General features: G+C 71.1%; 48 protein-coding genes (2 of these 48 only partly in view). 27 read left to right on the top strand and 21 right to left on the bottom strand.

The genetic code is table 11. The features are described 5' to 3' along the window. On the bottom strand, positions 1–932 hold the 5' portion of the coding sequence (locus ACX9MN_RS26900) for a bifunctional helix-turn-helix transcriptional regulator/GNAT family N-acetyltransferase (protein WP_331298256.1). 40 nt of this gene lie to the left of the window's left edge; only the first 932 of its 972 coding nucleotides appear in the window; its start codon is at positions 930–932; the stop codon falls past the left edge of the window. 226 nt (positions 933–1158) lie between these two features. Between ACX9MN_RS26900 and ACX9MN_RS26895 the strand changes: the two genes are divergently transcribed. Next, positions 1159–2094: a helix-turn-helix domain-containing protein gene (locus ACX9MN_RS26895; protein ID WP_489725931.1), complete on the top strand. Its 936-nt coding sequence runs from the start codon at positions 1159–1161 to the stop codon at positions 2092–2094. An 87-nt stretch (positions 2095–2181) separates the two neighbouring features. On the opposite strand, the gene ACX9MN_RS26890 is transcribed toward ACX9MN_RS26895, so the two are convergent. The 4 genes from ACX9MN_RS26890 to ACX9MN_RS26875 all read right to left on the bottom strand — a co-directional run bounded on the left by ACX9MN_RS26890 (position 2182) and on the right by ACX9MN_RS26875 (position 9330). Next, positions 2182–4320: a TonB-dependent receptor gene (locus ACX9MN_RS26890; RefSeq protein WP_489725930.1), complete on the bottom strand. Its 2139-nt coding sequence runs from the start codon at positions 4318–4320 to the stop codon at positions 2182–2184. 225 nt (positions 4321–4545) lie between these two features. Further along, a complete protein-coding gene (gene nikR / locus ACX9MN_RS26885) occupies positions 4546–4992 on the bottom strand; it encodes a nickel-responsive transcriptional regulator NikR (RefSeq protein ID WP_447693145.1) in 447 nt (148 codons plus the stop codon). A gap of 350 nt (positions 4993–5342) precedes the next feature. Further along, positions 5343–6962: a PepSY-associated TM helix domain-containing protein gene (locus ACX9MN_RS26880; RefSeq protein ID WP_489725929.1), complete on the bottom strand. Its 1620-nt coding sequence runs from the start codon at positions 6960–6962 to the stop codon at positions 5343–5345. 10 nt (positions 6963–6972) lie between these two features. Further along, the gene (locus ACX9MN_RS26875; RefSeq protein ID WP_489725928.1) at positions 6973–9330 is read right to left on the bottom strand and encodes a TonB-dependent siderophore receptor; all 2358 of its coding nucleotides are present in this window, start codon (positions 9328–9330) and stop codon (positions 6973–6975) included. A 324-nt stretch (positions 9331–9654) separates the two neighbouring features. Here ACX9MN_RS26875 and ACX9MN_RS26870 point away from each other — a divergent pair, with 324 nt between their 5' ends. Then, positions 9655–10479, top strand: coding sequence for a 2-keto-4-pentenoate hydratase (locus ACX9MN_RS26870; RefSeq protein WP_489725927.1), 825 nt, complete (start codon positions 9655–9657; stop codon positions 10477–10479). A gap of 101 nt (positions 10480–10580) precedes the next feature. Further along, positions 10581–10817 carry a hypothetical protein gene (locus tag ACX9MN_RS26865; protein ID WP_056533491.1) on the top strand — a complete coding sequence of 79 codons (237 nt, stop codon included), beginning with the start codon at positions 10581–10583 and terminating at the stop codon, positions 10815–10817. 27 nt (positions 10818–10844) lie between these two features. Here ACX9MN_RS26865 and ACX9MN_RS26860 read toward each other — a convergent pair whose 3' ends face one another. Next, positions 10845–11552, bottom strand: coding sequence for a response regulator (locus tag ACX9MN_RS26860; protein ID WP_020094318.1), 708 nt, complete (start codon positions 11550–11552; stop codon positions 10845–10847). Next, a complete protein-coding gene (locus ACX9MN_RS26855) occupies positions 11549–12076 on the bottom strand; it encodes a MarR family winged helix-turn-helix transcriptional regulator (RefSeq protein WP_489726360.1) in 528 nt (175 codons plus the stop codon). Before ACX9MN_RS26855 ends, ACX9MN_RS26860 begins: the two co-directional genes overlap by 4 nt. Before the next feature lie 215 nt (positions 12077–12291). Between ACX9MN_RS26855 and ACX9MN_RS26850 the strand changes: the two genes are divergently transcribed. Beyond that, positions 12292–13659, top strand: coding sequence for an 8-oxoguanine deaminase (locus ACX9MN_RS26850; protein ID WP_489725926.1), 1368 nt, complete (start codon positions 12292–12294; stop codon positions 13657–13659). A gap of 154 nt (positions 13660–13813) precedes the next feature. Here ACX9MN_RS26850 and ACX9MN_RS26845 read toward each other — a convergent pair whose 3' ends face one another. The 4 genes from ACX9MN_RS26845 to ACX9MN_RS26830 form a co-directional block, all read right to left on the bottom strand. Next, positions 13814–15487, bottom strand: coding sequence for a formate--tetrahydrofolate ligase (locus tag ACX9MN_RS26845; RefSeq protein ID WP_489725925.1), 1674 nt, complete (start codon positions 15485–15487; stop codon positions 13814–13816). A 260-nt stretch (positions 15488–15747) separates the two neighbouring features. Beyond that, positions 15748–16701 (bottom strand): OmpA family protein, encoded by a 954-nt coding sequence (locus ACX9MN_RS26840; protein ID WP_489725924.1) that lies wholly within the window; start codon positions 16699–16701, stop codon positions 15748–15750. A gap of 223 nt (positions 16702–16924) precedes the next feature. After that, the gene (locus ACX9MN_RS26835) at positions 16925–18793 is read right to left on the bottom strand and encodes a tetratricopeptide repeat protein (RefSeq protein WP_020094312.1); all 1869 of its coding nucleotides are present in this window, start codon (positions 18791–18793) and stop codon (positions 16925–16927) included. Positions 18794–19071: 278 nt separating this feature from the next. Further along, entirely contained in the window at positions 19072–20745 is a 1674-nt protein-coding gene (locus ACX9MN_RS26830; RefSeq protein WP_091980744.1) for an electron transfer flavoprotein-ubiquinone oxidoreductase, read from the bottom strand. A gap of 237 nt (positions 20746–20982) precedes the next feature. Here ACX9MN_RS26830 and ACX9MN_RS26825 point away from each other — a divergent pair, with 237 nt between their 5' ends. Together ACX9MN_RS26825 and ypfJ are read left to right on the top strand one after the other, a co-directional pair. Next, complete coding sequence (locus ACX9MN_RS26825; protein WP_489725923.1) at positions 20983–21888, top strand: uracil-DNA glycosylase; 906 nt, start codon at positions 20983–20985, stop codon at positions 21886–21888. A gap of 155 nt (positions 21889–22043) precedes the next feature. Next, positions 22044–22955 carry a KPN_02809 family neutral zinc metallopeptidase gene (gene ypfJ / locus ACX9MN_RS26820; RefSeq protein ID WP_056533500.1) on the top strand — a complete coding sequence of 304 codons (912 nt, stop codon included), beginning with the start codon at positions 22044–22046 and terminating at the stop codon, positions 22953–22955. Positions 22956–23102: 147 nt separating this feature from the next. On the opposite strand, the gene ACX9MN_RS26815 is transcribed toward ypfJ, so the two are convergent. After that, positions 23103–23363 carry a hypothetical protein gene (locus ACX9MN_RS26815; RefSeq protein WP_020094308.1) on the bottom strand — a complete coding sequence of 87 codons (261 nt, stop codon included), beginning with the start codon at positions 23361–23363 and terminating at the stop codon, positions 23103–23105. A gap of 195 nt (positions 23364–23558) precedes the next feature. Between ACX9MN_RS26815 and ACX9MN_RS26810 the strand changes: the two genes are divergently transcribed. Further along, positions 23559–25181, top strand: a complete 1623-nt coding sequence (locus tag ACX9MN_RS26810; RefSeq protein WP_091682716.1) for an ABC-F family ATP-binding cassette domain-containing protein — start codon at positions 23559–23561, stop codon at positions 25179–25181. Positions 25182–25299: 118 nt separating this feature from the next. Next, positions 25300–25779 (top strand): hypothetical protein, encoded by a 480-nt coding sequence (locus tag ACX9MN_RS26805; protein WP_489725922.1) that lies wholly within the window; start codon positions 25300–25302, stop codon positions 25777–25779. Between the two features lie 50 nt (positions 25780–25829). On the opposite strand, the gene mnmE is transcribed toward ACX9MN_RS26805, so the two are convergent. Beyond that, on the bottom strand, positions 25830–27155 hold the full coding sequence (gene mnmE / locus ACX9MN_RS26800) for a tRNA uridine-5-carboxymethylaminomethyl(34) synthesis GTPase MnmE (RefSeq protein ID WP_489725921.1): 1326 nt from the start codon (positions 27153–27155) through the stop codon (positions 25830–25832). A 122-nt stretch (positions 27156–27277) separates the two neighbouring features. Here mnmE and bla point away from each other — a divergent pair, with 122 nt between their 5' ends. From bla to ACX9MN_RS26775, 5 genes are all read left to right on the top strand, one after another. Further along, complete coding sequence (gene bla / locus ACX9MN_RS26795) at positions 27278–28180, top strand: class A beta-lactamase (RefSeq protein ID WP_489725920.1); 903 nt, start codon at positions 27278–27280, stop codon at positions 28178–28180. Positions 28181–28191: 11 nt separating this feature from the next. Beyond that, complete coding sequence (locus ACX9MN_RS26790; RefSeq protein ID WP_020094303.1) at positions 28192–28701, top strand: aminoacyl-tRNA deacylase; 510 nt, start codon at positions 28192–28194, stop codon at positions 28699–28701. Between the two features lie 78 nt (positions 28702–28779). Continuing rightward, positions 28780–29136 (top strand): hypothetical protein, encoded by a 357-nt coding sequence (locus ACX9MN_RS26785; RefSeq protein ID WP_020094302.1) that lies wholly within the window; start codon positions 28780–28782, stop codon positions 29134–29136. Positions 29137–29232: 96 nt separating this feature from the next. Then, the gene (gene panC / locus ACX9MN_RS26780; protein WP_020094301.1) at positions 29233–30081 is read left to right on the top strand and encodes a pantoate--beta-alanine ligase; all 849 of its coding nucleotides are present in this window, start codon (positions 29233–29235) and stop codon (positions 30079–30081) included. 117 nt (positions 30082–30198) lie between these two features. Then, positions 30199–31485, top strand: coding sequence for an OprO/OprP family phosphate-selective porin (locus ACX9MN_RS26775; protein WP_489725919.1), 1287 nt, complete (start codon positions 30199–30201; stop codon positions 31483–31485). Positions 31486–31537: 52 nt separating this feature from the next. Here the strand turns inward: ACX9MN_RS26775 and ACX9MN_RS26770 are convergent, their stop codons facing one another. Next, positions 31538–33142 (bottom strand): EAL domain-containing protein, encoded by a 1605-nt coding sequence (locus ACX9MN_RS26770; protein WP_489725918.1) that lies wholly within the window; start codon positions 33140–33142, stop codon positions 31538–31540. Between the two features lie 234 nt (positions 33143–33376). On the opposite strand from ACX9MN_RS26770, the gene ACX9MN_RS26765 reads away from it, so the two are divergent. Together ACX9MN_RS26765 and ACX9MN_RS26760 are read left to right on the top strand one after the other, a co-directional pair. Then, positions 33377–34255 (top strand): MipA/OmpV family protein, encoded by an 879-nt coding sequence (locus ACX9MN_RS26765; protein ID WP_489725917.1) that lies wholly within the window; start codon positions 33377–33379, stop codon positions 34253–34255. A 68-nt stretch (positions 34256–34323) separates the two neighbouring features. Next, positions 34324–34545: a heavy-metal-associated domain-containing protein gene (locus tag ACX9MN_RS26760; protein ID WP_489725916.1), complete on the top strand. Its 222-nt coding sequence runs from the start codon at positions 34324–34326 to the stop codon at positions 34543–34545. Between the two features lie 146 nt (positions 34546–34691). Here ACX9MN_RS26760 and ACX9MN_RS26755 read toward each other — a convergent pair whose 3' ends face one another. Further along, the gene (locus ACX9MN_RS26755; RefSeq protein WP_020094296.1) at positions 34692–34841 is read right to left on the bottom strand and encodes a hypothetical protein; all 150 of its coding nucleotides are present in this window, start codon (positions 34839–34841) and stop codon (positions 34692–34694) included. A 406-nt stretch (positions 34842–35247) separates the two neighbouring features. Between ACX9MN_RS26755 and mnmG the strand changes: the two genes are divergently transcribed. The 4 genes from mnmG (at position 35248) to ACX9MN_RS26735 (ending at position 39590) form a co-directional block, all read left to right on the top strand. Further along, positions 35248–37149, top strand: coding sequence for a tRNA uridine-5-carboxymethylaminomethyl(34) synthesis enzyme MnmG (gene mnmG / locus ACX9MN_RS26750; protein ID WP_489725915.1), 1902 nt, complete (start codon positions 35248–35250; stop codon positions 37147–37149). Continuing rightward, the gene (gene rsmG / locus ACX9MN_RS26745; RefSeq protein ID WP_091682698.1) at positions 37146–37781 is read left to right on the top strand and encodes a 16S rRNA (guanine(527)-N(7))-methyltransferase RsmG; all 636 of its coding nucleotides are present in this window, start codon (positions 37146–37148) and stop codon (positions 37779–37781) included. The genes mnmG and rsmG overlap by 4 nt, the downstream gene beginning before the upstream one ends. Next, positions 37778–38635, top strand: a complete 858-nt coding sequence (locus ACX9MN_RS26740; protein ID WP_020094293.1) for a ParA family protein — start codon at positions 37778–37780, stop codon at positions 38633–38635. Before rsmG ends, ACX9MN_RS26740 begins: the two co-directional genes overlap by 4 nt. 61 nt (positions 38636–38696) lie before the next feature. After that, entirely contained in the window at positions 38697–39590 is an 894-nt protein-coding gene (locus ACX9MN_RS26735) for a ParB/RepB/Spo0J family partition protein (RefSeq protein ID WP_026605106.1), read from the top strand. Between the two features lie 556 nt (positions 39591–40146). Here ACX9MN_RS26735 and holA read toward each other — a convergent pair. From holA to ACX9MN_RS26720, 3 genes are all read right to left on the bottom strand, one after another. Then, a complete protein-coding gene (holA, locus tag ACX9MN_RS26730) occupies positions 40147–41184 on the bottom strand; it encodes a DNA polymerase III subunit delta (RefSeq protein ID WP_489725914.1) in 1038 nt (345 codons plus the stop codon). A gap of 6 nt (positions 41185–41190) precedes the next feature. Next, positions 41191–41736, bottom strand: coding sequence for an LPS assembly lipoprotein LptE (lptE, locus tag ACX9MN_RS26725; protein WP_489725913.1), 546 nt, complete (start codon positions 41734–41736; stop codon positions 41191–41193). A 169-nt stretch (positions 41737–41905) separates the two neighbouring features. Continuing rightward, positions 41906–42865: an AEC family transporter gene (locus ACX9MN_RS26720; protein ID WP_056533525.1), complete on the bottom strand. Its 960-nt coding sequence runs from the start codon at positions 42863–42865 to the stop codon at positions 41906–41908. 1168 nt (positions 42866–44033) lie between these two features. Between ACX9MN_RS26720 and ACX9MN_RS26715 the strand changes: the two genes are divergently transcribed. The 6 genes from ACX9MN_RS26715 (at position 44034) to ACX9MN_RS26690 (ending at position 51721) form a co-directional block, all read left to right on the top strand. Continuing rightward, positions 44034–44633, top strand: coding sequence for a TetR/AcrR family transcriptional regulator (locus ACX9MN_RS26715; RefSeq protein ID WP_489725912.1), 600 nt, complete (start codon positions 44034–44036; stop codon positions 44631–44633). A 92-nt stretch (positions 44634–44725) separates the two neighbouring features. Next, a complete protein-coding gene (locus ACX9MN_RS26710; RefSeq protein ID WP_489725911.1) occupies positions 44726–45514 on the top strand; it encodes a DUF4344 domain-containing metallopeptidase in 789 nt (262 codons plus the stop codon). A gap of 43 nt (positions 45515–45557) precedes the next feature. Further along, entirely contained in the window at positions 45558–45794 is a 237-nt protein-coding gene (locus ACX9MN_RS26705) for a hypothetical protein (RefSeq protein ID WP_489725910.1), read from the top strand. 173 nt (positions 45795–45967) lie between these two features. Next, the gene (locus ACX9MN_RS26700; protein ID WP_489725909.1) at positions 45968–49144 is read left to right on the top strand and encodes a bifunctional cytochrome P450/NADPH--P450 reductase; all 3177 of its coding nucleotides are present in this window, start codon (positions 45968–45970) and stop codon (positions 49142–49144) included. Between the two features lie 8 nt (positions 49145–49152). After that, a complete protein-coding gene (locus ACX9MN_RS26695; RefSeq protein ID WP_489725908.1) occupies positions 49153–50082 on the top strand; it encodes an alpha/beta hydrolase fold domain-containing protein in 930 nt (309 codons plus the stop codon). Continuing rightward, positions 50069–51721: an FAD-binding dehydrogenase gene (locus tag ACX9MN_RS26690; protein ID WP_489725907.1), complete on the top strand. Its 1653-nt coding sequence runs from the start codon at positions 50069–50071 to the stop codon at positions 51719–51721. The genes ACX9MN_RS26695 and ACX9MN_RS26690 overlap by 14 nt, the downstream gene beginning before the upstream one ends. A 484-nt stretch (positions 51722–52205) precedes the next feature. On the opposite strand, the gene ACX9MN_RS26685 is transcribed toward ACX9MN_RS26690, so the two are convergent. Together ACX9MN_RS26685 and ACX9MN_RS26680 are read right to left on the bottom strand one after the other, a co-directional pair. Further along, positions 52206–52805 (bottom strand): hypothetical protein, encoded by a 600-nt coding sequence (locus ACX9MN_RS26685; protein ID WP_489725906.1) that lies wholly within the window; start codon positions 52803–52805, stop codon positions 52206–52208. A 174-nt stretch (positions 52806–52979) separates the two neighbouring features. Then, positions 52980–54071 carry a GSU2403 family nucleotidyltransferase fold protein gene (locus tag ACX9MN_RS26680; RefSeq protein WP_489725905.1) on the bottom strand — a complete coding sequence of 364 codons (1092 nt, stop codon included), beginning with the start codon at positions 54069–54071 and terminating at the stop codon, positions 52980–52982. A gap of 220 nt (positions 54072–54291) precedes the next feature. On the opposite strand from ACX9MN_RS26680, the gene ACX9MN_RS26675 reads away from it, so the two are divergent. Continuing rightward, positions 54292–54870, top strand: a complete 579-nt coding sequence (locus ACX9MN_RS26675; RefSeq protein WP_489725904.1) for a DUF6036 family nucleotidyltransferase — start codon at positions 54292–54294, stop codon at positions 54868–54870. After that, complete coding sequence (locus ACX9MN_RS26670) at positions 54843–55241, top strand: hypothetical protein (RefSeq protein WP_489725903.1); 399 nt, start codon at positions 54843–54845, stop codon at positions 55239–55241. Before ACX9MN_RS26675 ends, ACX9MN_RS26670 begins: the two co-directional genes overlap by 28 nt. Positions 55242–55298: 57 nt before the next feature. Here ACX9MN_RS26670 and ACX9MN_RS26665 read toward each other — a convergent pair whose 3' ends face one another. After that, on the bottom strand, positions 55299–56468 hold the 3' portion of the coding sequence (locus ACX9MN_RS26665) for a hypothetical protein (RefSeq protein WP_489725902.1). 849 nt of this gene lie beyond the right edge of the window; 1170 of the gene's 2019 nt are visible here — the last part of the coding sequence; its start codon lies beyond the right edge, outside the window — the gene reads right to left on this strand; its stop codon occupies positions 55299–55301.

Below are 56468 nucleotides of genomic sequence, written 5' to 3'. Positions count from 1 at the left end.
CGCCGGCCGAACCGGTCCATGATCTCCGGGTCGTGCCGGAACCCGACCTTCTCGTACAGGTGCACGGCGGCCGCGCACTTGGTGTTGGTCAGCAGGTAGAGCGTCTCGATCTCCATGGCCGCGGCGCGGGCCAGCACCGCCCGCAGCAGGTGCTCGCCGGCCTTGCGGCCCCGGGCCCGCGCGGACACGGCCATCTTGGTCAGCTCGTAGCAGCCCGCCTCCGTCCGCATCAGCGCGCAGGTGCCGACGATCCCGAGATCCGCCGACTCAACGAACAGGATGAGCCCGCCGCGGCCCAGGATCTCGCCGCGGGGATCGGACAGGATCCGGCGGTCGTTCTCCTCCAGCGCGAACATCGCCTCGATCCACTCGGCGTTGATGTCGCGGAAGCGGTCCGCCAGCGCGTCCGTGTAGTCCCGGATCGTCAGGCCCGTCGCGGCGTTGCCGGCCGCGCCGTCCTGGCGGATGCGGGCCGCGAACGGGACGGCGTCGAGCCGGCGCTCCAGGGCGGCGACCTGGTCCAGCAGGGGGCCCGACAGGCCGGCACACAGGCTCGCGACGGCCCTGTCGACGCGCGGCCAGAGCGCGTCCTTGGCGCGCGCCATCAGGGCCTCGCCCGCACCGCTGAGCGACAGCGCCTTCTGGCGAAGGTCCGCGTCCGACCGCGCCTCTTCGAGCAAGCCGAGCGCGACGAGGCTCGCCGCCGTGCGCGTGGCCGCCGGCTGGCTGACGCCGAGGGCGGCGGCGGCGTCGCCGATGCTCAGCGGCCCGTAGCGGTCGATGGCGGCGAGGAGCGGGAACTGGGCCGGCTGGATGCCGAGCCCCTCGTCCCGCAGGATCCGGGCGGCGTCGGCCTGGAAGCGGTCGGCGAGGCGCTTGAGGCGGCTGCCTAGGAACAGCGGCCCGAGTTCGTCGAGGATGTCTGCCGGCATGTCGGTCCTCCCGACACGATTTATATAACGCGTTATGTTTTACGCAAGTCCTCATAACCTGAAGGTCGGTGCATCGCGGCACTGCCGCGATGGGACGATGGCTCAGCGGCATAGACAGTCGCCCCTCCGGGAGCGATCGCGTCAGATCGTAGATTGTGTCCCGAGCGCACTGGTCGATCGCGCAACGTAAGGTAAAATCACTCAACCCTCGCTCATCGGTCCCGCCGTGAACGTCGTACCCCGTTCCCTCTTCACGACGGATGCCCTGCCGGAGCGCGACCGCTTCGCCGCGTGGCGCGCGCTGTTCGCAGCCCACGACCTCGATGCCGATCCGCACGGCTTCTCGGGCCGGATCGAGACGACGCTGATCGGCCCGATGGCCCTGCGCGTCATGAGCGCCGCACCGCAGGGGCCGGCCCGGTCCCGCTCCCGGATCCGGCGCGACGGTCAGGACGGGTTCGTCCTGCACCTCAGCCGGCACGCCTACAGCGTCGAGACCGAACGGGGCGTGGCGGAGGTTCCGGCGGGCGCGGTCAGCCTCAACGACCTGTCGCAGCCGTACCGCCGCAGCCGGGTGCCGGAGACGGACTCGCTGATCCTGGCCGTCCCGCGCGCCTCCATCGCCACCGTGCTGCCGGACGAGGACGCGATGCACGGGCTGATCCTGACCGGCGGCGCGGGCCGCCTGCTCGCCGACCATATCCGGAGCCTGGCCGCGCATAGCGGCGCGATCACCGCGACCGACGCCGCCCCGATCGCGCAGGCCACGCTCCACATGGTCGCGGCCTGCGCGCGCCCGAGCCTGGAGGGAGCGGCCCGCGCGGCCGCGCCGCTCGAGGCCGCCCGGCTCAGGGCCGCGAAGCGGCTCATCCGCGGCCAGCTCGACACGCCGCCCCGGATCGACGCGATCGCGCGGGCGCTCGGCATATCGCGCTCCCAGCTCTACCGCCTGTTCGAGCCGGAAGGTGGGGTGGCGCGTTACCGCGCGCGGCAGCGCCTCGCGGCCGTGCGGGCCGCCCTCGACAATCCGCTGGAGCCGCGGTCGATCGGCGCGATCGGGGAGGCCTACGGCTTCAGGAGCGGCGCCCAGCTCAGTCGCGCGTTCCGGGAGACCTACGGCCTGACCCCGCGCGACTACCGGGTCTCGCGCAGCGGCGGCTGACGCGACCGGGACGCCGGGACGAAGTCCGTCGCGGCGTGGGTCTGCCGCGAGGGGGTCGGGACCCGCGTGTCGTCGTGGCGCTGGCGGTCAGAACCGCCCGGCGATCGTCAGGCGCACGGCCGTGGGCTCCACCGGGTGGAAGACGCGGTCGATCAGCCCCTCGGCGGGCTCGCCCGGAAGGCGCGAGACGTAGGCGTAGGTGATCTGGTCGGCCTTGCTGTTCGTCAGGTTGAGCACGTCCAGCGAGACGCTCACCCCGGTGTCGAACAGGTAGCCGATGCGGCCGTTGAGCAGGGCGGTCGCCCGGGAGCGGATCGCGTTGTCCTCGATGAGCGGGCGCGGCCCGAAATAGCGGACCCGCAGGCTCCCGAACCAGCCGAGGGGCTCGCCGAAGGTCACGCCCGCCGACGCGATGGTCGTGGGGGCCTCCGGCACCCGGTTGCCCGCCGGGTCGTAGCTAGAGAACCGGGCGTTGGTGATCGTCAGATCCCCGTCCAGGGACAGCCACGGCGTCACCGCGTAGCGGTTCGTCCACTCGACGCCGAACCGGCGGGTCGGGCGGCTCGGCTCCGTGGTGCCGGTGTCGCCCTGGAAGATGTTCTCCGAGGCGAAGTCGAGCCGGAACAGCGCGAGGCTCGTCTCCAGCCCGGCGATCGACCGGTTGCGCAGGCCCAGCTCGTAGCCCGTGGAGGGCACCAGGAAGGGCGACCGGGTGATGTTGAACAGGGGGCTCGCGGGATCGACCGTGGCGGTGACGCCGCGCGCGTCGTTCGAGTGGAAGCCGCCGCCGTAATTCACGTAGATCTCGGTGTCGGACCACGGTCCGATCACGAGGCCGAGCTTCGGGTTGACGATGCCGTCGGTGGCCCGTCCGGAGTTCGCCGGCGTGTCCGAGCGGACGTCGGCGTAGTAGCCGTCCGCCCGCACGCCGACGCTCGTGCGCAGCCACTCGGTCCAGCGCACCCGGGTGTCCAGGTAGAGGGCGCCGCTCGATTCCAGCACGCGGTCGTCGAGCACGGTCGAGCGGTACTGGCGGAAGGCGGTGTTGAACAGGCCGACGCGGATCGAGTCCGTCCGCGTCTGGGCGCCGACCTCGACCTCCAGCGGCCGGCCGAACAGGTCGCCCTGGAAGATGTGCAGCACCTCGCCGCCGCCGAGGACGCGCTGGTCGAGCTGGTGGAACTGGTCGCCGCCGACGGGATCGTTGAGGAAGTAGGTGAAGTCGTTGAACAGGTTCATTTGGTAGCGGATCACGTAGGCCGAGGCCCGGGTGATGCCGGTGTCGTCCGTCGCGCTGAACCGCCCCGACAGGGAGAAGCGGGCGGTGTCGCCGCCATCCGTGGGGTTGAGGGTGCCGTAGCGGCCGATCAGCCCCGCGCCGACGGCCCGCTCCGGGATCTGGTTGGTGGCCGTCCAGCGGGACGCGTAGGCCATGCCGGTGACCGCGAACCCGTCCAGCGCCGTGCCCTGGCTGTAGCGGGCGACGCCGTTGAGCTTGCGCAGCGCGTCCGGGACGGTCCACGGCCCGTCGTAGACCTGCGCCTCGCCGGCCACCAGCAGGGTGCCCTCGCCCAGCGGGGCCGAGGCGATCGACAGAGCCCGCTTGTAGCCGAAGCTGCCGATCGAGGTCAGCGCGAGATTCTCCCGCACGGTGTCGAGATAGTCGATGCGCACCGAGCCCGCGGAGGCGAAGTCGCCGTCGCGCACGAAGTACGGCCCCTTGTGGTACTCCACCGCGCCGACGAGTTCGGGGATGAGGAAGTTGAGGTCGGCGTAGCCCTGGCCGTGGGCGTGGGTGCGCATGTTGACCGGCATGCCGTCGACGCTGATGGCGATGTCGGTCCCGTGGTCGAGGTTGAAGCCGCGCAGGAAGTACTGGTTGGCCTTCCCCTCCCCGCTGTGCTGGGTGACGATCAGGCCCGGCACTGCCTCCAGCACCTCGCCGGGCCGCGTGACCGGGCGGGCGTTGAGGACCGCACCGCCGATGACGCCGGCGCTGGCCGCGTCGACGCTCAGCAGGGCGCCGCCGATCCCGGTGACGCCGCCGACATAGCCCGCGCTGGCGCCGGGCCCGTCCGTCGCGGGGATGACCGGAGGCGCCGCGGGGACCACCGAGATCTCGGACAGGGTGACGGCCGACGGTGTCGGGGCGCCCTCACCCGGCGCCGCCCAGCCGCGCCCGGCGGTCGCGACGACGAGGCCGCCCGCGGCGAGCAGCCGGGTCACGGCGCGGAAGCCGGGGGCGGCAGGCCGGTGGCAGCAGACAGGACGGGAAGTCGAGCGGGAAGTCGGGCGGGACACCGGCAGACCGGGCGAGGCGTGGCGATCCCCGGACTCTCGCACGCCGCCCGTATGATAAACATACGAAAAAATCATACGGGCGGATTAGGCCGGCCGTGTTGCGCGTGGGGCGCAGTCGACGGGGCGCCGGATCGCGGGCAGGAGGCGCCCTCACCCCGGGCCGTCGTCGCCGTGGCCCGGATGGGCGTGGGCGTCGTCGCCTTCCGGGATGAGGTGCAGGTGACCGTAGCGGACGCCGCGCTGCGTGACCACGGCGTCGGCGTAGCTCTGCATCCGGGCCACCGGCCCGCGCAGGACCGCCACCTCGAGGCACGCGTCGTGGGTCAGGTGCACGTGCAGGCTGGCGATCGAGACGCCGTGCTCATGCCCCTCGCCGGTCAGCCGGCGGGCCAGGTCGCGGGTGCCGTGGCTGTAGACGTAGCTCAGGGCTCCGTAGCAGGCCGCCGATCCGCCGGTCTCCGCGGCGCGGGCCGGCGCCAGGGCGTCGCGGACGATGTCGCGCACCGCCTCCGAGCGGCTGCCGTAGCCGCGCCGCGCGCAGAGGTCGTCGACCGCCGTCAGCAGGGCGTCGTCGATGGTGATGGTGATGCGCTGCATGCCCGTCCTGCCGCTCCCTGGGCCTTCTGGTACGGGGACGCGGGGCCCGTGAACAGCCGCCGGGCCCGCATCGCCCGGCGCGGCAGAAAAAGAGCCTCGAGGGCCGCGCCTCGAGGCTCAAGTTCTGGGTCTCGGGGACATGTCCAGCGTGCGCTTGGGATGGACCGCGCTGGAACGCCTGGGCCGAAGGATCAAGGGCGTGAAAATCGACGACACAGGCGCGACCGGCTGGCATGCCGGCCGAACCATTCTGCACAGATACAGTCGACGCGCATCCGATATATGTCAGGCTTCGGGAGTTATTTTGAATTAATTCGCCGCACTGGGTTCAATATACCAGTTCAATTTTATCATATCGGCTCCCGATCTCCCGGTACCGGCATGCCGGGCCGGGCCTGGTCCCGCCGCGCGTGCCCCGCGATCGAGAGCCCCGCGGCCTTCGCGGGGCCGCGGGACGCTCCGCCGCGCCGCGCGATCGTGCGGACCGCGAGCAGGAAGAGGGCGGCGAGGGCCAGCATCGCGCCGTCGAAGGCGAGGAGGACCGGCTCGACCGGCGCGTCGCCGCCGAGCCGGAGCGCGACGAGGCGCCCGACATCCGCGGCCGCGACGGCGCCGTACAACGCGGCCGCCGCCGTCAGCGTCTCCGGCCAGACCCGCCCGGCCGGGCGCAGGAGCGCCGCCACGGCGACGAGCAGCCAGACGGCGAAGAAGGCCCCGACCTCCCACTCCGCCCGCGCGGGCAGCGCGGCGGGGAGCAGCCGGTTGGCCAGGAAATAGGCGGCGACGGCCGCGGGCAGGCCGGCGATCGTCGCGACGTTCAGGCCCTGGACGAGGCGCAGGCCGAAGCCCCGGGGCGCGTCCCCCTTGGGCAGGCGCGCCACCGCCCAGAGCAGCAGCCCGGTCGCCACCATGGCGCTGCCGGCGAGGCCGCACAGGAAGAAAAGCACCCGCAGGGCCGGGCCGGCGAAGTGCGCCTCGTGCAGGCCGACCATCGCGGTGAACGTCTTGGTCGCCGGCCGCAGGCCGCCCGCGCGCACCTCCAGGACCGCGCCCGTCACGCCGTCGAAGGCGATCTGCGGGTGCTCGTGGGAGAGGCCGTGCGGCTCCTCGAACACCGCCACCACGGTGGCGCGCGCGTCCGCCGGGTTGACCACCGTGATCCGCTCCAGGGGTTCCGGCCGCATCGCCAGGGCGCGGACCACCAGCGGCCCGACCGCTACGAGCGTGCCGGGCTGGCCGGCGGGCGGGCGCGGCGCGGTGATCTGGCCGGACTCGGCGAAGTAGCGCTGGCTGTCGCCGCGATAGGCCGTGTTCAGGCCCCAGGGCACGTACATCACCATGAGGGTGGCGAGCCCGGTATAGGTGATCATCAGGTGGAACGGCAGGGCGAGCACGCCCGTGACGTTGTGCGCGTCGAGCCAGCCCCGCTGGGCGGACTTGTCCCGGCGGAAGGTGAAGAAGTCGGCGAAGATGCGCCGGTGGGTGACGATTCCCGAGATCAGCGCCACCAGCATGATCATCGCGCAGGCGCCGACGATCCAGCGGCCCCAGAGCGGCGGCAGGTTCAGCTCGAAGTGGAAGCGGTAGAGGAAGTCGCCGCCGCGCGTCGCCCGCACCGCCGCCGGCGCGCCGCTGTCGGGATCCAGGAGGACGTGGCCGGGCGGCCGGCCCGGGCCGGTCCGCCAGAACAGCTCCAGCACCGGCCGGTCCGGCCGCGGCAGCGCGAGGAACCACGTCCGCGCGCCGCCCGCATGGGCCTGCAGGTGGGCGACGCCGCGCTCGGCCGCCGCCGCGAGCTCCGCCGGCCCGAAGGTCCGGTCGGTGCGGAGCTCGGGCCGCATCCACTGCGAGATCTCGGGCCGGTAGTAGCTCGCCGTGCCCGTCACGAAGACGGCGAACAGCACCCAGCCGACGACGAGGCCCGACCAGGCGTGGAGCCACGCCATCGACTGCCGGAAGGTCTTGCCCACGGCGGCCGCCTCACCAGCGGTAGCGCAGGGTCGCGTAGACCGTGCGCGGCAGGCCGTAATAGCAGCCCGAGTAGGTGAAGCAGCCGGTCACGTAGCGCTCGTCGAGCAGGTTCTGCACGTTGATCTGCGCGCTGAGGCCGGCGAGCCGCGGGTCGAGGTGCTTCATGTCGTAGGAGGCGACGGCGTCGACCAGCACGCTCTCGGGCACCTGGAACGTGTTGGCGGGATCGCCCCAGGACGGGCCGAGGTAGCGCACGCCGCCGCCGAGGCCGAGGCCGATGAGCGGGCCGTCGGTGAAGCGGTAGTCGACGAACAGCGAGGCCGTCGTGTCCGGCACCTGCACCGGCCGCAGCCCCTGGAGCGGCACCTGCCGGCGGGTCAGGTCGTTCGTGGTGAAGCCGGTGTCGCGGACGTTGCGGATGTCGAGGAGCGAGAAGCCGCCGATCAGGCTGAGGCCCTCGGCGAGGGTGGTCCGCGCCTCGAACTCGACGCCCTGCACGCCGACCTCGCCGGTCTGCACGACGAAGCCGGGATTGACCGGGTCGGTGGTGGTGGCGTTCGAGCGGCGGATGTCGAAGAACGCGGTGGTCAGCAGGATGTCGGTGCCGGGCGGCTGGTACTTGATGCCGGCCTCGTACTGGTTGCTGGCGATCGGGACGGGGATGCGCCCGGCCGAGCCGAAGGCGGCGTCGAAGATCCGCCCGTTGACGATCGGCTCGAACGCCTCGCTGTAGGAGACGTACGGGGCGACGCCGCTGTCGAACAGGTAGAGCAGGCTGGCGCGGCCGGTGAAGGCCTCGGCCGGGACGTCCTGGATGGTCAGCCCGTTCGGCGCGAAGGTGCGGGTCGGGCCGGTCTGCCGGGCGGTGTCGTAGCGGCCGCCGAGCGTCAGGATGAAGCGGTCGAACTTCGCCTGATCCTGGAAGTACACGCCGGTCTGCTGCGCGTCGATCCGCGAGGTCGACGTGAAGGCGGGGAACCGGATCGGCAGGTCGTGGTCGGGGGCGAGGGCGTTCAGGCTCGTCGTCGCCGGGAACGGGCCGGTGACGGACCGCGTGCTGAAGGTCCGGTGGTCGACGCCGAGCAGCGCCGTGTGGGCGATCGGGCCGGTGTCGAAATCGGCGATGAAGTTGTTGTCCATCGTGTAGGCTTCGATGTCGACCTGGGTGCCGCCGACCGACCGGCCGATGATCGGGCCGCTCGTGTACGGGCCGTTGACGTCGCCGAAGGTCGTGAACACGCTGCGGTAGTCGCCGTTCGAGCGCAGGTAGCGGCCGGCCGAGTGGAAGCGCAGGTTCTCGGTGATCCGGTGGTCGAACAGGTACTCGACGGAGGCCTGCGTGCGGTCGGAGCGCTCGATGGTGCGGTCGCCGTCGTAGAAGTTTACCGGCAGCCGGCCGAAGACGCCGCTGCCGAAGTTGCGCGGGAACACCGTGCCGACGGCCGGGAAGCCGCCGTAGAAGCCCGAGAACGGGTCGCGCTGGTAGTTGGCGATGACTGTGAGCGAGGTGTCGGCGGAGGGCCGCCACGTGAGGCTCGGGTTGATGAAGGCGCGCTCGACCTTGGTGGTCACGGCCGGGCCGTCGCCGTTCCAGCCGAGGCCGATGACCCGGTAGGCGAACTGGTCGGCGAGACCCGGGATGTCGGACGCGATCGGGCCGCCGACGTCGAAGCCGCCGCGGACCTCGCTGAAGCCGCCGCCCTGGACGAAGATCTCGCCGTGGCGGACGAATTGCGGGACCTTCGAGACGAGGTTGACGAGGCCGCCCGGACCGGACTGCCCGTAGAGGACCGAGGCCGGCCCCTTGATGATGTCGACCCGCTCCAGGCGGTAGGGATCGACACTAGGGAAAGCGTCGCGGTTACCGGGCAGCGCCATGTTGTCGAGGAAGATCGGCGCGGTGAAGCCGCGGATGTAGAACTGCTCCAGGCGCGTCGAGCCGGCGCCGCCCCGCTGCTCGGTGGTGACGCTCGGCGTGAAGCGCAGCGCCTGATTGATGGTCAGGGCGTTCTGGTCCTCGATCTGCTGGCGCCCGATGACCGACACCGACTGCGCGGTCTCCAGGATCGGCGTGTCGGTCTTCGTGCCGACCGTGCTGCGGCTGGCGACGTAGCCGGGCACCGGCCCGGTGGCCCCGCCGCGCCCGTACAGGTCGCTGTTCAGGCTGCGCCCGCGCGCCTCGCCGCTCACGCTGAGTTCGGACAGCTCGATCTCCGTGGCGGGCGCCGGCTGGACGGGCGCGGGCTGGGCGAGCGCGGCCGCCCCGAGCGTGAGTATAGATGTCGACGATACAAACCCGATCCGGAGCAGCCTCTCCGCATGATCGAACGCGCGCGACGCGGCCCGGTCACTGACATATCTCGACATTGTACCGACTCTAAAAAAGAATTACTGGGCGAAGATACGCGCCGATGCCCAGCTATCACGGATCCGTGAGCAGTATGTGCCTCTGATGACACATCTTTAAGAAACGTATTTTGGTATTCCTCTAATGAAAATATGCTGCGGGCGGCTGGGCCGGGAGCGAACGCCCCGGGAGCGCGCTCCGCGCGGGGGACGGGCCGGCGAGCGTCGGCGGCGCAGCGACAGAGCGCGCGTTCCCGGCGACGGTCACCTCGGGTAAGATCAGTCGGCCGCGATCGAGGCGGCCCGGCGCGGGTGCCGCCCCGTCGGCCCTCACGCCGTGCGCCGATGACCGAGCCGATCTCCGCCGCGGCCCATGCCCGCACGATCCTCTCCGCGCACGAGCATCGCCGCCCGATCGCGCCGCTGACCGACTGGGATCCGGCCCTCGACCTGCCGGCGGCCTACCGGGTGGCCGAGGCGGTCCGGGTCCTGCGCGGGGAGCGCGGCGAGCGGCCAGTCGGCTACAAGATCGGCTTCACCAACACGACCCTGTGGGAGCGCTACGGCGTCCGCGCGCCGATCTGGGGGCACGTCTACGACACGACCCTGCGCGACCGGGCCGCCCTGTCGGGGCCGGTGCCGCTCGCCGCCTTCGTCGAGCCGCGGATCGAGCCGGAGATCGTGTTCGGGCTGGCGCGCGCACCCGAGCCCAGCATGGATGCCGCGGCGCTGATCGCCTGCCTCGACTGGGCGGCGAGCGGCTTCGAGATCGTGCAGTCGCTCTATCCGGGCTGGCGCTTCGCGGCGCCCGACACCGTCGCGGCCTTCGGCCTGCACGGGCTGCTGGTGGTGGGCGAGCGGGTGCGGATCGCCGCGGACGCGCGACCGGCCTGGCTCGGCGAACTCGCGGGCTTCACCGTCGAGCTACTGCGGGACGGGGCCGTCGCGGACCGGGGCGGTGGCGGCTGCGTGCTCGGGACGGGGCCGCTCGCGGCCCTGGCCCACCTCGTCGATGCGCTGGCTAACGATCCGGTGGCCCCACCGCTCGACGCCGGGACTATCGTCACGACGGGCACGCTGACGGACGCGCTGCCCGTCGCCTCCGGTCAGCGCTGGCGCACGCGCCTCGACGGGCTGCGGCTTCCCGGCATCGACCTTGCCCTGATCTGAGAGACCCGGCACGGGTTATCGTGCCGGGTGCGTGCGGTTTCCCGGCCGGCTCCGGGTCTCAGGCATTGGTGATGGTTAGCCGACATGCCAAATGCTGGACCATGCCTGGACGCCCGCGGCGACGCCACACGACCTTCCTCGTCTCCGTGACCGCGGAGGGCGCCGGCGCGGCGCCCGGCGCCACGGTTTACGCAGTGATGAAGCCCAGCGCCGAGGAGGCGCTGGAGGCCGTCCGCGCCCTCGCCGGCCCCTCGGCCAGCCTCGCGATCGTGGGGAGCCTGTCCACCCGGATCGCCAAGGCCCTCAAGCTGAAGCCCGACACGCCGCGGGTGGTCTGAGCCGCCCGGCGACGGCCCGCGGGCGGCTCAATCCACGGCGAGCCGATAGCCGACGCCCCGCACGGTCTGCAGGAAGACCGGGTTGGCGGGATCGACCTCGGTCTTGCGACGCAGGCGGTTGATCTGCACGTCGACGGTGCGCTCCGCCGCCGCGCCGCCCGGACCGGCGAGCTGCTCGCGCTCGACATTGGCGCCGCCCGCCGTCGCCAGGATCGTCAGGATCTCGCGCTCGCGCTCGGTGATGCGGATCAGCTCGTCGTCCCGGCGCAGCTCGCCCCGGTCGATCCGGAACGCGAAGGGCCCGAAGGTCACGGCCTCGGCGGAGGCCGCGCGGGGCCGCACGCTGCGCTTGATGATGTTGTTGAGCCGCAGCGTCAGCTCCCGCGGCTCGAACGGCTTCGGCAGGTAATCGTCCGCGCCGATCTCCAGCCCCATCACCCGGTCGTTCGGGTTGGAGCGGGCCGTGAGCATCAGGATCGGCACGCGCGAGGTCTCGCGGACGCTGCGCGCGTAGTCGAAGCCGTTCTCGCCGGGCATCATCACGTCGAGCACCATGGCGTCGAACACGACGCTCTGGGCCCGGGCGCGCGCCTCCGCGGCGCTCGCCGCCGCGGTGACCCGGAAGCCCTGGTCGGTGAGGTAGCGGGCGAGCAATTCGCGCAGGCGGCGGTCGTCGTCGACCACGAGGACGTGGGGCGCCTCGTCGGGCAGGTCGGACCGGGCGGCGTGGCTCACGCGGGCTCCTCCGCGTCGACCTGCCCCTCGGCCCCGCCCCCGCGCCGCGCCATCAGGCGCTGGACCGCCGGCCGGTCCTCCGGCTCGATCATCGCCATCAGGAAGTCCTCCGGGGAGCCCCGGGCATCCGGCGCCGCGAGCGCCCGGGCGAGGCGGCGGGCTTGGACCCGCGTCAGGTCGGCCGCGAGCCCGGCGCCGGCCTCGGTGCAGTACAGGAGGCGCTGGCGCCGGTCGCTGGAACCGGGCTTCTGCGCGACGTAGCCCTGCCCGATCAGGTCCTTGAGCACCCGGTTCAGGCTCTGCTTGGTGATGCGCAGGATGTCGAGGAGCTCGGCGATCGTCAGGCCCGGGTACCGGTCGACGAAGTGCAGCACCCGGTGGTGGGCGCGGCCGAACCCGTAATCGGCCAGGATCCTGTCCGGATCGCCGACGAAGTCCCGGTAGGCGAAGAACAGGAGCTCGATCAGGTCGTCGCTGCCGAGGGCGGCCGGCACGGCGCCCGGGACGGGTTTCGGCGCGAACATCTCCTCGCGCGGGGCTGTCCGTGTCACGGCGCGGCCGCTCCCAACGGGTGATAGGTCAGTCCCCATGACGTTTCTCAAGGCGGCCGGGGCCCGTCAACCCTGGCCGGGGCGCCCGGGGCGCCGACCGCCCCGGATCCTCAAGCGTGTACCCGCGGGATTGCCCCCGGTCCGACGCCTCCGCTACGCAGGCCCTCGGGCGACGGGAGCGGACGCGCATGGCCGAGGCAGGGGAACCGGGATCGGGACGCCTCTGGATCCGCGACCCGCGCGCCGTCCTGGCCGAGGGCGCCGGCGGCGGGATCGTGGTGGCGGGCACCCGGATCGTCGAGTGCGTGCCGGCGGGCGCGCGGCCCGCCGCGCCCGTGGACGCGACCTTCGACGCGTCGCGCCACGTGGTCATCCCGGGGCTGATCAACACCCACCACCACGCCTTCCAGACGCTGACCCGCGCCCATCCGCTGGCGCTCAACAAGCCGCTCTTCCCCTGGCTGGAGGCGCTCTACACGGTCTGGGGGCGGATCACCCCGGAGGCGTTCCGGCTCGCCACGCGGGTCGCCTTCACCGAGCTGCTGCTCTCGGGCTGCACCACGGCGGGCGACCACCACTACCTGTTCCCGAAGGGCCTCGAGGCGTCGATGGACATCCAGGTCGCGGAGGCCCGCGACCTCGGGATCCGGGCCGCGCTCACCCGCGGCTCCCTGAGCCTGTCGGACCGGGCGGGCGGCCTGTCGCCCGCGGCCCTGACCCAGGACGACGACGCGATCCTCTCGGACTGCGAGCGGGTGCTGAACCTGTTCCACGATCCCGCCCCCGGGGCGATGGTGCAGATCGCCCTCGCCCCCTGCTCGCCGTTCTCGGTGACCGAGCGCCTGATGCGCGCGAGCGCGGAGCTCGCCGCCCGCAGCGGGTGCCGGCTGCACACCCATCTCGGCGAGACGCGCGACGAGGAGGCCTATTGCCAGCAGATGTTCGGCTGCCGCCCGGTGGAGTACCTCGAAGAGGTCGGCTGGCTGAGCGATCGGGTCTGGCTCGCCCACGGCATCCACTTCACCGATGCCGAAGTCGCGCGGCTCGGCGCGGCCGGCGTCGGTGTCTGCCACTGCCCGACCTCGAACATGACCCTGGCCTCGGGCCGCTGCCGCACCTGCGAGCTGGAGGCGGCGGGCGCGCCCGTCGGCCTCGGCGTCGACGGCTCGGCCTCGAACGACAGCTCGAACCTGATGGAGGGAGTGCGCCACGCCCTCATGATCAACCGGCTCACCTACGGGGCGGAGGCCGTGACGCATCTCGACGCCCTGCGCTGGGCGACCGAGGGCTCGGCCGCCTGTCTCGGCCGCTCCGATATCGGCCGGATCGCGCCGGGCCGCGAGGCGGATCTCGCCCTGTTCACCCTGGACGAGCTGCGCTTCTCCGGAGCCCACGACCCGCTGGCGGCGCTCGTCCTGTGCGGCGCCACCCGGGCCGACCGGGTGATGGTCGCGGGGCGCTGGCGGGTGATCGACGGGCAGCCGCTCGGGGTCGATACCGGGATGCTGCGCGAGGCGCATTCCCGGCTGGCGGTGGACTTGTTCGGGGACGCGTAGGGGCGGCCCCTGATCCGACCCGCTCCGTCATCGCGAGCGCAGCGACCCAGGGCAGCGCGCGATCTCCGGATGCGGTGTGTCCCTGGATTGCTTCGCTCCGCTCGCAACGACGAACGGCGGGGCCCGCCCGTGGGCGAGCCCCGCGCGACGTTTCTCAGAACAGCCCGTCGATCTGCCCGTTGGCGTCGAGCCGGATCGTGTCGGCGGCCGGCACCCGGGGCAGGCCCGGCATGGTCATGATCTCCCCGCAGATCGCCACCACGAAGCCCGCGCCGGCCGAGAGCCGGACGTCGCGCACGCCGACGATGTGGCCCTCGGGGGCGCCCATCAGGGTCGGGTCGGTGGAGAAGGAGTACTGGGTCTTGGCCATGCAGATCGGCAGGTGGCCGTAGCCGTCCTTCTCGAAGGTGGCGAGCTTGCCGGCGGCCTTGGTCTCGATCTGGATGTCGGCGGCGCCGTACAGCTTGGTGGCGATCGCCCGGATCTTGTCGGTGAGCCGGCTCTCGGTCTCGTAGGCGTGGCGGATCGGCGCCGGCTCGGCCTGGCTGAGCTTCACCACCGCGCGGGCGAGTTCCTCGGCCCCGGCACCGCCCTCGGCCCAGTGGCGGCAGGTGATCGCCTCGACGTCGAGCCGCTCGCGGCACAGGTCCTTGAGCTTGGCGTGCTCGGCGTCGGTGTCGGCGTGGAAGTGGTTGACGCCGACCACCACCGGCAGGCCGAAGCCGCGCAGGTTGGTGACGTGACGGGCGAGATTGGCGAAACCCTTCTCCAGGGCGTCGATGTTCTCGGACCCGAGGTTCTTCTTGTCGACGCCGCCGTGCATCTTGAGGGCGCGGACCGTCGCCACCACCACCACGGCCGAGGGGGTCAGGCCCGCCTGCCGGCACTTGATGTCGAGGAACTTCTCGGCGCCGAGATCGGCGCCGAACCCGGCCTCCGTCACCGTGTAGTCCGCGAGCCGCAGGCCGGCCCTTGTGGCGATCACCGAGTTGCAACCATGGGCGATGTTGGCGAAGGGGCCGCCATGGATCAGCGCCGGGTTGCCCTCGAGCGTCTGCACGAGGTTGGGCTGCAGGGCGTCCTTGAGCAGCACCGTCATGGCGCCGGTGGCCTTCACGTCCTTGAGGGTGACGAGCTTGCGGTCGCGGGTCTCGGCGATGACGATCCGGCCGAGGCGCTCCTCCAGGTCGGCGAGGTCCTTGGCGAGGCAGAACACCGCCATCACCTCGGAGGCCACCGTGATGTCGAACCCGTCCTCCCGGGGGAAGCCGTTGGCGACGCCGCCGAGCGACTGGGTGATCTGGCGCAAAGCCCGGTCGTTCATGTCGACGACGCGGCGCCAGTGGATCCGGCGCACGTCGATGTTGAGCTCGTTCGCCCAGTAGACGTGGTTGTCGATCAGCGCGGCCGCGAGGCTGTGGGCCGACGTGATGGCGTGGAAGTCGCCGGTGAAGTGCAGGTTGATCTGCTCCATCGGCACGACCTGGGCCTTGCCGCCGCCGGCGGCGCCGCCCTTCATGCCGAAGCACGGCCCGAGCGAGGGCTCGCGCAGGCAGATCATGGTCTTCTCGCCGATGCGGTTCAGGGCGTCGCCCAGGCCCACCGTGGTGGTGGTCTTGCCCTCGCCCGCGGGCGTCGGGGAGATCGCGGTGACCAGCACGAGCTTGCCGGCCTTCCGGCTCTCCAGCCCGGCGATGTAGCCGTGGTCGATCTTGGCGATGTGCTTGCCGTAATTGTGGAGCGCGTCATCCGGGATGCCGAGCTTCTCGGCGACCTGCGCGATCGGCTTCAGGGTCGCGGCGCGGGCGATCTCGATGTCTGACGGCATGGGCCTTCCTCCCTGGGTCGCGGGCACGTGCCCGCCCGCCGGCTCTTGCCGTGCGAATCTCCTGCCGGGCGGGACGCGGCGTGGCCGCCCGCGAACGGCCACGCACTGTGCGTCAAAGCTCGCGAAAATGCGCGTCGATTTTTATGAGCTGGCGGACAAAATACTCTTGTCGATCGCGCTGTCCCCCGCTCCGACGCCGGCGCGCTCCCGGATGGTCCGTCCGAACCCGGCCGCCGGGGGTCTTCGCGTGCCCGCGCCGCTCAGAACTTGACCAGCTCGACGCGCCGGTTCTGCGCCCGCCCCGCCTCGCTGTCGTCCGCGGCGACCGGGCTGGCTGAACCGAAGCCCTTGGCCTTCAGCCGGTCCTTCGCAATGCCGGCGCCGACGAGCCTCGCCATGACCGCTCTGGCACGGCCGTCGGACAGGGCCTGGTTGTGCGCGGCGGCCCCGGTCCCGTCCGTGTAGCCGTTGATCGCGAGCCGCAGGCCGGGATCCGTCCGCAGCAGGGCCGCCACCGCGTCGATCTGCGGGGCGGAGGCCGGCAGGATCTCGGTCCTGTCGGTGGCGAAGTTGACCTGGATCACCGCCTTCCCGGTCTTGTCGAGAGCCTGCTTCAGCCGCTCGGGGGGCAGGAGGCCGGCGGTCTGCACGAACGGCTTCGTCTCGAGGATCGTCCAGGCCGCGGTGAAGCTGTCGGGCACGAAATGCACCCAGATCTGCCGGTCCGACCGGCGGATCACCCAGGTCTGGACGGGCACGTTGTAGACGTCGCCCAGGCCCTCATACATCCCGATCCGGATCTCCTCCGGCAGCGTCTCCGTCACGGAGTTGGGGATCCGGCCGTCGGCGATCTTCCGGCCGCCGGCCTGCGTCAGCACGGCCTCGATGTTCTTCTTCAGCTCGTAGGCGGAGTAGGTCTTGCCGTCCTTGGGACCGATCAGGGACTGGAAGACCTTGCCTTCGACCTCGTGGAGCGCTGCGCCGGTCCAGAACAGGAAATGCCCGAATTCCCGCTTCTCGGGCGGGTTCACCGGCTGGTAGCCGTCGGGCAGCGCGAAGTAGGGAAAGCGGCCGAGCGGTGCGTCCGAGACGGGAACGGAATCGAGCGCGAAGGCCTTCGGCGCCGCGTCCTGCGCCCGCGCGGGATCGGCCCCGATCCCGGACGCCGCGCAGGCGAGGACCAGCAGGACACAGACAGGCTTCAGCGCTCTCACGTCGCACTCCGGAACGTTGCGGAGGCGCGACGATAGCGGGCGCGGATCGGTGGGCAATTAGGTCGCTCGACCTACGGCCTCCGGGCCGCAGCGCGGGCGCCCGAAGCCGCGACAGGGCGGCGGGCGCGGGCCGGATCTCGCGGCCTCGCGTCCCGAAATGGCCCGCGGATCGTCGGGACGGCGCGGCAGCCGCACCGCCCCGAGGCGGGACTTGGCGGGAGGCCTAGCCCCCCGACTTCTTGGCCTTGTCGGCGGAGCCCGGCGCCTCGTGCGGCTGGGGGGCGCCCTTCGGGAGTTCCGGGTTGTCGGGATTGTGCGGGGCGGCGACCGGGGCCGGCACCGTCTCGGCGGTGGCGGTGGGCTTCTCGATGTCGGGCAGCCCGTCCTTCAACTTCGCGTTGATCTGGGTGAGGTCGTCCGGCTCGGGGTTCAGGTCCTTGGCGTGCTGCCACTGGAACTTGCCCTCGAGGCGCCGGCCCGAGCGCCAGTAGGCGTCGCCGAGGTGGTCGTTGATGGTCGGATCGCCGGGCTTCAGCTCGACCGCCTTCTCCAGCTCGCGCACCGCGTCGTCCCAGCGGCCGAGGCGGTAATAGGCCCAGCCGAGGCTGTCGACGATCATGCCGTCCCGCGGGCTCGCGTCGGCGGCCTGCTGCAGCAGCTTGAACGCCTCGTCGATGTTGATGTTCTGGTCGACCCAGGAATAGCCGAGGTAGTTCATCACCTGGGCCTTGGCGGCCGGCTGGTTGGCCGGCACCAGGGACAGGGCCTTCTTCAGGTCGGCCTCGGCCTTCGGCCACTGCTTGGCGCGCTCGTAGGCGGTGCCGCGGAAATAGTAGGTCGTCCAGTAGTTGGATTGCGGCCGGTTCCCGATCAGGTCGATGGCGCGGGTGTAGGTGGCCGCCGCCTCCTCGTACTTCTTGCGGGCGCGCTGCACGTTGCCCAGCGCGGTGATAACGTCGATGTCGTCCGGGTGGGCCTTCATCGCCGCGTCGAGATGGGCCAGCGCCTCGTCGCCCTTGCCCATCTGCTCCAGGTTCAGGCCGATCTGGATGTCGGCGTTGAGCTTGAGCGGGGAATTGGCCGGGATCTGCGCGTAGGCCTCGTTGGCGCGCTCGGGCTGCTTCATCCGGTCGAGCGTGTCGGCGAGCGTCAGCCGGGCCAGCGCGTGGTCGGGGGCGAGGTAGAGGGCGAGCCGCAGGTAGATCACCGCGGGCAGCTCGTCGCCCTGGGTCGAGCCGGCGGAGCCCAGCCCGTACAGCACCTCGGCGGCGCCCTCCTGGGCGGTGCCGATCAGCCGCGTGAGCGGCTTGCCGTCCTTCAGCTTCTCGAGGGCGTCGCGCACCAGCGGGTGGCGCGGCGAGAGCTGGTCGAAGTCGGAGTAGGCCTGGATCGCCAGGTCGGTGCGGCCGAGGCTGGCCTCCATGCGGGCGTAGGCGTCGACGATGCGCAGGGTGTTGTGGTCGGCGTCGTAGGCGGCCTTGAGGCGGCGCTCGGCCTCGGCGTTGTCGCCGGTCACCGAGGCGATCAGGCCGGCATGGTAGTCCCGGAAGGTGTTGTAGTAGCGCTCGCCCCGGAGCTTGTTGACCGTCTCCAGCGCCTTCTTGCTGTCGCCGGCGCCCGCGTAGGACCAGGCGGTGAGCAGCGTCGCGGTCAGGTCCGTGGCGGCGCCCCGGCCGCTCCGGGAAAAGTTCTGGCGGGCGGCGGCCCACTGGCCGGCCTTGATCTGGCGCACCCCGAGGGAGAGGTTGGCGAGGCCGTTGGTCGGATCGCGGGCGATCAGCTTCTCGGCGGTGCGGAACGCGTCCGGCAGGGCGCCGTCGGCCAGCAGCGAGATGAAGGCGCGCTCGACGAGTTCCGCGTTGCGCGGGTCGGCCTTCACCGCCTCGCGGTAGAAGGTCGCCGCCGCCGCCGTGTCCCGCGACGCGCCCGCGATGTAGGCGGAGAGGAAGTTGCCCTCGAGCGAGTCCGCGGGCTCGTAGTCGAGCACCGGGGTCGATTCCTTCGGCTGCGCGGCGAGCACGGTCTGCGGGAGCCCGGCGGCGAGCAGCAGGGCGAGCGCCGAAACGCTCCGGCGGGCGCGTGTCATCATCATGAACCGATCGCGGCTCCTGGGCGCCGGCCCGTCGGGGGCCGGGCGCGAGAATGGCGGGGCATCCCCGAAAAAACGTTGGGGACACTGAACCCATCCCGCCAGCCCCGCAAGGCGAAAGGATGGCGCGGGGGTTGAGCCGGGTTGGTCGGCCGTCCCGTCATCGCGAGCGCAGCGAAGCGACCCAGGGCGGCGGGACGTCTGCCCACGGAGCGGTTCACTGGATTGCTTCGCTGCGCTCGCAAAGACGTGAGCCTCGGCCCCTCGGCCGAGGGCTGACCTCACATGTTCGGGTAGTTCGGCCCGCCCGGACCCTCCGGCGTCACCCAGTCGATGTTCTGGTTCGGATCCTTGATGTCGCAGGTCTTGCAGTGGACGCAGTTCTGCGCGTTGATCTGGTAGCGCACGCCGTCGCTGGCTGAAGAATCCTCCACCCACTCGTAGACGCCGGCCGGGCAGTAGCGGCCGGACGGGCCGCCGTAGACGTCGTGCTCGGAGCGCTTCTGCAGCTCCATATCGCGGACCTTCAGGTGGGGCGGCTGGTCCTCCTCGTGGTTGGTGTTCGACAGGTAGACCGAGGAGAGCCGGTCGAAGGTCAGCTTGCCGTCCGGCTTCGGATAGACGATCGGCGTCACCTCCGAGAGCGGCTTGAGGCAGGCGTGATCCGGCTTGCCGTGGGACAGCGTGCCGAACGGCGAGGCGCCGAGGATGCTGGTCGCCCACATGTCGATCCCGCCCAGGCCGACGCCGACCAGCGTGCCGTACTTGGACCAGAGCGGCTTGACGTTGCGCACCGCCTTCAGGTCCTGCCCGATCGGGCTGTCGCGCCATCCGGCCTCGTAGGCGGTGAGCTCGTCGCCGGCGCGGCCCGCCTTCAGGGCGTCCGCGATGGCGTCGGCCGCCTGCATGCCGGACAGCACCGCGTTGTGCGAGCCCTTGATCCGCGGCACGTTCACGAAGCCGGCCGAGCATCCGACGAGGCACCCGCCGGGGAAGACCAGCTTGGGCACCGACTGCCAGCCGCCCTCCATGATGGCGCGCGCGCCGTAGCCGATGCGCTTGGCGCCCTCGAACGTCTCGGCGATCATCGGGTGGGTCTTGAAGCGCTGGAACTCCTCGAACGGCGACAGGGTCGGGTTCTCGTAGTTCAGGTGCGTGACGAAGCCGACCGAGAGCAGGTGGTCATCGAAGTGGTAGAGCCAGGAGCCGCCGCCGGCCTTGTTGGGCAGCGGCCAGCCCATCGTGTGCTGCACCAGCCCGGGCTCGAACTTGCCGGGCGCGAGCTGCCAGAGCTCCTTCACGCCGAGCCCGTACTTGAAGTGGTCGCTGTGCCGGTTGAGTTCGAACCGCTGGATCAGACCCTTGGTCAGGTTGCCGCGGGCGCCCTCGCCGAACACCGTGTACTTGGCGCGCAGCTCCATGCCGCGGGTGTAGTCCTCGCGCGGCTCGCCGGACCGGCCGATGCCGAGATCGCCGGTGGCGACGCCCGCCACCGCGCCGTTCGCGTCGAACAGCACCTCGGAGGCCGGGAAGCCCGGGTAGATCTCGACGCCGAGCGCCTCCGCCTGGGCGCCGAGGTACTTGCAGACGTTCGAGAGCGAGCCGACGAAGTTGCCGTGGTTCGACATGAGCTTGGGGAAGAACACGTTCGGCAGGGTGATGCCGCTGTTCTTGGTGAGCATCATGAACTCGTCGCGCTGCACCTCCGTCTTGAGCGGCCGCTCCGGGTCCTGGCGCCACTCCGGCAGGAGCCGGTCGAGGCCGATCGGGTCGATCACCGCCCCCGACAGGATGTGGGCGCCGACCTCCGAGCCCTTCTCGACGACGACGACCGAGATCTCCTCACCGATCTCGGCGGCGCGCTGCTTCAGGCGGATCGCGGTGGCGAGGCCGGCCGGGCCGGCGCCCACCACGACCACGTCGAAATCCATGCTCTCGCGTTCGGGCAGCGCCATCCTCGGGTTCCTTTTCTTGTTCCGGCGCCCGGTTCGTCGCCGGGCCGGCCTTCCTGATGCCGTCTCAAGCGATTCCAAGCTAGAAAGGCAAGTTGCCGACGCTCAAGCTCAAGGCAAAGTTCCCTTTGCCGCAGGGGACGGCGTCACAGCGCTGCGCCGCGCCGCGCTGTTCGGTCACGCAAGTCCTTGCCACCCGGAGCGATTCGGCGAGTTGTCCACAGGCCCCGGCGATCCCACATGCTGAGTCCCATGCCGAGCCCCACCGACGCGCAAGCCGACTTGATCGCCTATCTCGACTTCCACGTGGAGGCCGGGGCCGACACGGCGCTCGACGAGCAGCCGCACGACCGCTTCAACGAGGCCGACACGCCCGCGCCTACCCTGCGCGCCGCGCGCCGCGCGGCACCCCGGGCCGCCGAGCCGTCCGCCAGCCCGGTCGCCAACACGCTCGTGCCGCCCCCCGGATCGCCGCCCCCGGGCACGGCCGCGCCCACCGCGGCGCCGCGCACCTTCGGCCGCGCCGCCAGCGCCCAGCCCGACGAGGCCGCGAGCGACGCCCGCGTCCGGGCGCGGCAGGCCAAGTCCCTCGACGAGCTCGAGCGGATTCTCGCGGATTTCGACGCCTGCCCGCTGCGCTTCACGGCGAAGAACCTCGTCTTCGCCGACGGCAATCCCGAGGCGCGGGTGATGTTTCTCGGCGAGGCGCCCGGGGCCGACGAGGACCGGATCGGCAAGCCGTTCATGGGCCGCTCGGGCCAGCTCCTCGACAAGATGATGAAGGCGGTCGGGCTCGACCGGACGAGCGCCTATATCGGCAACATCGTGCCCTGGCGGCCGCCGGGCAACCGCAACCCGACCCCCCAGGAGGTGGCGGTGTGCCGGCCCTTCGTGGAGCGCCAGATCGAGCTCGTCGACCCGGACATCATCGTCTGCCTCGGCGCGCCCGCGACCCAGACGCTGACCGGCACCAAGGACGGCATCCTGCGGACCCGAGGCCGCCTCTTCCCGTACAAGTTGCCGAACCGCGAGGTGAAGCTGCTCGCCACGCTCCACCCGGCCTTCCTGCTGCGCCAGCCGGTCCAGAAGCGCCTCGCGTGGCGGGACTTCCGGTCCCTGCGCGCCCTCCTCGATGGGAAAGCGTGACCGCGAGCTTGACCGGAGTGACGGAACCGGCTCTCCCCTCCCGCCATTAGAGCTTCGTTCCCGCTGCTGGCGCGCCATCGGCCGGACACGACGACGCACAGCCAATCCCGGCCCGCCCGAGGCGGCCGGCGCAGCACCGATGGCGGGACCCAACCATGCGCTGGGAAGATCTACGCAGCTCCGACAACGTCGAGGATCGCCGGGGCGAGGGCGGCGGCGGTGGCGGCATGGGCTTTCCCGGCGGCGGCGCCGGCGGGCTCGGCATCGGCACCATCGTGGTGCTGCTGATCATCAGCTACTTCACGGGCATCAACCCGGCGATCCTGATCGGCGGGGCCCAGCAGATCGGCGGCGGCGGCCGCAGCCAGCAGGAGCAGGTCGACCCGCAGACCCAGGCTAAGCGGCGCCAGGCCCCGACCGACGACAGCGGCCGGTTCGCGTCCAAGATCCTCGGCAACACCGAGGACGTGTGGAGCCAGATCCTCCCGCAGCAGACCGGCAAGCAGTACACCCCGACGACGCTGGTGCTCTACACCGGCGGCACGCGCTCCGGCTGCGGCTCGGCCCAGGCGGCGATGGGCCCGTTCTACTGCCCGCTGGACAAGAAGGTCTATCTCGACACGGGCTTCTTCAAGGAGATGGCCTCGAAGTTCGGCGTGAAGGGCGACTTCGCCTACGCGTACGTCATCGCCCACGAGGTCGGCCACCACGTCCAGGACGTGCTCGGCATCCTCGGCAAGGTCCAGCAGCGCCAGCAGCAGGCCTCCAGCAAGACCGAGGCGAACGCCCTCTCGGTGCGGATCGAGCTGATGGCCGACTGCCTCGCCGGCGTCTGGGCCAAGAACTCCAACGACAAGTACGCCGAGCTCGAGCAGGGCGACATCGACGAGGCGCTGAACGCCGCCGCGCAGATCGGCGACGACGCGCTGCAGCAGCGCTCGCGGGGCTACGTGGTGCCGGATTCCTTCACCCACGGCTCCTCGGCCCAGCGCCAGCGCTGGTTCATGGCCGGCTACAAGAGCGGCCAGACCAAGTCCTGCGACACGTTCCGGACGGCCAATAACTGAAGGCGGATCGCGGCTTCACGAGCCGCCCCCGTCATCGCGAGCGCAGCGAAGCGACCCAGGGTAACGTGACGTCGCCGGATGTGGCGCCGCTGGATTGCTTCGCTGCGCCCGCGATGACGGCGCGCCGAGACCCGGCGGGCACGGGCCTCACCCCCGGCTCAGCCGCCGCGCGTTCGCCTGGACCTTCCGCCGGTAGCTGCGGATCACCTTGCCGTTCGAGGCGCCTGCGGCGAGCATGAGGGCCGCCTCGCCGGCGGCCAGCATCTTCTCCGTCACCATGAGCTGCGCCTCGGCCTGGGCCGCGGGGCCGCCGAGGGCGAACATCGCCATGCGCTGGGCGATGACGCCCTGCGCCTCCAGCCCCAGCATGGCCATGTCCATGCCCGTCATCCACCAACCGAACAGCATCGCGATCCTCATGTTGCCCAGGGCAACGGCCGAGCCTCATCCTGGGTCCCGGGATGCGCCCAGGCCTGCGCCGGACGCAAGCGTTATCCCGCACTGCGGCACCCTGCCTTTGCGCCGCGTCGGCCGATGCCGTAAGCGGCCGGGATACTCCCGGACACCTTCCGGACAGCGACCTCCCGGACAGCGCCCGCCGCCATGATACGCCTGGACAAGATCACCAAGCAGAACGGGCGGCAGCTCGTCTTCATCGAGGCCTCGGCCGCCCTCCAGCGGGGCGAGAAGGTCGGCCTGGTCGGCCCGAACGGGGCCGGCAAGACCACGCTGTTCCGGATGATCATCGGCCAGGAGCAGCCCGACGAGGGGCAGGTCGCCGCCGACCGGGGCATCACCATCGGCTATTTCAGCCAGGATGTCGGCGAGATGTCCGGCCGCAGCGTCGTCACCGAGGTGATGGACGGCGCCGGCCCCGTGAGCGCGGTCGCGGCCGAGCTCGCCGAGCTCGGCGCGGCGCTCGCCGACCCGGACCGCGCCGACGAGATGGACGCCCTGGTCGAGCGCTACGGCGAGGTCCAGGCCCGGTTCGAGGAGCTCGACGGCTACGCCCTGGAGGGCCGGGCCCGCGAGGTGCTCGACGGGCTGAGCTTCAGCCAGGAGATGATGGACGGCGACGTCGGCGCGCTCTCGGGCGGCTGGAAGATGCGCGTCGCGCTCGCCCGCATCCTGCTGATGCGCCCGGACGTGATGCTCCTCGACGAGCCGTCCAACCACCTCGACATCGAGAGCCTGATCTGGCTCGAATCGTTCCTGAAGGCCTACGACGGCGCCCTGCTGATGACCTCGCACGACCGCGAGTTCATGAACCGCATCGTCACCAAGGTCATCGAGATCGACGGCGGCGCGCTGACCACCTACTCGGGCGACTACGCCTTCTACGAGGGCCAGCGGAAGCTCAACGAAGCGCAGCAGCAGGCGCAGTTCGAGCGCCAGCAGGCGATGCTGGCGAAGGAGATCGCCTTCATCGAGCGGTTCAAGGCCCGGGCCTCCCACGCCGCCCAGGTGCAGAGCCGGGTGAAGAAGCTCGACAAGATCGAGCGCGTCGAGCCGCCCCGGCGGCGGCAATCGGTGGCCTTCGAGTTCCAGCCGGCACCGCGCTCGGGCGACGACGTCGTGATGCTCAAGGGCGTGAACAAGCGCTACGGCAGCCGCACGATCTACGAGGGACTCGACTTCTCGGTGCGGCGCAAGGAGCGCTGGTGCGTGATGGGCATCAACGGCGCCGGCAAGTCGACGCTGCTCAAGCTCGTCACCGGCACCACCGCGCCCGACGACGGCTCGGTCACGGTCGGCGGCAGCGTCAAGCTCGGCTACTTCGCCCAGCACGCCATGGACCTGCTCGACGGCGACCGCACGGTGTTCCAGACCCTGGAGGATTCCTTCCCGCAGGCCGGCCAGGGGTCGCTGCGGGCGCTGGCCGGCTGCTTCGGCTTCTCGGGCGACGACGTCGAGAAGCGCTGCCGGGTGCTCTCGGGCGGCGAGAAGGCCCGGCTGGTCATGGCGCTGATGCTCTACGACCCGCCGAACTTCCTGGTGCTCGACGAGCCGACCAACCACCTCGACATGGGCACCAAGGAGATGCTGATCGAGGCGCTGGCCAATTACGAGGGGACGATGCTGTTCGTGTCGCACGACCGGCACTTCCTGGCCGCCCTCTCCAACCGGGTCCTCGAGGTCACGCCGGAGGGCATCCACCAGTACGGCGGCGGCTACACCGAGTACGTGGCCCGCACCGGCCAGGAGGCGCCGGGCCTCCGGAGCTGACGGTCCGCTCCGTCCTCGCGGGCGCAGCGTTCCGGCCGGGAGCCCTGCGACCGGCGCGCCGCTATCGCCCCCTGGCGCCCCGCGCTAGGCTGCGCCGAAACGGCCCGGGTGAGACGCCGTGCGACGCCTGCTGAAATTCCTCCACACGATGGGGTCCGCGGGGCTGCTGGGGTCCATGGCGTCCCTGGTCGTCATGCTGAGCCTGTCGCCCGCGCCGTCCGCCCTGACGGGCTACGCGGCGATGCGGGGCGCGATGGGCGCCGTCGCCACCTGGATCTTCCTGCCCGCCCTGGCGGTGACGCTGATGTCGGGCCTGCTGGCGATGGCGCTGAACCGCGCCTTCCTCAACGCCGGATGGGCGTGGGTGAAGCTCGCCACCGGCGTCCTGATGTTCGAGGGCGGGCTGGTCTACGTCCAGGGCCCGATGAAGCAGGAGGCGGAGCAGAGTGCCCGCGCGCTGGCGGGCCTCGTCGACCCCGCGGTGCTGGCCGTCTCGCTGACCGGCGAGCGCGGCACCCTCTGGGTCCTGCTGGCGGTCGCGACCGCGAACGTGGCACTCGGGATCTGGCGGCCGCGGATCCTGCGGATCCCCCAATAGCGAAGCCGCGTCGGGCCCGATTCCAGCCCGATTGGTTGCCGGCTTTAAATCTATTTCCCGATGCAGAACCCGCTGAACAGCCGGTCGAGGACGTCCTCGACGCCGACATGGCCCGCGACCGCGCCGAGCGCCCGCACCGCGAGCCGCAGATCCTCCGCGGCCAGCTCCGGGAGACCGCCGGCACTCCCCGAGACGCGGTCGAGGTGGCCGATGCAGGCTTCCAGCGCGGCCCTGTGCCGGGCGCGGGTGATGAGCGCGTCGCCGGTGCCGAGACCGTCCTCGGCCGCGGCCTGGATCGCATCGAGCAGGGCGTCCATGCCGGCGCCGGTGTGGGCCGAGACCGTCACGTCCACCGGATCACCCCCCTGTTCTGAGCCGGCAAAAAGATCGGCCTTGGTACGCACGGTCAGGACCGAGCCGCGCGCCGGCCCGAGGTCCGGGACCGCGCCGCCGGGGGGCATGAGGGCCACCACGAGATCGGCCATGTCGATCCGCGCCCGCGTCCGCAGGATCCCCGCCGCCTCGATCGGCTCCACGGTCTCGCGGAGCCCGGCCGTGTCGACCAGCAGGACCGGCAGGCCGCCGAGGTCGAGCCGCACCTCGATAGCGTCGCGGGTCGTCCCCGGGCTGTCCGACACGATGGCCACGTCCCGCCGGCTCAGCGCGTTCAGCAGGGTCGATTTCCCGCTGTTGGGGGCCCCCGCCAGCACGACCGTGAACCCGTCACGCAGGCGCTCACCGCGCTGGCCGTCGCGCAGCGCCGCGGCGATCGCGTCACGCAGGCGGGCGGCGCGGTCGAGCAGCGCCGCGTCGAGCCCGGCATCGTCCACGTCCCCCTCGTCGGTGAAGTCCAGCGCGGCCTCCGCGGCGGCGAGGCAGTCGATCGCTTCCGCGCGCCACGCGGTCACCTGCCGGCTGAGCGCGCCGTCGAGCTGGCGCAGGGCCTGCCGGCGCTGGCCCTCGGTCTCCGCGTCGATCAGGTCGGCGACGGCCTCCGCCTCGGCGAGATCCATCCGCCCGTTGAGGACGGCCCGCCGGGTGAAAGCCCCGGGCTCGGCGGCCCGGCAGCCCGGGAGGCGGGCGAGGGTGGCGAGGACGCGCATCCGCACGGCCGCGCCGCCGTGCAGGTGCAGCTCGCCCATATCTTCGCCGCTGTAGGTGTCGGGCCCGGGAAACCACGCCACCAGCGCCCGGTCGAGCTCGGTGCCGTCGTGGGGATCCCGGAGGCTCCGCAGCGACAGCCGGCGGGGCGGCGGCAGGCGTCCGCCCAGGGCGACGAGCGCGTCGCGCGCGGCCGGGCCGCTGATGCGGATCACCGCGACGGCGGCCCGGCCGAAGCCGCTGGCCGGCGCGAAGAGCGTTTCGGTATCGGTCATGGTCCCACAGGGCCGCGCGAGGGGCGGAGTTTCACGTGAAACAATCGCGGTCGCCCTATACCATCCCGGCGCCGATGCGCCGCACCCGCTTGCGCCGTCGCGAACTCGAACGGGGATGCGCCATGATCGTCTGGACCCGCCGCGCCGTCGGCCTCGGCCTGCTCGCCGCGCCCCTCGCCGCCGCCCTCCCCGCGTCCCCGGTCCTGTCCGCGCGCGCCGCGGAGGCCGAGCCGGACTGGGCCGCCATCGAGCGCCGGCTCGGCGGCCGCCTCGGGATCGCGGCCGCCTCGGCGGACCGCGTCCTCGCCGCCTACCGCGCCGACGCGCGCTTCCCGATGTGCAGCACCTTCAAGGCGCTGGCGGTGGCGGCGGTCCTGGCGCGGGTCGATGCCGGCCGCGAGACCCTCGACCGGGTCGTCAGCTACGGGGCCGGGGACCTCCTGAGCTACGCGCCCGTGACCCGGAAGGCGCTGGAGGCCTGCGCCGGGACCGGGCGGATGAGCGTCGCGGACCTGTGCGCGGCCACGCTGATCTGGAGCGACAACACGGCCGCCAACCTGCTCCTGGCGGATCTCGGCAGGCCCGAGGCGCTGACCGCGTGGCTGCGGACCACCGGCGATCCCGTCACCCGCCTCGACCGGACCGAGCCGACCCTCAACACCGCGTTGCCCGGCGACCCGCGCGACACGACCACGCCGGACGCCATGCGGGCGACCCTAGGCCGTGTCCTCCTCGGAACCGTCCTGTCGCCGGCCTCGCGCGCCCGGCTGGAGACCTGGATGGTCGCCTGCGAGACCGGCCGGAAGCGCCTGCGGGCCGGCCTCCCGCCCGGCTGGATCGCGGGCGACAAGACCGGGAGCGGCGACAACGGCACCGTCAACGACGTGGCGATCCTCCGGCCGCCGGGGCGCGCGCCGATCCTCGCGGCGGTCTACGTCACGGAATCGACCGCCTCCCCCGACACCTGCGCGGCGGCCTACGCGGAGATCGGCCGCCTCATCGCCGCGCGCGCCCATTCGACCTGACCGGACGAATCATGAAGACAGCCGCCAAGACGCCCAACAAGACACTTTCCAAGACGACCCGCGCGACGCTCGCCCTCGACAAGGCCGGCATCCGGTACAGCCTCCACGTCTACGCGTACGATCCGGACGCGCCGCGCATCGGCCTGCAGGCCGCGGAGGCGCTCGGGGTGGACCCGGGACGCGTGCTGAAGACCCTGATGGCGTCGGTCGACGGACGGACGGTCTGCCTGCTCGTGACCTCCGACAGGGAGGTGTCGATGAAGCGGGTCGCCGCCGCCTTCTCGGGCAAGGCCGCGTCCATGCTCAAGCCGGCCGACGCCGAGCGGCTGACCGGCTACCATGTCGGCGGGATCAGCCCGCTCGGACAGAAGCGGTCCTTCCCGACCGCGATCGACGCCGGATCCTTGACCGAGCCGGCGGCCGAGATCCACGTCAACGGCGGCGGCCGCGGCTTGCAGATCCGGCTGACCGAGGGCGATCTGGCCGCCGTCCTGGACGCCCTCGTCGTGCCGCTGACGTGATCCCGCGGTAATCACTCGTTTACCCTGCCGTCGCACGGTGTCGCCTTCCGACAGAGACGAAGGCGGCGCAGGGGCGGCATGCGGGAGACGGCACGCAGGGCGGTGACGGCGCTCGGACTCGTCCTGCTGCTCGCGGTACCGGGCCGGGCGGCCGATCTCGACGTCCGCTACGGCGCCGAGGCGGGCGTGGGCGGCAGCCCCCGCTTCTTCCCGCGCAACGACGGCCTCGACCGTCGGCCGGTCTACGCGGTCCGGTCCCGTCGCGTGCCGGTGGGCTGCACGCCCCGGCGGGTGCCCGTGCCGACCAACGCCCCGGACGATCCGAGCTATGTCGGCTCCGAGTACGGCCTGGGGCATCCGAGCTATTACGGCTTCACGCCGCCGCTGGGCGTGGACGACCCCTTCGGGCGCTCCCTCCTGCCCTACTGCCCCTGACGCCGACCGCGACGACGGGATCCGGCGTCGACTGCCGGATTCCACCGCTCCCCATCATGCTCTAGACCGGCCCTGCCCTCCCCCGGAGCCCGTGCCGTGTCCGAGTCGACCTTCCAGTCCTTCCGCGACCTCGCAGCCCTGCGCGGATGCGTGGCCGCGTGGCGCGCGGCGGGCGAGCGCGTCGTCCTGATCCCGACCATGGGCGCCCTGCACGACGGGCACCTCGCCCTCGTGGCCGAGGCGCGGCGGATCGGCCGCCGGACCGTCGCCAGCATCTTCGTCAATCCGACCCAGTTCGGCCCGAACGAGGATTTCGCCCGCTATCCCCGCGACCTCGACGCGGATCTGGCCCTGCTGGCGGGAGCCGGCGCGGACGCCGCCTGGACGCCCGGCGTCGAGACCATGTATCCGCCGGGCTTCGCCACCCGGATCGAGGTCGCGGGCCTGACCGAGGGGCTGTGCGGGCCGTTCCGGCCCGGCCATTTCGCCGGCGTCGCCACGGTGGTGACCAAGCTCCTCAACCAGGTCCGGCCGGACGTCGCCCTGTTCGGCGAGAAGGACTTCCAGCAGCTCCGCGTGCTCCAGCAGGTAGCGGCGGATCTCGACCTCGCGGTGGAGATCCGCGGCGTGCCGACCGTGCGCGAGCCCGACGGCCTCGCGCTGTCGTCGCGCAACCGCTACCTCTCGGCCGAGGAGCGCGCCGTCGCCCCGAAGCTCCAGGCCGTCCTGGCCGAGATCGCCTCCGCCTCCCGCAACGGCACCCCGGTGGCCGGCCGGATCGCCGCCGGGCGGGCGGCGCTGGAGGCGGCGGGGTTCCGCGTCCAGTACCTCGCGGTCTGCGACGCCCGGACCCTGGTGCCGGTGGAGCGAGTCGACGGCCCGGCCCGCGTCATCGCCGCGGCCTTCCTGGGCCGGACCCGGCTGATCGACAATCGCGCCGTCTAGGCCGGTGCCGGTCCGACCGCCGACGGTCGTGGCCGCCGGGCCACGACGCGCGGATTTCCGGCTTTAACTGCGCCAGGTGATTGGCGCCGCCCGGCCGACCTGCTCTCTGCTGGTCGCGTGATCGGAACGCGCACCGCACCGGCCATCCTGGCCGTGTCCCTCGCCCTGGCGGGCCCCGCCGGCGCCGGCGAGGACGCGTTCGAGGGGATGGCCGGCCCCTACGGCGAGCGCCTGCGCTACGACGCGAAGGGGCTGAGCCTCACCTTCCCCGAGCCCGACGTGAAGCTCCGGATCGGCGGCCGGCTGCACATCGACGGCGGCGCGGCGGGTTTCGGCCGGGCGGACCTGCCCGAGGCTTTCCCCGACAACGTCGCCGTGCGCCGGGCCTGGATCGAGCCGACGCTCACGATCGGCCACGACTGGGTGATCGCCTTCCAGTACGATTTCGCCGACCCGATGCTGCCGATCAACGACGCGCTGGTCGCCTGGAAGGGGCTGCCGGACACGATCCTGACGCTCGGCAACATGAAGGAGCCCTTCAGCCTAGAATGGCTGCAGAGCAACAACGACACGCTGTTCGCCGAGCGCTCGGTGGCCAACGCCCTCGTGCCGGAGCGCCGGTTCGGCTTCGCCGCCGGGCACCACGGGGCGGCCTGGACCGCGGTGGTCGGCGTCTTTGGCAACGCCGCCAGCAGCGGCATCGACGGGGACGGTGTCGCGGTGGCGGCCCGCGCCACCGTCGCGCCGATCATGGAAGGGGACGAGACCCTGCATCTCGGTCTCGCCGGGGTCTTCCGCAGCCGGTCCCGGTCGGACGGGGCCTTCAGCTTCTCCAGCCCCGCCGGCGCCTTCCTGTTCGAGCGCCCCCTGGTGGATACGGGCGACCTCCCCGACGCCGCCAGCGTGTCGCGCCTCGGCGCCGAGCTGGCCTATCGCCGCGGCCCGTTCCTGCTGCAGGCCGAGTACATCCGGGCCGCGTTGCAGCCGTTCCGGGGTCCCGGCCAACCCGGCACCGCGCTCGATTTCCAGGGCGGCTACGTCGAGGCGGCCCTGGTGCTCAACGGCGAGGGCCGCGCCTACGCGCTGACGCCGCAGAGCGGCACCACCTACGCGACCTTCCGGGGCGTGGCTGTTCCGGAGGCGCAACGACTCTCCCGGGGCGGGATCGGGGTGTTCGAGCTGGCGGTGCGCTACAGCGCCGTCGACCTGGACGCCCGGGGCTTCCGCGGGGGCATGGAGCAGGACGTGACCCTCGGTCTGAGCTGGTATCCCGAACCCAACCTCCGGTTGATCGGGAACGTCGTGCACGGGCGCGTGCAGCCGGGGGTGGCCCAGGCCGAGACGCTGGGCACCCGCCCGTTCACGGTCGACACGGTGATCGCGCGCCTGCAGATCTACTGGTGACGGGGACCGCCGGGCCGGCCGCGTGCCCGGGCACGGCCCCTCACACGGGCTCTCACACGGCCCTGCGCAGGACCGACCGGAACGGGCGCCGCTCCGGCTCCGGCGGGGGCGTCGGCTCCTCGGCGGGCGGGGTCGCCAGGACCTCCGCGCGCACCGGGCGCGGGGCCGCGAAGGCCGTCCCCTGCGCGAACGGCACGTCGAGGTCGATCAGGTCCGGGACGTCGGCCTCGTCGGCGACGCCCGTGGCGACGACGCGGATCCCGGCCCGGGCCAGGGCCGGCGCGGTGTCCTCCAGGGCGATGTCCGATAGGCTGCCGCGGCCCGCGCCGGGCCGGAGCAGCATCTCCGCCGGCACCTTGACCTGCCCGATGCCGAGAGCCGCGAGTTCGGCCGCGTCGAAGCGGAGGTCGTCCGGGCGATCGAGGCTGAACCCGATCCGGCCCTGCAGGGGCGCGAGCAGGCCCCGCTGGCCGGCATCGAGACGGCGCCAGCTCTCCTGCGGCAGCGCGATGGTCAGGCCGGCCAGGGCCGGGTCGTCAGCGGCCGTGCGGGCCAGCTCGCGCAGGAGGCCGGGCTCGAACAGCGACAGCGGCGACAGCCCGTAGGTCAGGAGGGTCTCGCTGCCGCGCCGGGCGAGGTGGCGCGCCACGATCGTGGCCCGCTGCAGCATGCGGCGGTCGAGCTCGGTGGTGCGCCCGTAGCGCTCCAGCACCGGCAGGAAAACCTCGGGCTCGGCCGGCGGCGCGCCGGGGCCGCCGATCCGCAGCCGGGCCAGCGCCTCGTAGGCCACCACCTTGCGTTGCGGCAGGGTGACCACCGGCTGCAGATGGATCTCCAGACCGTCCCCCTCGAAGGCCGCGACGATCGCGCCCTCGTCCGCGGGGGGGATTGCGGGCCGGGGCGGGATCGGCCGCGGCGGGATCGGCCGCGCCGGGACGGACGGGGCCGAGGCCGGGGCGAGCTGAGACCGGGGCGGGATCGGCCGCGCCGGGACGGACGGGGCCGAGGCCGGGGCGAGCTGAGACCGGGGCGGGACTTGCTCGAGCGGGGCGGCCTGAACCTGCGGAGGCGGTACCGGCACGGGCTGCGGCGACGGGGCCGCTGCGGTATCCGGAAGGGCTGCGCCGGGCACCGCGGGCAGGGGCCGGGGCGCCTCGGCGGGTGCGATCGCGGGCCCGATCACGGGCCTGATCTCGGGCGCGATCTCCGGCCTCGCCTTGAGGCCCGCGATCTCGGCATCCTGGGCGCTCACGACCGTGGTGAGGTCGCGGACGATCCCGCTGAGGAGCCCGAACTCGACGGTCAGTTCCTCGATCTGGGCGCGCAGGGCGGCCTCGGCGGTCTCGGGCCGCGGCTGGGCCGCCGCGGTGGCGGCCGCCGTCTCGACCTTGAGCAGGCGCCGGGACAGCAGATCGACCTCGCCGGACAGCTTCTCGCAGCGCGCCTTGAGGGTGGCGATACGGGTCAGGGCGAGACCGCCCGCCAGGGCGGCCGCGGCGCCGAGCGTCAGGGCACTCCAGAGCGGCAGGAACACCGCGAGCGGCCCGAGAACGACGAGCCCGAGAAGGCCGACCGTCAGCAGCCCCGCGTACCGGCCGAGGACCGGGACCATCGTCTGAACACCTGCCAGGAACGCGCGCCGGTCGCCGGGGGACATCCCGAGCGATCCCCACCGGGCGCGAACCGAATCGCAGGATCATTGGCCGCCCGCACCCCGCCCGGCAAGGCTCAGGGACCGCGATGGCGCGTCGCCGCCTGTTAATTCCGGGCGGTGTGACGCCCGCGCCCGCTGGAACGTTGCGGATTCATCACGGCGGACCCGATTGCGGGGCGATCCGGGGAGGGTTGCGCGGCTTGCGAATGCGGACGGGATGAAAAAGGATCATAAAGCGTGGCCATGACGCCCGTCCCCCCGCGTACTCCCCGATTTCGCGCCGTTCTCGGCGCCGGCGCGCTCCTCGCGACCCTCGGCACGACGGCGCCGCGGGCCGCGGATCTCGGCGCGGATCTTCCGCGCACCACGCCAACCTTCGCGATGGTCGATCCCAGCACTTGGATCGTCACGCTGAGCGGCTCGATCCAGGCCGTGCCGCGCTATCCGGGCGCAAGCGACTACACGGCCGTCGGTTACCCATCGATCGACATCCGCCGGGTCGGCGAGCCGCGCCGCTTCTCGACGCCGGACGACGGGTTCAGCTTCTCGCTCTTCGACACCGAGTCGTTCCGCATCGGCCCGACCGCGCGCTTCGTGCCGGGGCGCTACTACGGCGACGACCGGCGCCACCTGTACGGTTTCCGCGACGCCCGCTTCGCCGTGGAGCCCGGCGTGTTCGCGGAGTTCTACCCAAACTCGTTCATCCGGACCCGCGTCGAGCTGCGCCAGGGCGTCTACGGGCACCACGGAACGGTCGGCTCGGTGGCGGCCGACTACCTGATCCCGGCGGAGAAGTTCCTGTTCTCCATCGGGCCGCGCCTCAATGTCGGCGATGCCAGCTACGCCCGGAAGTACTTCGGCGTCTCGCCGATCGAGGCGGCGCTGAACGGGCGCGTCACCCCCTACGATCCGCGCAGCTTCTACTCGGCCGGCGTGCTCGGCGGCGTGACCTACACGCAGAGCGAGACCTGGGCCTACACGGCCTATGCCGGCTACACCCGGATCCTGGGCGCCTCCGGCAACAGCCCGCTGGTGCGGCGCCCGTTCGGCAACCCCAACCAGTATCAGTTCGGCCTGCGCATCGATTACGCCTTCCGCATGCCGGCGCTGTTCTGAGCCGACACCCGGCTTGCGCCGGCCCCGCCGGGCCCCGACATCCCGGAGAGGCGGTTATGGAGGCCCCGATGGACGAGACGCGCGCCGACCTGCTGATGCGGGTCGAGGGCATGACCTGCGACGGCTGCGCCGCCGCGGTGACCCGCACGGTGAAACGGATCGACCCCGCGGCCGACGTGCAGGTCGACCGGGACGCCGCGCGCGTGGCGATCCGCACCGACGCGCAGGCGCTGACCATCGCCGAGGCCCTGACCAAGGCCGGCTACACCGCGAGGGCCATGACCGGCTGAGCCGGCTCGGCGCCCCGCGTTCGCGGGCCGCGGGAGGCACCGTGCAGCCGTCCGCGCGCGATGCGGTCATCCCGGCCGGCGCGACGCTCGGCCGGGAAGCCTGGCGGGAAGCCTGGCCCGAGACGACGCGCCCCCGGGAACCGCCCTCAGGAGCGGCTCAGGAACATCCCGGTCAGGAGCAGGGCAAAGCCCGCGAGGCCGAACAGGCCTTCCTTGCGCCGGGTGCGGTCGAGGAAATGGGCGGCGGCGCCGGCTGCGCAACAGGCGGCGCCCAGGCCGATTGTCAGCGACGACATCTCGAGTCTCCTCCTCGCGCGTCGCTCGGCGGCGCGGCGAAAACGGTCCCTCTCGTGGGCCTGCCGGACGGCGTTGTCCGCACAGGATCGCGTCACGGCGCAAGATTTACACGGCCCGGAGAGACTGGCAAGACGCGACGCCCAAGTCCTCGCGGGATCCGCGACAGCAACGCGCGCGGGAACGACAGATCTTCGCGCGACGGGCGTTCTGAATACCGCATTCAGAGGATCCGCCGGCGCCGGCGGAGGGGGCGTCGTTGCGGCGGGCGGGACGCGTTGACCCGCGCGCCTTCGCGCGCTTAGACCTCCCGGCAGATCCGCCGGTCCCGCGCCCACCCGCCGTGCACGGCCCGGGGCGCTCCTCGCACCCGCGGCGGGATGTCCGCGAAAGGCTGCTCGGTACCCGATGCTCACCCCCTCCTCCGCCCGGTTCGACGTCGCGGTCGTCGGCGGCGGCCATGCCGGCGTCGAGGCCGCCGCCGCCGCGGCGCGCTGCGGCGCGCGCACCGCGCTGGTCACCCACGATCCGGCGACGATCGGGGCGATGTCCTGCAACCCGGCGATCGGCGGCCTCGGCAAAGGCCACCTCGTCCGCGAGGTCGATGCCCTGGACGGGCTGATGGGCCGGGTCGCCGACGCGGCCGGCATCCAGTTCCGCCTGCTCAACCGCCGCAAGGGACCGGCGGTGCGCGGCCCCCGGACCCAGGCCGACCGCAAGCTCTACGCGGCCGCCATGCAGTCGGCCGTGGCCGGGACCGAGGGGCTGACGGTCATCGCCGGCGCCTGCGAGGACCTGGCCTTCGACGCCGAGGGCCGCCTCCGCGGCCTCGTCCTGGCCGACGGCCGGACCCTCGCATGCGGCGCGGTGGTGCTGACCACCGGCACGTTCCTGCGCGGCTTGATCCATATCGGCGAGCGGCAGATCCCGGCGGGCCGCGTCGGCGAGGCGCCGGCGGTCGGGCTGGCGCGGACCCTCGACCGGCTCGGCCTGCGCCTCGGGCGCCTGAAGACCGGCACGCCCCCGCGCCTCGACGGGCGGACCATCGACTGGTCCGGCCTGGAGATGCAGGAGGCCGACGCCGAGCCGGTGCCGTTCTCGACGCTGACCGAGCGGATCACGACGCCGCAGATCCGCTGCGGCATCACGCGGACGAGCCGGGCCGTCCACGACCTGATCCGCGCCAACCTGCACCGCTCGCCGATGTATTCCGGCGGCATCGCCAGCCGGGGCCCACGCTACTGCCCGTCGATCGAGGATAAGGTCGTGCGCTTCGGCGACCGGGAGGGGCACCAGATCTTCCTGGAGCCCGAAGGTCTCGACGACCCGACGATCTACCCGAACGGCATCTCCACGGCGCTGCCCGAAGAGGTGCAGCACGACCTCGTCCGCCTGATCCCCGGGCTGGAGCGGGCCGCGATCCTGAGGCCGGGCTACGCCATCGAGTACGATTACGTGGACCCCCGGGAACTCGACGTCGGCCTCCAGGTGAAGAGCCTGCCGGGCCTGTTCCTGGCCGGCCAGATCAACGGTACGACGGGCTACGAGGAGGCCGCCGGCCAGGGGCTGGTGGCCGGCCTCAACGCCGCCCGGCACGCGGGCGGCCTCGGCATCGCGGGCTTCGACCGGGCCGAGTCGTATCTCGGCGTGATGATCGACGACCTCGTGACCCAGGGAGTCAGCGAGCCCTACCGGATGTTCACCTCGCGCTCGGAGTACCGGCTGTCCCTGCGGGTCGACAACGCCGACGCCCGGCTGACGCCGCGCGGGATCGCGCTGGGCTGCGTCGGAGGACACAGGGCGGCCCATTTCGCGGCCGGGCAGGCGGCGCTCGACGCGGCGCGCGCCCGCCTCGACGCGGTGAGCCTGACGCCGAGCCAGGCCGCGGCCCACGGGATCGTCCTGAACCGCGACGGCATCCGCCGCACCGGCTTCCAGCTCCTCGCCTACCCAGAGATCGGCTGGTCCGACCTGGCGGCGGTGTGGCCGGACCTCGCCGAGGTCGCCCCGCGGATCGCCGACCGGATGAAGACCGACGCGACCTACGCGGTCTATCTCGACCGGCAGGACGCCGACATCGCGGCCTTCCGCCGGGACGAGGCCGTGCGCCTGCCGGCGGGGCTGGACTACGCGGCGATCAGCGGCCTCTCGAACGAGATGCGGGTGAAGCTCGAGACGGTGCGCCCCGGGACCCTCGGACAGGCGGCGCGGATCGAGGGCGTGACGCCGGCCGCCCTCACCCTGCTGGCCGCCCACGCGCGGCGCGGGGCCCGCGCTGCGTCGGCCCCCGCGGACCGGCTCCCGGCATGAGCGATCCGGATCGCGCTCGTATCCTGGCGGCGGCCGGTGTTTCACGTGAAACAGCGGAGCGGCTCGATCTCTACGTGGCGCAGCTGCGGCGCTGGCAACCGATCAAGAACCTCGTCGGTCCCGCGACGCTGGCCGAGGTCTGGAGCCGCCACATCGACGACGCGCTGCAGCTCCTCGACCTCGCGCCGGAGGCCCGCACGTGGCTCGATCTCGGTTCCGGCGCCGGGATACCGGGCCTGATCCTGGCCATCGCCGGACGGGAGCGCGGCGTCCGGGTCGATCTCGTCGAGAGCAACGCGCGCAAGTGCGCGTTCCTCACCGAGACCGCCCGGCTCACCGGGGCGCCGGCCCGGGTGCGCAACGCCCGGATCGAGGCGGTGATCGGCGAGTACGTCGGGACCGACGTCGTCTGCGCCCGCGCCCTCGCCCCGATGGCGCAGCTCCTCGCCTGGACGGAGCCTCTGTTGAAAACGGGCACCACCGGCCTGTTTCCGAAGGGGCGGGACGTACAAGCCGAATTGACCCAGGCCGGCGCGCAGTGGAGAGTCGTTAACGACCTCGTGCCGAGCCGGACCGATTCCGAAGCCCGGATCGTGCGCGTCACTGCCCTCGCCGCCCCGAGCCACCGATGAGCGAAGCGATCCTCGGCGACCCCGCCGACAGGTCCATGGATTCATCCATGCGACGCCCTCTGCGCGTTCTGGCGCTCGCCAACCAGAAGGGCGGCGTCGGCAAGACCACGACGGCGATCAACCTCGGCACCGCCCTGGCGGCGATCGGCGAGGACGTGCTGGTCGTCGATCTCGACCCGCAGGGCAACGCCTCCACGGGTCTCGGGATCGACCGCGCCAAGCGCCGGGTCTCGACCTACGAGGTCATGGCCGGCGAGGCCTCGCTGGCGCAGGCCGTGGTCCCCACCGCCGTGCCGCGGCTGTCGCTGGCGCCCTCGACCATGGACCTCCTCGGCCTGGAACTTGAGCTGGCCACCCTCCCCGATCGGGCGCACCGGCTGCGCGGCGTGCTGAAGAGCCTGACCCAGGCGCCGAGCCTCAGCCGGATCAGCTACGTGCTGATCGACTGCCCGCCCTCGCTCAACCTGCTGACCATCAACGCGCTGGCGGCCGCCGACGCGGTGCTGGTGCCGCTGCAGTGCGAGTTCTTCGCCCTGGAGGGCCTCAGCCAGCTGCTGCGCACCGTCGAGCAGGTCCGCGGCGCCCTGAACCCGAAGCTGACGATCCAGGGCATCGTGCTGACGATGTTCGACCCGCGCAACAACCTCTCCGCCCAGGTCGTGGCGGACGTGCGCGGCTTCATGGGCGACAAGGTCTACGAGACCGTGATCCCCCGCAACGTCCGGATCTCCGAGGCGCCCTCGCACGGGAAGCCGGCGCTGCTGTACGACCTGAAATGCGCCGGCAGTCAGGCCTACCTGCGCCTCGCCTCGGAGGTGATCCAGCGCGAGGGCCGGGTTCCGGCCGCGGCCTGACGGGTTTGAGTCCCCCTCCCGGTTCGAGGGGCGAGTGTGGAGCGTGACACGGGTGGCGATCATGGCGGAGGAGGGGGCGAAGCCTCGACTGGGGCGCGGGCTCGCGGCGCTGATCGGTGACTTCAACGAGGCCGGCAAGGCTTCGGCCAAGGCCGAGGAGCAGCGCCGGGTCCCGATCGAGTTCCTGCGCGCCAACCCGCGCAACCCGCGCCGGAGCTTCGCCGAGACGGAGCTGTCCGAGCTGGCGGCCTCGATCGGCCAGCGGGGCATCATCCAGCCGATCGTGGTCCGCCCGATCGGCGACGTGCCCGGGACCTTCGAGATCGTGGCCGGCGAGCGGCGCTGGCGGGCCGCCCAGCGCGCCGGCCTCGACGAGGTGCCGGTGGTGGTGGTCGAGATCGATGACCGCGGCTCCCTGGAATTCGCCATCCTGGAGAACGTCCAGCGCACCGACCTCAACGCGATCGAGGAGGCGTCCGGCTACGAGCGCCTGATGAAGGATTTCTCGTACACCCAGAAGGAGCTGGCCGAGATCCTCGGCAAGAGCCGCAGCCACCTCGCCAACACGCTCCGGCTGCTCAACCTGCCGCTGTCCGTGCAGGAGCGGGTCACCGCGGGCGAGCTGACCGCCGGCCACGCGCGCGCGCTGCTGGCCGTGCGCGATCCGGAGGCGACGGCGCGGCGCGTCGTGGCCGAGAGCCTGTCGGTCCGGGACGTGGAGGCGATCGCCTCCGCGGAGGCCGCCCCGGCCGAGACGCCCCGCCCCGGGCGCCCGCGCCTCTCGGCCGAGCGCCCCGCGACGGTGCGCGACCTGGAACTGCGGATCCACCGGGCCCTCGGCGTCCCAGTCTCCTACAAGCCCAAGGACGCCGATTCGGGCGAGATCCGCATCCGCTACGAGACCCAGGACGAGCTGCAGGCCCTCCTCAACCGGTTCAAGGTCTCGGACGCCTGAAGGCCGCCTCCGGACGAAGGCGCCGCCTCGGCGGGTCCGTCGCAGGCCCGGCACGAGTGCGGCGAGCCGGGAGGCCGGCTGGTCCGGACGGTCCTGGCGGCGCGCCGCCGGGACCCCGCCCCGCAGCGCCTCGGCCGGGGTCGACTTGGCCGGGATCGACTCCGAGCATCAGCGTGGCGCGAGACCGGTCGCGCACCTCCTGCGCGGCACAGGAAGCCCGCCGGTCGGGATCCGCGGCCGCTAGGGGGGGCGCCGGCGTCGATCACGAGGCGTTCGCCGCCGCGACCGCGATAGGCCGGCACCTACGTGCAGAGGAACCCTCTCGGCGCGTCGGGGAAGTCGATCCGCCCGGGGAGCATGTGCGCCCGTCCAGGAACACCTCGACGGAGACACGCGCGGCGCGAACCGCCTGCCAGCCGTGACAGATCGCCTCGAACCGGACCCAGCCCTCCGGGCCGGTCGTCCGGCTGCCGCGCAGGACGGTCCGGCCGGTCGTGGCAACGTTTCCCGCCTCCTCTGCGGGTACGGTGCGACCGCCCTCCCCCGACGAGGCGCCCTAGCGCCGCCGCCGCGCACCCGCCTCCGCGACCCGCAGGAGGGCCGCCGAGGCCAGCGCGTGGGCTAGGTCGGGCTGCGCCCGCCGGCAGGCCAGGATCGCCTCCTGCAGGGCCGCCACGGCCTGACGGAGCGTTCCGGCCGGCCACGCGCCGAGCTGGCCCTCGATGCTGGCCCTGCGCTTGAAATGCAGGCCCCGCCACGTCGCGACCATCATGGCGGGCGTCTTGTCGGGATTGTCGAGGCGGGTGGTGAGCAGCGTCAGGGCATGCCGCAGCGCCGAGCCCAGCACGACGCCCGGGTCGAGGCCCTCGTGCCGGAAGCGGCGATAGTCGCGCTCCACCGCGTCGCGGCGGCCGTCGAAGGCGGCGTCGATCAGGGTGTTGAGCACGCTCGCCGCGACGTCGCTGGTGACGGCCTCCACGTGCTCGAGGGTCACGGTCCTGTCCCCCTCCCCCGCGGCGTAGAGGGCGAGCTTCTCGATCTCCATCAGGCTCGCCCGGCGGTCGCCGCCGAGGCTGCGGGCCAGGACCTCCCGGGCGGCGCGGTCGATGCGCAGGCCGCGCTCCTGGAGGGTGCGCTCGATCAGGTCCGAGAGGGTCCGCTCGTCGTCGGCGTAGCAGGGGATCGCGAGCGCCTTCGGCGAGCGCTCGCAGAGGGTGCGGAGCGGGTTGTTCTTGGCGAGGTCACCGGCCTCCACCACGATGCGGGCGTCGGCGACGGTCGCGCCGAGCACCGCCTCGACGGCGGGCGCGTAGTTGCGGGCGCCGGGCCGGACCCAGATCGACCGGCGGCCGCCGAACAGGCCCATCGTCCCGGCCTCGTCGCACAGCCGGCCCGGATCGGCCGCCAGGGCGTCGCCGTCGATCCGCACCAGCGCGAACGGGTCGGCCGGGTCGTCGACGAAATCCTCGGCGAGCTTCCGGGCCCGCTCGGTCACCAGACCGGTATCCGGCCCGAAGACCAGGATGACGGGGATGCGCGGATCGGGCCCGCGCCGGATCAGCCCCTCGATCTCGCCGGCCTTCACCGCCGTCACGTCGGGTTACGGCTTCGTCGAGAGGACGGCGGCGAGGCGGCTCTTGATCTGGTCGGACAGCACGCTGGCCAGCCGGATCTCGGCGTCCCGCGCCGCCCGCTGGCTGGCGAAACGCTGCACCGAGCGGTCGTAGGTCGCCGTCGAGGTGGCGACGCCCTCGGTGTAGACCTTGGTGCCGCTCATGTCCTCGAGGCTGTACTTGATGTTGGCCACCAGGGTGCCGGCCTCGGCGCGGCCGGTGGTGGAGGAGACGATCGGGGTCTGCACGATCTCGGAACCCGAGAGCTTCAGCCGGTAGCGCTTGGTCGCCGGGTGGCCGGACCCGTCGAGGTCGAAGACCAGCTCGCTGCGCAGGTAGTGGCCGAGGCGCTCCTGGCCCTGGGCCATCGCGACGTCGTCGACCTGGACCGAGGCGAGAAGGGCCTGGACGGATTCCCCCGAGGCGGTCGGCCCGTAGAGCGGCCGGAAGCAGGCCGAGAGACTCAGCGCCATGCCGGTCGCACAGGCGAGGCGGGCGATCCGCCCCGCGATGGAAACTCCCGAACCCACCATCCGCCGTCGTTCCGCCCCTGCCTGTCGGATCGTTCTAGCGCGGACACGGCGTTCCGCGCCACGACGCTACGGGGCAAACGTTACGATTCCTCTGCGGCAAGAGCGTGGTCGCCCGGTTTCCGAATGTGAGGCCGCGGCCGTCCGCAGAGCCCGGGATCGACCGGGCCGCCTAGGCGATCGCCGCGAGGTAGGCCGAGACCGTCACGACGGCCAGCACGGTCGAGACCAGCACCACGGTGGCGGTCAGGTCGGCCTCGCGCCGGTAGAACTCCGCCAGCATGAACGGCCCGGTGCCGGTGGGGAGGGCGGCCATGAGCACCGCGGTGTGCAGCAGGAGCGGGGGCAGGTCGAACAGGTAGCGGCCGAGGCCGTAGGCCAGGAGCGGGTGGAGCACCAGCTTCAGGCCGACGAGCAGCGCGGCGGTGCGCCCCTGCCCGCCCCCGGTCTGTCGGGGCTGGGCCAGGAACAGGCCGAGCGCCACCAGGGCGCAGGGCGCCGCCGCGCCGCCGAGGAGCTTCAGGAACGTGGCCACCGCGTCCGGCACGGCGAGGCCGGCGCTCGGCACCAGCGCGCCCAGCGCCGGTGCCACCAGCAGCGGGTTGCGCACCAGCGAGCGTCCGACCGTCCACCACACGGGCCGGCGCGCCCCGCCGCCCCTCCCCGACGCGGCCGCCTCGCGCCGCAGACCGGTCTCGATGAGCACGATCGCCACCGCGAAGACCCCGCAGACCGTGAGGATCGCCGCCACCGTGGTGGGCGCGAGCGCCTCCGGCCCGAAGGCGACGAGCGCCAGCGGGAAGCCCATGAAGCCGGTATTGGCGTAGCCGGCGTTGAGCCCGTCGACCGCGGCGTCGGCCAGCGGCCGCCCCGCCCCGCCGCGGATCAGCACGGCGAGGGCGAAGATCGCGAGGCTGCTGAGTCCGAAGGCGCCGATGAAGCCGGGCTTCCAGATGGTGCTCCAGTGGGCGTGCGCGGTCACGTCGAACAGCAGCGCCGGCAGGGCCAGGAAGACCACGAACCGGTTGAGTTCGGTGGTGGCGGCGGCCCCGAGCACGCCGACGCGCCGGGCCAGCCAGCCGGCGAAGATCAGCGCGAAGATCGGCAGCACGACCAGCAGGGTCGAGAGCATGGCGGGTCCGGGTCGGAGGACGATGCTCCGGCCTTAGGACGGTTTCCGATCCCGGCTCCAGTGCCGGGGGCGGGGACCTGCCATGCCGCGGCCCCCGCTCCCGGACATTACCACCGATAACCGCAATTGACTGGTGAACTCGACGTGCTAGCCATTGTGGCTGAAGGGCTTTCAGGCTTGATCATGGGATCGAAGGTGAGTCGAAGATCGAACTAAGTCCATGGCCTTTCCGAGCGGACGCCCTTGCCCGACTCTCAAAGCGGCCTTTTCCACAGCTTCCTGGGATTTCGGCAGGCCGTAGCGGATTTGGTCGCATCAGGCGCCAGCTTCAGCAGCCAATGCATGAAGCGGAGGCTCTATCAGACAGCTGGCACATTGTGCGAGCCGCCAGATCGTCCTGACCTGACCTACTGCTTGGGGTGGTTTGCGGTCGGTCTGCTGTGAGGCAGAAATTTAGAAAAGCAGACCTTGGTGCGGTTTGGGAGATACCTCCCGCGGGAGGCAGCGATAGAGAATGGCCTCCGGCGCGCCATCCGGCCCGTGTTCCCATAAACCGCACGCTCTCGATTTCGTGAGATGGCACCCCTTGAACCTGCTCGGCGGCAATTTATGTACGATCGAACATAAAATCTGCCTTCTCGTTGGCTCCGGTGGGGATGCAGGGTCCTACCGACACCCTCGCAGAGCCATGCGCACCCTCGAACACAAGGAAACAGCCGATGAACGCTACGACACGCTTTCGCCTTGGCATGGCCGCCCTAGTCGGGCTGGTCATCATCGGCGACGTGCCTTCCGTCCGAGCCGAGGAGGTTCAGGACACCGGCTCCGAGACGATCCAGGACCGCCGAGCCTGCACGCCCGACGTCATGCATCTCTGCCGAGCCTTCATCCCAATAGAACGGCCATCACCAATTGCCTGGTCGAGAACATCGACCACCTCAGCCCAGCCTGCCGGACCGTGATCGCGAGCCGCCGATGAACTGCGAAAGCCACCTGTGTCCGAGGGCCGGTCGGCATGACGTCGCAAAAGGATCTTCCCACATCCCGCTGCGACGTTCCTGGTCAGGCCTATATGTACGACAAGTCATATAAGGTGCCCGGTATGACAACTCAGACGCCCGCGTCCCCCGCTGCCGGAAACCGTCCTCGCGGACGTCGGACCAAGGATATGCCGGACGGGCGCCAGGCGCTGCTGCGCGCGGCAACGCTCGCCTTCTCCAAGAACGGGTTCGACGGCGCCGAGATCCGGGGCATCGCCGCCTCGGCCGGAGTGAGCCCGAACCTCGTCCGGGTGCATCTCGGCAGCAAGGCCGACCTTTGGGAGGCCTGCCTCGGCCTGATCGTGTCGGCGACCAAGCCGACGATGGACGAGGTCGCGAGGCTCGCCAAGGAGGTCGAGAGGCCGCTCTACGACCGCCTGCGCGACATCATCGTCCGGGTCTCGGCCTTCTACGCCGCGCATCCCGAGGTGCGGGACTTCGTGAACCGGCACGGGTCGGATGCGCCGGAGCGCGCGGCGCTGGTCACCGAGCGCATCCTTCGGCCGGCCTACGAGAGCAGCCGCGAGCTCTTCGCCGCCGGCATCGAGGCCGGCATCATCCGGAGCAGTCACCCGGCGCTGTTCTTCGCGCTTCTCATGGGCGCCGTGAGCCAGCCGCCGGTCTTCCCGACCCTGCTGAACCTGCTCGCCCCGGACATCCCCCTCGGCGAGGCGCGCACCCGCATGGCCGAGACGGTGGTCGCGTCGCTGCTCCACCGGCCCGCCTGATCGAACGCCGACATCGACGTGCCGCTGCGGCACGGGGGAGGCCCGAGAGAACCGCCATGATGTTCCGTCTACCTGGAATGCGCGGACCGAAGATGTTGGCCACGGTCGGCCTCTGCGCTTGGACGGCACTGCTGCCCGCCGACCTTCACGCCGAAACCGCGCAAGGTGCTTCGTACGAGACGGCCGCGTCGCCATCGCTCGTCCCGGTCGAAGCCTTCCTTCGGAGGAACAGAACCCTCGAACGCGTGCACGATGCGGCATCCCTGACGAACCTGCCGGTCCCGCTCCGGTATCGGGCCCGTAGCTGCGGCAAGATCGACGCATGGTATGCCCCGGAGGAGCGACGGATAACCCTCTGTTACGAGTTCGTCGCGGCATTGCAGAACGACCTGCGCCGCCACAAGAAGTCCATCGAGAGTATCCAGGGCTTCGTGGAGCTTACGCTGCTCCATGAGACGGCCCACGCATTCTTCGATCTCCTTAAATTGCCCGTCCTCGGGCGAGAGGAGGACGCCGCCGACCAGGTGGCGGCGGTCATCATGCTTCAACTGTCGAAGCCCGATGCCGTCAAGAAATTGCGGCAGGTCGTCGACCTGATGAAATCCTCGGTCAGCACCGGCAAACTGACCATCGAGGATGTAGCGGACGACCACAGCCTGACCTCGCAACGCCTCTACAACATCGTTTGCCTAGCCTACGGCCAAGATCAGCGCGCGTATCGGCGATTGGCCCTGGACATCCATATGCCCCTCTGGCGCCGTCGCACCTGCCGGTTTGAGTATAGGCAGGCTGCATTTGCTACGCGACTGCTCATAAAAACGCACGCAGTCGATCAAGCTAATGTAATTTCTCAGATCAGAAAAATCTATAGAGAGAGATGATCTGACAATTTCCGTCCAATGACCCAAAAAGGAGTGTGAAAATATGAATCGCGTGTTTGTCGTGATGTTCGCTGGGTTCGTATCGGTTTCGGCTTTGCGAGTCTTCTCTTCCACCCCGGCCGAGGCCCGATCCGTGACCGTCTGCGGCTATCGTGGGTGCATCACCCGGTATGCCCCCCGGCCCCATCGGGTCGTGGTCTACCGGCCGCGGCGCGTCTACGTCGCCCCTTATCCGCCCGCCTATGTCGTGCGTCGTCCGGTCGTCGTCGCGCCGTACTGACGAGCGAACGCGCCCGGCATTCGTCCCGTTTCGGCGAGGGCAAGCACGGCACCCCGATCAAGTCGCCGCCCGACCGGTCCACGCAGACTTCCTGAACCGCGACGAACACCTCGCCCCCGAGGGGTAAGCGTCTTGGTCGGGACCGGCATTCCCCAGTATCGTCGGAGTCGAAAATGTCCCACAACGCCGACATTCCACAGCCCCGCCCCGTACCGGTCCTCGGCAACCTGCCGGACATCGACACGAGCGCGCCGGTCCAGAGCATGATGCGCCTCGCGCAGGCGTACGGGCCAATCTACCGGCTGTCCGTCGGTGGCCGGACCGTCACCATCCTGAGCTCGCAGGAACTCGTGGACGAGGTCTGCGACGAGGCTCGCTTCGCCAAGAAGGTGCACAAGCCGCTGGAGATGATCCGCGACTTCGCCGGCGACGGCCTGTTCACGGCCTACAACGAGGAGCCGAACTGGGCCAAGGCCCACCGCCTGCTGATGCCGGCCTTCGGCCCGCTCGGCATCCGCTCGATGTTCGACAGGATGGAGGACGTCGCCGACCAGATGCTGCTGCGCTGGGAGCGGTTCGGGCCGGACGCCACCGTCGACGTCGCCGACAACATGACCCGGCTGACCCTCGACACCATCGCGCTGTGCGCCTTCGACTACCGGTTCAACAGCTTCTACCAGAACGAGATGCATCCCTTCGTCGCCGCCATGGTCGGCGCGCTCGACGAGGCGGGCTCGCGGGCGCGGCGCCCCGGGGTGGCCACGCACCTGCTGCTGCGGACCAGGCGCCGCTACGAGGCCGACATCACGTTGATGAACCGTGTCGCCGACACGCTGATCGCGGAGCGCCGGCGCGATCCGGACGCCGCCTCGCGCCACGACCTCCTCAACCTGATGCTGGAGGGGCGCGACCCGGAGACCGGCGAGGGGCTCTCGGACGAGAACATCCGCCACCAGATGGTGACCTTCCTGATCGCGGGTCACGAGACCACGAGCGGGCTCCTGTCCTTCGCCCTGTACCTGCTGCTGCAGAACCCTCGGGTTCTGGAGAAGGCGCGCGGCATCGTGGACGAGGTGCTCGGCGGCGAGCGTCCGCAGGTCGAGGACCTGTCGAAGCTGCGCTACGTCGAGCAGATCCTGCAGGAGTCCCTGCGGCTGTGGCCGACCGCCCCCGCCTTCGCGCTTGCCCCGAAGGAGCCGACCACCCTGGCGGGCCGCTATCAGGTCACGCCTGAGGACACCCTGTTCGTCCTCACGCCGATGCTGCACCGCGACCCGGCGGTCTGGGACGAGCCCGAGGCGTTCCGGCCCGAGCGCTTCGCCCCGGAGACCGCGCAGACGCTGCCGCCGAACGCCTGGAAGCCCTTCGGCAACGGCATGCGCTCCTGCATCGGGCGCGGCTTCGCCCTCCAGGAAGCGCAGCTCGTGCTGTCTATGATCCTTCAGCGCTTTGACCTGACCATGGCCGATCCGGGCTACAAGCTGGAGGTCGCCGAGACCCTCACCCTGAAGCCGCACGGCTTCCGCATCCATGCCCGCCGCCGGGGCGAGGTCGCCCCGCGGCCGCGCAGCGCGGTGCCCACGGCCCCGCAGCGCAGCCTCGCCGCCAAGGTCGGCGACGGTCCCGCCCCCGAGGCGACCACGCCGCTCCTCGTGATCTACGGCAGCAACACCGGCTCCTGCGAAGCCTTCGCCGGGCGCATCGCCGGCGAGGCTGCCGGCCAGGGCTACGCCGCGACCGCGGCACCGATGGACGACTACGTCGAGCGGCTGCCGACCGAGGGCGCGGTCATCGTGGTGACCGCCTCCTACGAGGGGCATCCGCCCGACAACGCCAAGCGCTTCCTCGCCTGGGTCGAGGGACTCGGCCCGGACGCGCTCAAGGGCGTCCGCTTCGCCGTGTTCGGCTGCGGCAACCGGCAGTGGGCGCGGACCTACCAAGCCATCCCGAAACGCACCGAAGCGGCCCTGGAGAAGGCGGGCGCCGCCCGCTTCCGCGAGCGCGGCGAGACCGACGCCGGCGGCGACTTCTTCGGCGGCTTCGAGGAGTGGTACGCGGGCCTGTGGGGCGATCTCGGACAGGCGCTCGGCAAGGAGGCCGTCGAGCCTGTCGGCACCGGACTGGAGGTCAAGATCGTCCGCTCGGGCCGTGAGACGGCCCTGCGCCTCACAGACCTCGACCAGGGCCGCGTCCTGGAAAACCGCGAGCTCGTCGACATGAGCTCGCCGCTCGGCCGCTCGAAGCGCCACATCGAGATCGCGCTGCCGGAGGGCATGACCTACCGCACCGGCGACTACCTCGCCGTCCTGCCGCGCAACCCGCGCCAGGACGTGGAGCGGGCGCTGCGCCGTTTCGGCCTCGCCGGTGACACGCAGATCGTCATCCACAAGGGCCCGGGTGCAGGCTCGGCCCTGCCGGACAACCATCCGGTCTCGGCCGCGGAGGTGCTGGCGGACTACGTCGAGCTCTGCCAGCCCGCGACCCGCGGACAGGTCGCCCAACTCGCCGCGGCGACGCGCTGCCCGCCCGACCGGAAGGCCCTGGAAGCCCTGGCGGAGCCGGCGGCCTACGAGACCGAGGTGCTGGCAAAGCGGGTCAGCCTGCTCGACCTGCTGGAGCGCTTCCCGGCGTGCGAACTCGGGCTCGGCGCGTACCTCGCGGCGCTGCCGCCGATGCGGGCGCGGCAATACTCGATCTCGTCCTCGCCCTTGCGCGACCCGGCCCGATGCTCGCTGACCGTGTCGGTCCTCGATGCACCGGCGATGGCCGGCGGCCACCGCCATCTCGGCGTGGCCTCGACCTACCTCGCCGGGCTGGAGCCCGGCGCGCGCCTCTCGGTCGCCGTGCGTCCCTCGCAGGCCGCTTTCCACCCGCCGGAGGACCCGTCGGTCCCGGTCATCATGGTCTGCGCCGGCAGCGGCATCGCGCCCTTCCACGGCTTCCTGCAGGAGCGGGCGATCCAGAAGGCGAACGGGCGCGCGGTCGGCCCCGCCCTGCTGTTCTTCGGCATGACCCACCCGCAGGTCGACTTCCTCTACCGGGACGAGCTGACGCGCTGGCAGGACGAGGGGGTGGTTGCCGTCCACCGGGCCTTCTCGAAGGCGCCGGAGGGCGACGTCACCTACGTGCAGCACCGGGTCTGGCAGGAGCGTGGCGCGGTGGCGGAGTTCTTCCTGCAAGGCGCGACGGTCTATGTCTGCGGCGACGGCGAGCGCATGGCCCCGGCGGTGCGGGCGACCTTCGTGCGGATCTACCAGGACGCCAAGGGCGTCGGGGCCGAGGCGGCGGAGGCCTGGGCCGAGCGGGTCGAACGCGAGACGGGCCGCTACGTCGCCGACGTCTTCGCTTGAGCCCGCAGATGGCCAGCCTAAAAGCCAGGGCGTTCGCGCTGCTGCTGCGCCTCTCGGGCCGCCGCCGTCGTTACGCCGACCCGAACCCCGACCCCGCACGCTTCGTCGCGACGCGCGGCCCGGAGGCCAGGCCGCCGGCATCCATGCGCCGACGCCTGCGGGTGTCATGGTCGATCCATGACGGAAGCGAGGTCTGCACGGTCGTACCCAGGGGACAGGCGACCGGGCTGGTGGTGCTCTACCTGCATGGCGGGGCCTTCATCCACCCGATCACGAGGCCGCACTGGGATTTCATCGCCGGGATGGCGGAACGGCTCGGCGCCACCTTCGTGGTCCCGCTCTACCCGCTGGCCCCGGAGCACGACTGCAAGGCGGTGAGCCGTTTCTCGCTCAGGCTGTACCGGCACCTGCTGGACCGATACGGGCCGTCCGGCCCGATCCTGATGGGGGATTCCGCAGGGGGCGGCCTCGCGCTCTCCCTCGCCATGCAGGCGGTCAAGGAGGGCTTGGCGCAGCCCGGTGCCCTGGTGCTGCTCTCGCCCTGGCTCGACCTGACCGTGTCCGACCCGGCCCAGGCCGCCATCGAACCGCACGACGTCATGCTGATGCGGCCGGGGGCCCGGGCGGCCGGTCGCTGGTATGCCGGCGACCTGCCGCTCGATGACTGGTGGGTCAGCCCGCTGCACGGCGAACTCGCCGGGCTGCCACCGGTCCTGATGTTCTGCGGCACGTACGACATCCTTGTCGTCGACGCACGCCGCCTCGCCGCCCGCGCCCGCCGGGAGGGCGCCGACCTCGCCTACGTCGAGGAGCCGGGCCTGATGCACGTCTACGCCCTCATGCAATTGCCCGAGGGGCGCGCCGCCAGGGCGCGCATCGCGTCCTTCGTACGCAAAACCACCGCTTCGAGTTCAGGAGACGATCATGGCCGACGCTGATGTCATCGTGGTCGGCGGCGGCCTCGCCGGCCTCGTCGCGGCGACCGAGCTCGCGGATGCGGGGCGGCGGGTGCTGGTCGTCGACCAGGAGCCGGAGCAGAACCTCGGCGGCCAGGCCTTCTGGTCGTTGGGGGGCCTGTTCCTGGTCGACAGCCCCGAGCAACGGCGCATGCGCATCCGCGACAGCTACGACATCGCCCTTCAGGATTGGATGGGCTCGGCCGGCTTCGACCGCGACGAGGATGCCTGGCCGCGGCGTTGGGCCGAGGCCTACGTTGCCTTCGCGGCGGGCGAGAAGCGGGCGTGGCTCCATGCCATGGGCCACCGCATCTTTCCGGTGGTCGGCTGGGCCGAGCGCGGCGGCTGGTCGGCGACGACCCACGGCAATTCCGTGCCGCGCTTCCACCTGACCTGGGGCACGGGCCCCGGCGTCGTGGCGCCGTTCGAGCGCCGGGCCCGGGAGGCCGAGAAGCGGGGCCGCATCGTGTTCCGGTTCCGGCACCGGGTCGACGGCCTGATCGTCACCAACGGCACCGTCGAGGGCGTGCACGGCGCCGTCCTCGAACCGAGTTCCGCCGAGCGCGGTGCCTCGACCAGCCGTGTCGAGGTCGGTACCTTCGAGTTCCGGGCCCAGGCCGTCATCGTCGCTTCGGGCGGCATCGGCGGCAACCACGACCTCGTCCGCAAGAACTGGCCGGCCCGCCTCGGGCCGGCGCCGAAGCGCATGGTCTCCGGCGTGCCCGAGCACGTCGACGGACGGATGATCGGCATCACGGAGGCCGCGGGCGCGCGCCTGATCAACCGCGACCGGATGTGGCACTACGTCGAGGGTCTGCAGAACTGGAACCCGATCTGGCCCCGGCACGGCATCCGTATCCTGCCGGGCCCGTCCTCGATGTGGTTCGACGCCTTCGGGCGCCGGCTGCCGGCCCCGTTCTACCCGGGCTACGACACGCTCGGCACGCTGGAGCACCTCGCCAAGACGGGCGAGGACTACTCGTGGTTCGTGCTGAACCAGACGGTCATCCGGCACGAGTTCGCGCTCTCCGGTTCCGAGCAGAACCCGGACATCACCGGCAAGAACTGGCTCATGACCCTGGGCCGCGCCTTCGGGAAGAAGGCTCCCGGGCCCATCGAGGCGTTCAAGAAGCACGGCGCGGACTTCGTGGTGCGGAGCAATCTGGAGGATCTCGTCGCGGGCATGAACGCGCTCGTCGGGAACGACCGCCTCTCCCTCGACGGCATCCGCGCCGAGATCGTTGCCCGGGATCGGGAGATGGCGAACCCGTTCTGCAAGGACGCGCAGGTGATGGGCATCCACAACGCCCGCAAGTCGCTCGGCGACAAGCTCGTCCGAACCGCCAAGTCCCATGAGCTCCTCGACCCGGCGCATGGCCCCTTGATCGCGGTGCGCCTGAACATCCTGACCCGGAAGACGCTGGGCGGGTTCGAGACCGACCTCGACGGGCGGGTGTTCGGGCAGGACGGTGCGATCATGCCCGGATTGTACGCGGCGGGCGAGGCATCGGGGTTCGGCGGTGGGGGCGTGCACGGGTACCGGTCGTTGGAAGGCACCTTCCTCGGCGGCTGCCTGTTCAGCGGTCGACAAGCCGGACGCGCCGCCGCGCGCGCGGCGTGATGCGCTGGCGAAGTTACCGGCGGCTCGCCTCGGAACTGAGCGTCCGAGCCTGAAGCAGATCCGCGACGTCCCGCTGGAGACCGGCTGACCGGACGTCCCAGTACGCGCGGGTCGATTGGCCTCCGAGCAGACGCTGGATTTTCGAAGTTTCCTCCGCGACGGAAATCCAGCCAGCAGGCCGCGTGGGCCATGCCCCGATCACCACGCGGCCTGCGCTTTTTGTGGGCTCTGGCTCATACCTGTCGAATGGCCAGATGCCTCGATAGAGCGATCTCAACTAAAAGGCAGGTGCTCCATACGACTGCTTCTGGGCATATGCTGAAGGCCCCGCAACGGCAGAGTTGGGTCGGATGCGGAACGTCCGCTCCGGGGCGAAAGACCAGGGGCCGAATCCTACGGGTGGCAGCATGTATTCCAAGACCACCGCGATCCAATACGGCGCAGCCCGGCGCTGCGAGTTGGCTCGGGGGCCGGGAAAAAGGTGCTACCGCCGCAGACCGGTCGGCAGGCCCAGCTTGCGACGAAGAGTCGGATCCGATTGGTGACGGTCGACTGGATGCCATTCGGCATCGAGCTCCTCCAAAGTCAGCCCTTTGAGGAAGGCGTTCTTCTGCCAGATGCAGAGGCGCTCGGTCAGTCGGGCCACGTCACGTTGCAACCCTTCGATCTCGGCCATGAGGGCGGCCTGCTCGCGCCGCTTCGCTTTCGCGGCGGGCGTGCTCTTCCGGTCTCCGGAAGTCCTCAACTGGTCCCTTCGCCGCTGAAAAGCCTCCAGAATGATCCTCCTGCCATCGACCGTGAACTTGGCGAGCCCCTGCCTCGACCACGTATAGTTCCACCGGAGTTCCGCCTTGGCCACGAGGGCTTCCCAAGAGAGTGGTTCGCCAGCCCACGAGGTGATCTCCGCCAGCAGCCATTCGACCACCTTGGGCTCGAGCGCTCTCCGCTGCGCCTTCCGCGCGCGATCAGCGACCCCGTTCTTTCCCCGTTTCAGCATCAGACGTTCGCTTCCGGCGTACGGCACGAGATAGCCGGACGGAGCCTTTCGGAAGCGTGACCATTCCTTCGACGCATGCGGTTGCATGGACGCCGTTCCTTTCGGACGTGCGGGACCATCGCGGCCCGGAGGGCGTTGCCCGGCCCCGCAGACTTTCGGATGGAAATGCCAGCCGACGGTACAGATCCGACCTTCGGTGGCGCCTCCGCTTCCAGACGATCGTTCGTCGGCGCAGATGCGCCGGCGGAACAACCCGGTGAGCTACATCCGTGGAACGGGTGTGCCCATGTCCGACGTCAGCCCGTATTCCGCCGGGTCGGCGTCGATCTCCTCCAGCCCGTTCTCCAGCGTCCGCTCAAGGGCGTTGCGCAGTTTGGGCTGCATGTACGAGATCCCGGTCTCGAGAGCCTCGCGCCATGCGGGTCCGCGATCCCAAGCCTCGGACCACGCCATCGCGAGATCGCCATGGCGTCGTACGGTCTCGAGCGCCGATGCCAGAGCCGCAGCTTGATGAAGGTCGTTTGAGACCTCCGCGCAGCCGACCGCATCGCGGTAGAGACAGGCGGCTTCCAGGATCCTATGGACGGCAAACCGCTCGGGCGCCGGAATAGCCACAGGTACCCCGCTCCTGTGCAACAGAACCGACCTGACGGGCTCCCGGACAAGGAAGTCGAGGAACATCGCCGGCGGAGCGGGCGCATCGCCGAAGTGGTCCTCCTCGTCATCCAGCATCAAAAGCTCGACCGTGTAGCCCGTATCCGACGCAAACTGCATCGAGACGCGTCCGCCCGGGCCATGGGACACGGCGCGGAACGAGGAATCGACCGCTCGGAGAACATCCTGCACCGGAGGCAAGCTCTCGCCCACAGCAGCCGAGATCGTATGGAGTTTGGCCGTCCCCACATCGGCCGATCGCATGACTGCCGAGGGAAGCCGCACTCCGAGGACGCCGCCCAGGCACTGGAAGGCCACCGTGCCGACCAACACGCCACGGAGCTTGAACAGGCCGGCCTTGGCCAAGGCGGCGACGATGTCGCCGGTCATCGATTCCGGCTGAGGAAACCCCGCTCCGCGTACGAGGGTCGACACGAGTTTCCGACGCGCCCGACGATCGTTCTTGAGGTTGCGGAAGTCCTCGACCCGTCGCGTGATCTCCTCGTCCGCCGCGGGCCCCACGTAGGTCCGCCTGCTGGTCCCATCCACGGTCTGGTCGAAGTACCAGTAGCGCCGGCCTTTCACCTCCACAGGGACGAATCGGCCTGAGAGATCGAGATCGCTTTCGAACGAGGCATCCATGACGCGCTCGCAGAGGTCGGCGAACATGGTCCGGTACACGAGGTCGACCTCGCGCATGACACCCTCGTTATACTGCCTTCGCGAATCGAGTATAACGCATCGTAGCCATTTATGGGAAGGGGGTTATATCGGTTCCGCAGAGACAGTATAACGTACGGACCCGCCGAGGCTTCGGCCTCGCCCGCCGATGTGCAGGCCCATTCACCTCCGCCGGGCGGCTCGCACTGGACCCTTTCATCCTTCTGGGTGATGTAGGTGTGTCTAAGAGAGGGGCTCCATGCCAAGCGTCACGAGACCGGATACCCCATTCATAGATGCAGTCGATGAACTTATCGCAAGTATCGAGCGTAGCATTCCCGCTTCATACACTGGAAGATTGGACGCATTCTTGGTGGGCGGCGTTGCCGTTCACGTCCATACGGGCTGGCGTGTCTCCAAAGACATGGATATTCACTTCCAGAAAAGGGTTATCATTCCACCCGGACTCAAGAAAATCTATGTTGACGAGGGGCAGACGCGATCGGTCGCATATGACTACAACTACGGCAGCTTCATCGCGTTGCTGCATCCGGATTGCTGGGACGATGCGTGGGACGGGTGGAGCGTCGGTCGAATTGACGTGAAAGTCTTGTCTCCGACCGATCTGTGCGTGTCCAAGATCGGCCGCTGGCAAGGCAACGATGCCGAGGATATCTGTTCCCTGGCCGCCAAAGGATTGCTCGACGCCGCCATCGTCGAACAACGTTTCCTCGAGGCCTTGGATTACTACGTTGGCGATACGACTATGTTGCAATACAATCTGCGGGACGCGCTTGAGGAGATTGCCAGATGCTCGCCCGCAGCACCGCGCGCCTGACGACTCCGTCGACTTGGCGCGAAGCCGAGGAAGCCACCTTCGCTCTGCTGGAAGAGCTGCTTGAGGGCCATCTGCCCGATTTGGATCGCCGCCTTCCAGAGGAGGTCCGCCGAATCGGGTATCTGGCCGAGGTCGCTCTGCTGCTGCTGGAGCCCCGCGACGCGAGCGCGCTGAAGGACCTTGTCCATGAGGCACGTTCACGTACCTCGGGCCTAGGCCAAACGACGATCGCCGCGGTGGCATGGCCGCGCAGCCGGCCTCACCCGAGAGGCTTGGATGAGATAGCGGATCTCTGGAACATCTCGCCAGGCATCGATCTCGGGCGCTTCCGTGCGGAGACCGTCGCGACACCGGCGGTCAACCGCAGATAGTTCTCGCATCCGCGCGGAATAGACCCCGAACCGGTTCCGCCGCCCCTCGCGCGGGATCTATCCCGCACGCCGGATGGGCTCCTCCGGGACAGGCAAGGCGGGCAGCTGCACGATGGTCCCGTCGGGGATGGAAGCGTCGTCGTGGATGGCCATGATGGCACGCAGGCCGGCGACCAGGCGCTCGTGGTAGGCCACGAAATTCGCGGCGCCGTAGGTCCCGTCACCGGCCTCGGCGCGCGCCTTGTCCAGCATGATCTCGGCCTCGGCGAGCCGCTGCCGAGCCCGCTCACGCCCTACCGGATCGCCCTTCACGACCGCGCAGTCGGTGCACCCGGCTGCGCACGCGCCGTGGTGAGGGCAGGGGGCTGCAGCCCAGTCGTGCAGGCACATGCCGAGGTCGGTCGTGTGGGCGGTCGAGAGGTGCACCTGCAGAAAGGCCGAGCGCTCTACGGGCGGGTGCCTGTCGAACGCGATCCGGATCGGGCCGCGCATCCGGTCGGTCTCAATCATGGTCCGGGCCTTCTCGGCCAGTTCGTAACCGCTCAAGTGATCGTAGACGGCGTTCTGGGCGACGTGTTTGCGGCCGGACCACATCGCCATCTCCAGCTGGCTGATGCCGCCGCGCTGCCCAATGGTGTTCAGGAAGTGCCTGAGCTGATGGGTGTTCATCCGGATAGGCGAGCCGTCCGGCATGGCTAGGCCGTGCCGCTCGAAGATCGACCCCGACCCTCCGCGCCCGCACAGGAATTCCTGGACTGCCGGATAGTCTACGAACTCCACCACCGACCGCTGCTCGCCCTTCAGCGAATGGAAGAAGTTGCGGTGCACGAGCATCAGGCACTCGTGCCGAGCCAACGGATGGCCCTCCGGCAGCGTCTCGCTCCGCGAGAGCAGGAAGGCCTCGAAATCGTCCTGCCGGCAGGCGATCCTCCGACCCGGCAGCTGCTGCACCGGGATCCCGTTGTCGTAGATGATTTCGCGGGCGTTCCTGCCGAGGTGATCATTCCGGACGCCGGTCAGATCTGCGATCTCGGGAGGCGTCAGTAGCCGATCCGGCGGCCCGCCTCCGTAGGGCAGGGGGAGCCAAGCGCGACCCGGATTGTCGTGCATGTACCGCGCGACGGCTCGGGCCGAGGCCGTGATGCGCGTGATGTCGCGGATCGCGCGCTTGGCGACATCCGTCATCGTGGTCGGGATCCACTTGACGTCCCAGGACCACCCTTTCGA

The sequence above is a fragment of the Methylobacterium sp. 1A genome, assembly GCF_058072805.1.
This window is presented reverse-complemented; position numbering and strand designations above follow the sequence as displayed.

Bases quoted from the DNA above. Each gene is read 5' to 3' on its own strand.
- nikR (WP_447693145.1), bottom strand. From the start codon at position 4,992: ATGCAGCGCATCACCATCACCATCGACGACGCCCTGCTGACGGCGGTC.
- ACX9MN_RS26875 (WP_489725928.1), bottom strand. From the start codon at position 9,330: ATGTCGAGATATGTCAGTGACCGGGCCGCGTCGCGCGCGTTCGATCAT.
- ACX9MN_RS26870 (WP_489725927.1), top strand. From the start codon at position 9,655: ATGACCGAGCCGATCTCCGCCGCGGCCCATGCCCGCACGATCCTCTCC.
- ACX9MN_RS26865 (WP_056533491.1), top strand. From the start codon at position 10,581: ATGCCTGGACGCCCGCGGCGACGCCACACGACCTTCCTCGTCTCCGTG.
- ACX9MN_RS26855 (WP_489726360.1), bottom strand. From the start codon at position 12,076: ATGTTCGCGCCGAAACCCGTCCCGGGCGCCGTGCCGGCCGCCCTCGGC.
- ACX9MN_RS26850 (WP_489725926.1), top strand. From the start codon at position 12,292: ATGGCCGAGGCAGGGGAACCGGGATCGGGACGCCTCTGGATCCGCGAC.
- ACX9MN_RS26845 (WP_489725925.1), bottom strand. From the start codon at position 15,487: ATGCCGTCAGACATCGAGATCGCCCGCGCCGCGACCCTGAAGCCGATC.
- ACX9MN_RS26835 (WP_020094312.1), bottom strand. From the start codon at position 18,793: ATGATGATGACACGCGCCCGCCGGAGCGTTTCGGCGCTCGCCCTGCTG.
- ACX9MN_RS26830 (WP_091980744.1), bottom strand. From the start codon at position 20,745: ATGGCGCTGCCCGAACGCGAGAGCATGGATTTCGACGTGGTCGTGGTG.
- ACX9MN_RS26825 (WP_489725923.1), top strand. From the start codon at position 20,983: ATGCTGAGTCCCATGCCGAGCCCCACCGACGCGCAAGCCGACTTGATC.
- ypfJ (WP_056533500.1), top strand. From the start codon at position 22,044: ATGCGCTGGGAAGATCTACGCAGCTCCGACAACGTCGAGGATCGCCGG.
- ACX9MN_RS26815 (WP_020094308.1), bottom strand. From the start codon at position 23,363: ATGCTGTTCGGTTGGTGGATGACGGGCATGGACATGGCCATGCTGGGG.
- ACX9MN_RS26810 (WP_091682716.1), top strand. From the start codon at position 23,559: ATGATACGCCTGGACAAGATCACCAAGCAGAACGGGCGGCAGCTCGTC.
- mnmE (WP_489725921.1), bottom strand. From the start codon at position 27,155: ATGACCGATACCGAAACGCTCTTCGCGCCGGCCAGCGGCTTCGGCCGG.
- bla (WP_489725920.1), top strand. From the start codon at position 27,278: ATGATCGTCTGGACCCGCCGCGCCGTCGGCCTCGGCCTGCTCGCCGCG.
- ACX9MN_RS26790 (WP_020094303.1), top strand. From the start codon at position 28,192: ATGAAGACAGCCGCCAAGACGCCCAACAAGACACTTTCCAAGACGACC.
- ACX9MN_RS26785 (WP_020094302.1), top strand. From the start codon at position 28,780: ATGCGGGAGACGGCACGCAGGGCGGTGACGGCGCTCGGACTCGTCCTG.
- ACX9MN_RS26770 (WP_489725918.1), bottom strand. From the start codon at position 33,142: ATGTCCCCCGGCGACCGGCGCGCGTTCCTGGCAGGTGTTCAGACGATG.
- ACX9MN_RS26760 (WP_489725916.1), top strand. From the start codon at position 34,324: ATGGACGAGACGCGCGCCGACCTGCTGATGCGGGTCGAGGGCATGACC.
- ACX9MN_RS26755 (WP_020094296.1), bottom strand. From the start codon at position 34,841: ATGTCGTCGCTGACAATCGGCCTGGGCGCCGCCTGTTGCGCAGCCGGC.
- mnmG (WP_489725915.1), top strand. From the start codon at position 35,248: ATGCTCACCCCCTCCTCCGCCCGGTTCGACGTCGCGGTCGTCGGCGGC.
- rsmG (WP_091682698.1), top strand. From the start codon at position 37,146: ATGAGCGATCCGGATCGCGCTCGTATCCTGGCGGCGGCCGGTGTTTCA.
- ACX9MN_RS26740 (WP_020094293.1), top strand. From the start codon at position 37,778: ATGAGCGAAGCGATCCTCGGCGACCCCGCCGACAGGTCCATGGATTCA.
- ACX9MN_RS26735 (WP_026605106.1), top strand. From the start codon at position 38,697: ATGGCGGAGGAGGGGGCGAAGCCTCGACTGGGGCGCGGGCTCGCGGCG.
- lptE (WP_489725913.1), bottom strand. From the start codon at position 41,736: ATGGTGGGTTCGGGAGTTTCCATCGCGGGGCGGATCGCCCGCCTCGCC.
- ACX9MN_RS26720 (WP_056533525.1), bottom strand. From the start codon at position 42,865: ATGCTCTCGACCCTGCTGGTCGTGCTGCCGATCTTCGCGCTGATCTTC.
- ACX9MN_RS26715 (WP_489725912.1), top strand. From the start codon at position 44,034: ATGCCGGACGGGCGCCAGGCGCTGCTGCGCGCGGCAACGCTCGCCTTC.
- ACX9MN_RS26710 (WP_489725911.1), top strand. From the start codon at position 44,726: ATGTTGGCCACGGTCGGCCTCTGCGCTTGGACGGCACTGCTGCCCGCC.
- ACX9MN_RS26705 (WP_489725910.1), top strand. From the start codon at position 45,558: ATGAATCGCGTGTTTGTCGTGATGTTCGCTGGGTTCGTATCGGTTTCG.
- ACX9MN_RS26700 (WP_489725909.1), top strand. From the start codon at position 45,968: ATGTCCCACAACGCCGACATTCCACAGCCCCGCCCCGTACCGGTCCTC.
- ACX9MN_RS26695 (WP_489725908.1), top strand. From the start codon at position 49,153: ATGGCCAGCCTAAAAGCCAGGGCGTTCGCGCTGCTGCTGCGCCTCTCG.
- ACX9MN_RS26690 (WP_489725907.1), top strand. From the start codon at position 50,069: ATGGCCGACGCTGATGTCATCGTGGTCGGCGGCGGCCTCGCCGGCCTC.
- ACX9MN_RS26685 (WP_489725906.1), bottom strand. From the start codon at position 52,805: ATGCAACCGCATGCGTCGAAGGAATGGTCACGCTTCCGAAAGGCTCCG.
- ACX9MN_RS26680 (WP_489725905.1), bottom strand. From the start codon at position 54,071: ATGCGCGAGGTCGACCTCGTGTACCGGACCATGTTCGCCGACCTCTGC.
- ACX9MN_RS26675 (WP_489725904.1), top strand. From the start codon at position 54,292: ATGCCAAGCGTCACGAGACCGGATACCCCATTCATAGATGCAGTCGAT.
- ACX9MN_RS26670 (WP_489725903.1), top strand. From the start codon at position 54,843: ATGCTCGCCCGCAGCACCGCGCGCCTGACGACTCCGTCGACTTGGCGC.